At 70.5% G+C, this 56,024-nt stretch carries 48 protein-coding genes, 4 pseudogenes and 1 riboswitch (1 of these 53 running past the window's edge); of the genes and pseudogenes, 19 read left to right on the top strand and 33 right to left on the bottom strand.

The window, feature by feature from the left end; genetic code table 11:
- A protein-coding gene (locus Adu01nite_RS42655) for a V-type ATP synthase subunit E family protein (RefSeq protein WP_203735084.1) crosses the window boundary here: on the bottom strand, positions 1–228 show its 5' portion. 132 nt of this gene lie to the left of the window's left edge; only the first 228 of its 360 coding nucleotides appear in the window; the start codon lies at positions 226–228; its stop codon lies off the left edge, out of view.
- Between the two features lie 193 nt (positions 229–421).
- On the opposite strand from Adu01nite_RS42655, the gene rox reads away from it, so the two are divergent.
- Positions 422–1,861, top strand: coding sequence for a rifampin monooxygenase (gene rox, locus Adu01nite_RS42650; RefSeq protein WP_203735083.1), 1,440 nt, complete (start codon positions 422–424; stop codon positions 1,859–1,861).
- Positions 1,862–2,182: 321 nt separating this feature from the next.
- On the opposite strand, the gene Adu01nite_RS42645 is transcribed toward rox, so the two are convergent.
- Entirely contained in the window at positions 2,183–3,607 is a 1,425-nt protein-coding gene (locus Adu01nite_RS42645; RefSeq protein ID WP_203735082.1) for a glycine hydroxymethyltransferase, read from the bottom strand.
- Positions 3,608–3,625: 18 nt separating this feature from the next.
- Positions 3,626–3,715, bottom strand: a riboswitch (ZMP/ZTP riboswitch).
- Between the two features lie 51 nt (positions 3,716–3,766).
- On the opposite strand from Adu01nite_RS42645, the gene Adu01nite_RS42640 reads away from it, so the two are divergent.
- The gene (locus tag Adu01nite_RS42640) at positions 3,767–5,323 is read left to right on the top strand and encodes a cation:proton antiporter (RefSeq protein WP_203735081.1); all 1,557 of its coding nucleotides are present in this window, start codon (positions 3,767–3,769) and stop codon (positions 5,321–5,323) included.
- Here the strand turns inward: Adu01nite_RS42640 and Adu01nite_RS42635 are convergent.
- A complete protein-coding gene (locus tag Adu01nite_RS42635) occupies positions 5,311–7,347 on the bottom strand; it encodes a glycoside hydrolase family 43 protein (RefSeq protein WP_239133151.1) in 2,037 nt (678 codons plus the stop codon). The genes Adu01nite_RS42640 and Adu01nite_RS42635 overlap by 13 nt on opposite strands.
- Positions 7,280–8,992, bottom strand: coding sequence for an ROK family transcriptional regulator (locus tag Adu01nite_RS48260; RefSeq protein ID WP_239133144.1), 1,713 nt, complete (start codon positions 8,990–8,992; stop codon positions 7,280–7,282). The genes Adu01nite_RS42635 and Adu01nite_RS48260 overlap by 68 nt, the downstream gene beginning before the upstream one ends.
- A gap of 199 nt (positions 8,993–9,191) precedes the next feature.
- On the opposite strand from Adu01nite_RS48260, the gene Adu01nite_RS42625 reads away from it, so the two are divergent.
- Both Adu01nite_RS42625 and Adu01nite_RS42620 read left to right on the top strand, forming a co-directional pair.
- Complete coding sequence (locus tag Adu01nite_RS42625; protein WP_203735079.1) at positions 9,192–10,007, top strand: helix-turn-helix transcriptional regulator; 816 nt, start codon at positions 9,192–9,194, stop codon at positions 10,005–10,007.
- 33 nt (positions 10,008–10,040) lie between these two features.
- Positions 10,041–10,766, top strand: coding sequence for an SDR family NAD(P)-dependent oxidoreductase (locus Adu01nite_RS42620; protein ID WP_203735078.1), 726 nt, complete (start codon positions 10,041–10,043; stop codon positions 10,764–10,766).
- Between the two features lie 212 nt (positions 10,767–10,978).
- On the opposite strand, the gene Adu01nite_RS42615 is transcribed toward Adu01nite_RS42620, so the two are convergent.
- The 3 genes from Adu01nite_RS42615 to Adu01nite_RS42605 are packed head-to-tail and all read right to left on the bottom strand — an operon-like array spanning position 10,979 to position 13,059.
- Positions 10,979–12,208: an SLC13 family permease gene (locus tag Adu01nite_RS42615; RefSeq protein ID WP_203735077.1), complete on the bottom strand. Its 1,230-nt coding sequence runs from the start codon at positions 12,206–12,208 to the stop codon at positions 10,979–10,981.
- Positions 12,209–12,520: an STAS domain-containing protein gene (locus Adu01nite_RS42610; RefSeq protein ID WP_203735076.1), complete on the bottom strand. Its 312-nt coding sequence runs from the start codon at positions 12,518–12,520 to the stop codon at positions 12,209–12,211.
- A 29-nt stretch (positions 12,521–12,549) separates the two neighbouring features.
- Positions 12,550–13,059, bottom strand: coding sequence for an ATP-binding protein (locus Adu01nite_RS42605; protein ID WP_239133143.1), 510 nt, complete (start codon positions 13,057–13,059; stop codon positions 12,550–12,552).
- 211 nt (positions 13,060–13,270) lie between these two features.
- On the opposite strand from Adu01nite_RS42605, the gene Adu01nite_RS42600 reads away from it, so the two are divergent.
- The gene (locus Adu01nite_RS42600) at positions 13,271–14,080 is read left to right on the top strand and encodes a SigB/SigF/SigG family RNA polymerase sigma factor (RefSeq protein ID WP_203735075.1); all 810 of its coding nucleotides are present in this window, start codon (positions 13,271–13,273) and stop codon (positions 14,078–14,080) included.
- Between the two features lie 75 nt (positions 14,081–14,155).
- On the opposite strand, the gene Adu01nite_RS42595 is transcribed toward Adu01nite_RS42600, so the two are convergent.
- Both Adu01nite_RS42595 and Adu01nite_RS42590 read right to left on the bottom strand, forming a co-directional pair.
- Positions 14,156–15,748, bottom strand: a complete 1,593-nt coding sequence (locus tag Adu01nite_RS42595; RefSeq protein WP_203735074.1) for a glycoside hydrolase domain-containing protein — start codon at positions 15,746–15,748, stop codon at positions 14,156–14,158.
- A 125-nt stretch (positions 15,749–15,873) separates the two neighbouring features.
- Positions 15,874–16,029 carry a DUF6131 family protein gene (locus Adu01nite_RS42590; protein WP_203735073.1) on the bottom strand — a complete coding sequence of 52 codons (156 nt, stop codon included), beginning with the start codon at positions 16,027–16,029 and terminating at the stop codon, positions 15,874–15,876.
- A 144-nt stretch (positions 16,030–16,173) separates the two neighbouring features.
- Between Adu01nite_RS42590 and Adu01nite_RS42585 the strand changes: the two are divergent.
- The 3 genes and pseudogenes from Adu01nite_RS42585 to Adu01nite_RS42575 form a co-directional block, all read left to right on the top strand.
- Positions 16,174–16,917 (top strand): annotated as a pseudogene (locus tag Adu01nite_RS42585) (dolichyl-phosphate beta-glucosyltransferase); the annotation flags it as partial.
- 123 nt (positions 16,918–17,040) lie between these two features.
- Positions 17,041–17,733: a DedA family protein gene (locus Adu01nite_RS42580; protein ID WP_203735071.1), complete on the top strand. Its 693-nt coding sequence runs from the start codon at positions 17,041–17,043 to the stop codon at positions 17,731–17,733.
- Positions 17,734–17,779: 46 nt separating this feature from the next.
- Positions 17,780–18,520, top strand: a complete 741-nt coding sequence (locus tag Adu01nite_RS42575) for a hypothetical protein (RefSeq protein ID WP_203735070.1) — start codon at positions 17,780–17,782, stop codon at positions 18,518–18,520.
- Between the two features lie 120 nt (positions 18,521–18,640).
- On the opposite strand, the gene Adu01nite_RS42570 is transcribed toward Adu01nite_RS42575, so the two are convergent.
- Positions 18,641–19,435, bottom strand: a complete 795-nt coding sequence (locus tag Adu01nite_RS42570; protein ID WP_203735069.1) for a hypothetical protein — start codon at positions 19,433–19,435, stop codon at positions 18,641–18,643.
- A gap of 81 nt (positions 19,436–19,516) precedes the next feature.
- Between Adu01nite_RS42570 and Adu01nite_RS42565 the strand changes: the two genes are divergently transcribed.
- Complete coding sequence (locus Adu01nite_RS42565) at positions 19,517–20,134, top strand: HAD-IA family hydrolase (RefSeq protein WP_203735068.1); 618 nt, start codon at positions 19,517–19,519, stop codon at positions 20,132–20,134.
- Here the strand turns inward: Adu01nite_RS42565 and Adu01nite_RS42560 are convergent.
- On the bottom strand, positions 20,123–21,067 hold the full coding sequence (locus tag Adu01nite_RS42560; RefSeq protein ID WP_239133142.1) for a Dyp-type peroxidase: 945 nt from the start codon (positions 21,065–21,067) through the stop codon (positions 20,123–20,125). The genes Adu01nite_RS42565 and Adu01nite_RS42560 overlap by 12 nt on opposite strands.
- A 38-nt stretch (positions 21,068–21,105) precedes the next feature.
- Between Adu01nite_RS42560 and Adu01nite_RS42555 the strand changes: the two genes are divergently transcribed.
- Entirely contained in the window at positions 21,106–21,942 is an 837-nt protein-coding gene (locus Adu01nite_RS42555) for an SDR family NAD(P)-dependent oxidoreductase (protein ID WP_203735067.1), read from the top strand.
- On the opposite strand, the gene Adu01nite_RS42550 is transcribed toward Adu01nite_RS42555, so the two are convergent.
- The gene (locus Adu01nite_RS42550; protein WP_203735066.1) at positions 21,939–23,075 is read right to left on the bottom strand and encodes a hypothetical protein; all 1,137 of its coding nucleotides are present in this window, start codon (positions 23,073–23,075) and stop codon (positions 21,939–21,941) included. The two genes, Adu01nite_RS42555 and Adu01nite_RS42550, sit on opposite strands and share 4 nt — an antisense overlap.
- Before the next feature lie 7 nt (positions 23,076–23,082).
- Entirely contained in the window at positions 23,083–25,158 is a 2,076-nt protein-coding gene (locus Adu01nite_RS42545; protein ID WP_203735065.1) for a phage holin family protein, read from the bottom strand.
- 179 nt (positions 25,159–25,337) lie between these two features.
- On the opposite strand from Adu01nite_RS42545, the pseudogene Adu01nite_RS42540 reads away from it, so the two are divergent.
- Together Adu01nite_RS42540 and Adu01nite_RS42535 are read left to right on the top strand one after the other, a co-directional pair.
- Positions 25,338–26,486 (top strand): annotated as a pseudogene (locus tag Adu01nite_RS42540) (glycoside hydrolase family 18 protein); the annotation flags it as partial.
- 41 nt (positions 26,487–26,527) lie between these two features.
- Positions 26,528–27,208, top strand: coding sequence for a type 1 glutamine amidotransferase domain-containing protein (locus Adu01nite_RS42535; protein WP_203735063.1), 681 nt, complete (start codon positions 26,528–26,530; stop codon positions 27,206–27,208).
- Here the strand turns inward: Adu01nite_RS42535 and Adu01nite_RS42530 are convergent.
- The 3 genes and pseudogenes from Adu01nite_RS42530 to Adu01nite_RS49190 all read right to left on the bottom strand — a co-directional run.
- Positions 27,205–27,933, bottom strand: coding sequence for a LamG-like jellyroll fold domain-containing protein (locus Adu01nite_RS42530; protein WP_203735062.1), 729 nt, complete (start codon positions 27,931–27,933; stop codon positions 27,205–27,207). The two genes, Adu01nite_RS42535 and Adu01nite_RS42530, sit on opposite strands and share 4 nt — an antisense overlap.
- Before the next feature lie 61 nt (positions 27,934–27,994).
- Positions 27,995–28,306, bottom strand: a pseudogene (locus Adu01nite_RS49195) (NAD(P)/FAD-dependent oxidoreductase); the annotation flags it as partial.
- A 71-nt stretch (positions 28,307–28,377) separates the two neighbouring features.
- Positions 28,378–28,599: pseudogene (locus Adu01nite_RS49190) on the bottom strand (FAD-dependent oxidoreductase); the annotation flags it as partial.
- A 243-nt stretch (positions 28,600–28,842) separates the two neighbouring features.
- Here Adu01nite_RS49190 and Adu01nite_RS42520 point away from each other — a divergent pair.
- Both Adu01nite_RS42520 and Adu01nite_RS42515 read left to right on the top strand, forming a co-directional pair.
- On the top strand, positions 28,843–29,361 hold the full coding sequence (locus Adu01nite_RS42520) for a SigE family RNA polymerase sigma factor (protein ID WP_203735061.1): 519 nt from the start codon (positions 28,843–28,845) through the stop codon (positions 29,359–29,361).
- Positions 29,358–30,560 (top strand): TolB family protein, encoded by a 1,203-nt coding sequence (locus tag Adu01nite_RS42515; RefSeq protein ID WP_203735060.1) that lies wholly within the window; start codon positions 29,358–29,360, stop codon positions 30,558–30,560. Before Adu01nite_RS42520 ends, Adu01nite_RS42515 begins: the two co-directional genes overlap by 4 nt.
- 48 nt (positions 30,561–30,608) lie before the next feature.
- Here the strand turns inward: Adu01nite_RS42515 and Adu01nite_RS42510 are convergent, their stop codons facing one another.
- From Adu01nite_RS42510 to Adu01nite_RS42485, 6 genes are all read right to left on the bottom strand, one after another.
- Positions 30,609–31,244: a tetratricopeptide repeat protein gene (locus Adu01nite_RS42510; RefSeq protein ID WP_239133141.1), complete on the bottom strand. Its 636-nt coding sequence runs from the start codon at positions 31,242–31,244 to the stop codon at positions 30,609–30,611.
- A gap of 28 nt (positions 31,245–31,272) precedes the next feature.
- Positions 31,273–32,532: a tetratricopeptide repeat protein gene (locus Adu01nite_RS42505; RefSeq protein WP_203735058.1), complete on the bottom strand. Its 1,260-nt coding sequence runs from the start codon at positions 32,530–32,532 to the stop codon at positions 31,273–31,275.
- Positions 32,533–32,617: 85 nt separating this feature from the next.
- Positions 32,618–33,571: a cyclase family protein gene (locus tag Adu01nite_RS42500; RefSeq protein WP_203735057.1), complete on the bottom strand. Its 954-nt coding sequence runs from the start codon at positions 33,569–33,571 to the stop codon at positions 32,618–32,620.
- A gap of 19 nt (positions 33,572–33,590) precedes the next feature.
- A complete protein-coding gene (locus tag Adu01nite_RS42495; RefSeq protein WP_203735056.1) occupies positions 33,591–34,178 on the bottom strand; it encodes a TMEM165/GDT1 family protein in 588 nt (195 codons plus the stop codon).
- Positions 34,179–34,439: 261 nt separating this feature from the next.
- On the bottom strand, positions 34,440–36,041 hold the full coding sequence (locus Adu01nite_RS42490) for an alpha/beta fold hydrolase (RefSeq protein WP_203735055.1): 1,602 nt from the start codon (positions 36,039–36,041) through the stop codon (positions 34,440–34,442).
- Between the two features lie 97 nt (positions 36,042–36,138).
- Positions 36,139–37,356 (bottom strand): MFS transporter, encoded by a 1,218-nt coding sequence (locus Adu01nite_RS42485; RefSeq protein ID WP_203735054.1) that lies wholly within the window; start codon positions 37,354–37,356, stop codon positions 36,139–36,141.
- 80 nt (positions 37,357–37,436) lie between these two features.
- On the opposite strand from Adu01nite_RS42485, the gene Adu01nite_RS42480 reads away from it, so the two are divergent.
- A complete protein-coding gene (locus Adu01nite_RS42480; protein WP_203735053.1) occupies positions 37,437–38,027 on the top strand; it encodes a TetR/AcrR family transcriptional regulator in 591 nt (196 codons plus the stop codon).
- Here the strand turns inward: Adu01nite_RS42480 and Adu01nite_RS42475 are convergent.
- Positions 38,017–39,798 (bottom strand): MFS transporter, encoded by a 1,782-nt coding sequence (locus tag Adu01nite_RS42475; RefSeq protein ID WP_203735052.1) that lies wholly within the window; start codon positions 39,796–39,798, stop codon positions 38,017–38,019. The two genes, Adu01nite_RS42480 and Adu01nite_RS42475, sit on opposite strands and share 11 nt — an antisense overlap.
- A gap of 37 nt (positions 39,799–39,835) precedes the next feature.
- Positions 39,836–40,288 (bottom strand): MarR family winged helix-turn-helix transcriptional regulator, encoded by a 453-nt coding sequence (locus Adu01nite_RS42470; protein WP_203735051.1) that lies wholly within the window; start codon positions 40,286–40,288, stop codon positions 39,836–39,838.
- A 132-nt stretch (positions 40,289–40,420) separates the two neighbouring features.
- Here Adu01nite_RS42470 and Adu01nite_RS42465 point away from each other — a divergent pair, with 132 nt between their 5' ends.
- Both Adu01nite_RS42465 and Adu01nite_RS42460 read left to right on the top strand, forming a co-directional pair.
- Positions 40,421–41,311 (top strand): DUF4240 domain-containing protein, encoded by an 891-nt coding sequence (locus tag Adu01nite_RS42465; RefSeq protein ID WP_203735050.1) that lies wholly within the window; start codon positions 40,421–40,423, stop codon positions 41,309–41,311.
- Between the two features lie 57 nt (positions 41,312–41,368).
- Entirely contained in the window at positions 41,369–42,892 is a 1,524-nt protein-coding gene (locus Adu01nite_RS42460) for a glycosyltransferase family 39 protein (protein ID WP_203735049.1), read from the top strand.
- Here the strand turns inward: Adu01nite_RS42460 and Adu01nite_RS42455 are convergent.
- Entirely contained in the window at positions 42,889–43,842 is a 954-nt protein-coding gene (locus Adu01nite_RS42455) for an NAD(P)-dependent alcohol dehydrogenase (RefSeq protein WP_203735048.1), read from the bottom strand. The two genes, Adu01nite_RS42460 and Adu01nite_RS42455, sit on opposite strands and share 4 nt — an antisense overlap.
- A 194-nt stretch (positions 43,843–44,036) precedes the next feature.
- Between Adu01nite_RS42455 and Adu01nite_RS42450 the strand changes: the two genes are divergently transcribed.
- Positions 44,037–46,241, top strand: coding sequence for an EAL domain-containing protein (locus Adu01nite_RS42450; protein WP_203735047.1), 2,205 nt, complete (start codon positions 44,037–44,039; stop codon positions 46,239–46,241).
- A gap of 29 nt (positions 46,242–46,270) precedes the next feature.
- Here Adu01nite_RS42450 and Adu01nite_RS42445 read toward each other — a convergent pair whose 3' ends face one another.
- The 8 genes from Adu01nite_RS42445 to Adu01nite_RS42410 form a co-directional block, all read right to left on the bottom strand.
- Entirely contained in the window at positions 46,271–46,561 is a 291-nt protein-coding gene (locus tag Adu01nite_RS42445; protein ID WP_203735046.1) for a hypothetical protein, read from the bottom strand.
- Positions 46,561–46,989, bottom strand: coding sequence for a hypothetical protein (locus tag Adu01nite_RS42440; protein ID WP_203735045.1), 429 nt, complete (start codon positions 46,987–46,989; stop codon positions 46,561–46,563). The genes Adu01nite_RS42445 and Adu01nite_RS42440 overlap by 1 nt, the downstream gene beginning before the upstream one ends.
- A gap of 19 nt (positions 46,990–47,008) precedes the next feature.
- A complete protein-coding gene (locus Adu01nite_RS42435) occupies positions 47,009–48,544 on the bottom strand; it encodes an APC family permease (protein ID WP_239133140.1) in 1,536 nt (511 codons plus the stop codon).
- Positions 48,545–48,637: 93 nt separating this feature from the next.
- Positions 48,638–49,627 (bottom strand): zinc-dependent alcohol dehydrogenase family protein, encoded by a 990-nt coding sequence (locus tag Adu01nite_RS42430; RefSeq protein WP_203735044.1) that lies wholly within the window; start codon positions 49,625–49,627, stop codon positions 48,638–48,640.
- Positions 49,624–50,439 carry a carbohydrate ABC transporter permease gene (locus Adu01nite_RS42425; protein ID WP_203735043.1) on the bottom strand — a complete coding sequence of 272 codons (816 nt, stop codon included), beginning with the start codon at positions 50,437–50,439 and terminating at the stop codon, positions 49,624–49,626. Before Adu01nite_RS42425 ends, Adu01nite_RS42430 begins: the two co-directional genes overlap by 4 nt.
- A complete protein-coding gene (locus tag Adu01nite_RS42420) occupies positions 50,436–51,365 on the bottom strand; it encodes a carbohydrate ABC transporter permease (RefSeq protein ID WP_203735042.1) in 930 nt (309 codons plus the stop codon). Before Adu01nite_RS42420 ends, Adu01nite_RS42425 begins: the two co-directional genes overlap by 4 nt.
- Complete coding sequence (locus Adu01nite_RS42415; RefSeq protein WP_203735041.1) at positions 51,365–52,717, bottom strand: ABC transporter substrate-binding protein; 1,353 nt, start codon at positions 52,715–52,717, stop codon at positions 51,365–51,367. The genes Adu01nite_RS42420 and Adu01nite_RS42415 overlap by 1 nt, the downstream gene beginning before the upstream one ends.
- 48 nt (positions 52,718–52,765) lie before the next feature.
- Positions 52,766–53,527 (bottom strand): DeoR/GlpR family DNA-binding transcription regulator, encoded by a 762-nt coding sequence (locus Adu01nite_RS42410; protein WP_203735040.1) that lies wholly within the window; start codon positions 53,525–53,527, stop codon positions 52,766–52,768.
- Positions 53,528–53,782: 255 nt separating this feature from the next.
- Here Adu01nite_RS42410 and Adu01nite_RS42405 point away from each other — a divergent pair.
- Positions 53,783–56,024 (top strand): putative bifunctional diguanylate cyclase/phosphodiesterase (locus tag Adu01nite_RS42405; RefSeq protein ID WP_239133139.1); only part of this gene is annotated, 2,242 nt, incomplete at its 3' end.

Here is a 56,024-nt window from a genome sequence, read left to right as displayed (position 1 = left end):
GAGCCGGCTGAACACTGGGCTCTCCTTCGCGGCCTTCGGCGCCGGCGCAGTGCGGGCCGCGATGGCCTCGCCGACCAGTTCGCCCTTGCCGGCGCGAGCGCCGAGGGCGAGCAGGGCCAGCCCCACCACGACCGCGACCAGGGCGGGCACCGCCGCCGGACCATCGGCTTGCGAGCCGATGAGCGCGCCGATGCCGGCGCCGAGCAGGAACAGGCCCCAAGCCTTCATAGCGGCATGCTATCGGCGATCCACTGTGGCCGCGGTCCGGCTGGAGACCGCAGGGACGCGCCACCCCGGAGACGACAAAAGCAGGAAAGCCCACGCTTTCCCGCCACTCTCAACATATAGCGCAGAGGGGGCCTTGCGGCAAGCCCCTGGCAAGGCTCTAACCTGCGGAAACACGCGCAACCGGGGGAGTTCCATGTTTGACGTGATCATTGCCGGGGGCGGGCCGACCGGCATGATGCTGGCCGCTGAGCTGCGGTTGCACGGCGTACACGTAATTGTGCTGGAGAAGGACGCGGCGCCGGCCGCGTTTGTTCGTTCGCTCGGGCTGCACGTGCGCAGCATCGAGGTGATGGACCAGCGGGGGCTGCTGGAGCGGTTTCTCGCGCACGGGACGAAGCATCCGGTCGGCGGGTTCTTCGCGGGCATCGGCAAGGCGTCGCCGGAGCGGCTGGACACCGCGCACGGCTACGTTCTCGGCATTCCGCAACCCATCACCGACCGGCTGCTGGCCGAGCACGCCGCCGAGCTCGGCGCGGAGATCCGGCGCGGCTGCGAACTGGTCGGGCTCAGCCAGGACGAGCACGCGGTGACCGCCGAGCTGGCCGACGGGACCCGGCTGAACGGGCGCTACCTGGTCGGCTGCGACGGCGGCCGCAGCACGGTCCGCAAGCTGCTCGGCGTCGGCTTCCCCGGGGAGCCCAGCACGGTCGAGACGCTGCTCGGCGAGATGGAAGCGACCGCATCGCCGGAGACGGTGGCCGCCGTGGTGGCCGAGGTCCGCAAGACCCAGGTCCGGTTCGGTCTCGGGCCGATCGGCGGCGGGGTGTACCGCGTCGTCGTCCCGGCCGACGGGGTGGGCACCCAGGGAAAACCGACCCTGGAGGACTTCCGGCGGCAGCTGCGGGCGGTCGCCGGCACCGACTTCGGCGTGCACTCGCCGCGCTGGCTCTCCCGTTTCGGCAACGCGACCCGGCTGGCCGACCGCTACCGGGTCGGCCGGATGCTGCTGGCCGGCGACGCCGCGCACGTCCACCCGCCGGCCGGTGGCCAGGGCCTGAATCTCGGCGTCCAGGACGCGTTCAACCTCGGCTGGAAGCTGGCCGCCGAGGTGGCCGGCTGGGCACCGCCCGACCTGCTCGACAGCTACCAGGCCGAACGGCACCCGGTGGCCGCCGACGTCCTCGACCTCACCCGCGCACAGATGGAGCTGATGTCCCTGGAGCCGGGCCCGCAGGCGGTACGCCGCTTGCTCACCGAGCTGGTGAACTTCGAGCAGGTGAACCGCTACCTGACCGAGAAGATCACCGCGATCGGCATCAGATACGACATCGGCGAAGGAGAGGGCCCGGACCCGGTCGGCCGGCGGTTGCGGGACGTGACGCTGAAGCGCGGGCGCCTCTACGAGCTGATGCACGCCGGCCGCGGCCTGCTGCTCGACCAGACCGGCCGGCTGTCGGCCGAGGGCTGGGCGGATCGGATCGACCACGTCGTGGACGCCGGCGAGGAGCTCGACGTCCCGGCCGTGCTGCTGCGCCCCGACGGTCACGTGGCGTGGGCCGGTGACGACCAGGAGAGCCTGCGCCGCGATCTGCCCCGCTGGTTCGGCGAGCCCGGCGAGTATCAAGCCGGTTGATGCGGTCGGCAAGACACGGGTGTTTGGGCCACGGCGGCCCCAACTCATCGAAGTAGACCTTGCTGCCGAATTCATTCGAATAGAAAGTAGACGATCGCCCGCAGATCGGACACCGCGCGTTGGGCCGCACCCAGCGCTCATCGATAACTACCCACCGATACCTCCGAGGCGATGGCCGTCAGCCACCACAAGGTAGCCAGGTTTCTCGCGCCCAAGATCATCTGAAGGTCCACGACCAGGCATCCTGGCGGCCGAGACTGCCGGGAACGCGAAATGCCTCGCCGCGGTGGGCGGCGAGGCATTTCGGTGAAGCGGTGGGTGTCAGCCCAGGTCGACGCTGGGGTAGAGCGGGAACGGGGCCAGCAGCTCGGTGGCCTGCTTGCTCACTCGGTCGGCCAGGGCCGGGTCCAGCGTGTACTTCGCCTTTGAGCCCTCGGCCGGGGTCGTGCCGGCCAGGACCGTGTGGATCAGGTCGGCGATCTGGTCCATCTCGGCGGTGCCCAGGCCGCGCGAGGTCAGCGCCGGGGTGCCGATCCGGATGCCGGACGTGTACCACGCGCCGTTCGGGTCGTTCGGGATCGCGTTGCGGTTGGTCACCACGCCCGAGTCGAGCAGGGCCTGCTCGGCCTGGCGGCCGGTCAGGCCGAACGGGTGCACGTCCAGCAGCACCAGGTGGTTGTCGGTGCCGCCGGAGACCACCTGGACGCCGCGCTTCAGCAGGCCCTCGGCCAGCGCCTGGCTGTTGGTGACGATCTGCTGGGCGTAGGTGGCGAACGAAGGGTCGCGGGCCTCGGCGAACGCGATCGCCTTGGCCGCCATCACGTGCGAGAGCGGGCCGCCGAGCACCATCGGGCAGCCGCGGTCCACCTGGTCGGCGAGCTCGGGCTGGGCGAACACCGCGCCGCCGCGCGGGCCGCGCAGCGATTTGTGGGTGGTGGTGGTGACGATGTGGGCGTGCTCGATCGGGTTGAAGTCGCCGGTGAAGACCTTGCCCGCGACCAGGCCGGCGAAGTGCGCCATGTCGACCATGAAGGTGGCGCCGACCTCGTCGGCGATCTCGCGCATCTTGGCGAAGTTCACCTTGCGGGGGTACGCCGAATAGCCGCCCACGATGATCAGCGGCTTGAATTCGCGGGCCGTTTCCCGGAGGGCCGCGTAGTCGATCTGACCGGTGGCCGGGTCGACGCCGTAGGACCGCTGGTCGAACATCTTGCCGGAAATGTTCGGCCGGAAGCCGTGCGTGAGGTGACCGCCGGCGTCGAGCGACATGCCGAGCATGCGCTGGTTGCCGAAGGCCTGCCGGAGCTCGGCCCACTCGGCGTCGTTCAGGTCGTTGATCTGGCGCTTCGCAAACTTCTTCAAAGCGGGAACTTCGACCCGGTCGGCCAGGATGGCCCAGTAGGCGACCAGGTTGGCGTCGATGCCGGAGTGCGGCTGGACATACGCATACGGAGCGTTGAACAGGGCCTTCGCATGCTCGACGGCGATCGCCTCGACGGTGTCGACGTTCTGGCAGCCGGCGTAGAAGCGGCGGCCGATGGTGCCCTCGGCGTACTTGTCGGAGAGCCAGTTGCCCATCGCCAGCAGCACGGCCGGCGAGGCGTAATTTTCACTGGCGATCAGTTTCAGCGACTCGCGCTGGTCGCTCAGCTCCTTGGCGATCGCGTCGGCGATGCGCGGCTCGACGGAGCGCACCACGTCGAGCGCGGAGCGGAAGGCGACGGACTCGGCAGACAACTCAGGCATAGGACCTCCCTATCACGATGCAGAGGCCCAGGCGCACGGCAGGTCGTCAGGCGACGGGGCCGCTCCCCGATGGTTCCCCATCCGAACGCGCCAGTCACGGCCCGCCCGGAAGCATACTCGCGACCTGCGAACCTCCATCGCCGTCTAGCCTGATCTTTTGTGAACGGCGTCCAGCTTCTGCTCATCATCGGTGCGGGGATCGCCGTCTCGGCGGTGGCCCGTAAGCGGAACATCGAACCCGGATGGATCATCGTGGTGCTGGCCGCCGCGGCGTCGTTCATTCCGGGCGTGCCCCGGCTTGAGCTCGACAGCGAGATGATCCTCGCGATCGTGGTGCCGCCGCTGCTCTACTCGGCGACCCGGAACGCGTCGTTCTCGTCGTTCGGGGCGAACATGAACGCGATCGTCACGCTCGGGCTGCTGCTGGTGCTGTTCACCGCGGGGGTGCTCGGCCTGGTCGCGACGTGGCTGCTGCCGACGATCGGCGGGGCGGCGGCGTTCCTGCTCGGCTCGGTGCTGGCGCCGCCGGACACGATCACCACGGTCTCGCACGGTGACGAGATCGGGCTGCCGAAACGGGTCACCTCGATTTTGACCGGGGAGAGCCTGGTCAACGACGCGACCGCGCTGACCCTGTTCGCGATCGCGCTGGGCGCGGCCAACGGTGAGCAGGCGTCGTTCGGGTCGGGCGCGCTGGAGCTGGTGCGGACCGCCGGGATCGGGCTGGTGATCGGCGCCGGGCTGTCCGTGCCGACGCTGTGGCTGCGCAAGCGGCTGGGCAACCCGACGCTGGAGACCACCCTGGTCCTGCTGCTGCCGTTCACCGCGTTCCTGCTGGCCGAGGAGGCGCACGCGTCCGGCATCCTGGCCGTGGTGGCGGCCGCGTTCTCGGTGAGCCTCAACCTGGCGCTCGACCCGAAACACCAGTACCCGGGCGGCTACAAGACCCGGTTGCAGGAGGAGTCGTTCTGGCCGGTGGTGGACTTCCTGCTGGAGACGTTCGTGTTCGCGTACATCGGCCTGCAGTTGAAGTGGGTTCTCGAGGATCTTGCCGAGTCGGATGATCCGGGTCTGGTCCGCACCCTGGTGGCGGCGGGCGTGCTGCTGGTGGTCGCGATCCTGTTCCGGCTGTTCGCGGTGTGGGTGTTGTTCGGCCGCTGGCGGCGCAAGGACCAGCGGGTCAAGCGCCGGGTCCAGGAGGACATCTACTTCCGCACCCGGTGGCAGCGGATGGAGGAGCGCCGGACCCGCCGGGGCGGCAAGCCGCTCGATCCGCCCACCAGGAAGCAGACGTTGCTGGTCGGCTGGACCGGCATGCGCGGCATCCTCACTCTGGCGGCGGCCGCGGCGATCCCGCCGACCATCGAGCACGGCACCGAGCCGTTCCCGGGCCGGGACGCGATCCAGGCGATCGCCCTGATCGTCACCCTCGGCACGCTGCTCATCCAGGGCACCACGGTCGGCTGGCTGTCCCGGAAGCTGAACTTCGACCTGACCGAGGAGCGGGCCGAGACGAAGGAGCTGCGCGACCTCGCCCGGACGATCATCGCGGAGGCGGGCGCCGAGCCGGCCGAGACGGACGACGCCCGGTTCGAGGCGCAGCGGGCGGCGCTCGGCAAGGCGGTCGCGGAGCACCGCCTCACCGAGGACATCGCCCGCGAGCTGATCGAGGAAGTGGATCTGCGGCAGGCCGCACAGAGCACCTACCCGGCGTAGACCCGGACGTAGTCGAAGCGGCCGGTCGCGCCGGTGCCACCCATCGCGACCACGCCGATCTTCAGGGCGGCCGGGCGGGACAGCGTCCAGGCGTTGCCGGACCAGTCCCAGGTGACGCCGTCGCCGCTGGTGGCGAACCGGGCCACCCCGTTCGCATAGCGCAGGCGCAGCCACATCGTCGCCGGGGCCGGGCCGCCGAACGACGGGCCGGAGAAGACCGCGCCGGTCGATGCGCGGGTGTCCTCCTTGGTGAACTCGGTCTGCTGCAAGAAGGTGTTCGCGAATCCGGACAATGGAAGCACCGCATGGGCGAGCTTCACGAAACGGTCGTCGTTGTCGTACAGCACGAGCCCGGCCTGCTGATTACCCCGTACGCCATCGAATTGGAGCTTGGTTTCCATCACGAACGAACCCGGCGGCGCGTCGCGCAGCAGAACCCCGGCGGTGTTGCTGCCGAGGGCGAGATCGCCCGCCTGGGTCGGCCGCACGAGCGAGCCACCGGTCACCGTGGCCGCGGCGTCCGGCCGAAGCCAACTCCAGCCAACCCCAAGATCAACCCCATGGAATTCATCTGAGTACGACGTGAGCAGCGCACCAACCGCAGGATCGGCCGTTCGCTGCTCAACGGGCGAATAGAGCGGCGCCGCGCCCAGATTGTCCACTTCGGCCGCGCCGGAACGGGAGACCGCGGCGATCTTGCCACCGGGGAACGAGGCCGGGAGCGTCAGCGAGACCGTCGCGGTGTCGTCGAGGAGCCGGTCGGCACTCACCGTGACGGTCAGCGCGGTGCCGCGCCGGGTGAGCACGAGCGTGTGCCAGGACTGGTAGTTGAAGTTCGCCGGCAGCGCGGCCGCGCCGGTGACCGCGCCGTCCACGACGAGCCGTTTCGAGGCGCTGTCGAGCCAGGCGGTGACCGTGCCGTAGCCGATGCCGGCCGCCGTGCCGCGCACGTCGCCCTCGATACGGACATTTCCGGAAATAGAGCCAGACGACGAGGAGCTCGCCGCCGCGGATGCCACGAGCCGCCCGCCGGACCACGTGAAACCGCCCGTAAACCCGGCCGCCGACGAATCGAACGTGCTGCCCACGGTCCAGGTCGTGACCGGCGCGGTCACCGCCGAGTTGGACGGCCCTGCCCCGGCCCGCACCAGCGGCCACCCGTTGATCCAGTCCAGCCGGTCGATCATCAGCGGCCGGCGGGTGAGGTTCAGGGTCGCGCCGTTCGCGCCGGTGACCGGCGGAAAGTCCGGGCCGGCCTGCGGGATCGCGTGGTAGACCAGCCAGTCCTGCCCGGCCAGGTCGGTGGCGATCGCGTTGTGTCCCGGCCCGACCCAGCCGTTGCCGGTGGCCGCCAGCACGACGCCGTCCTTGCTGGTCAGCTCGGTGAGCGCGACCCCGGTCGGAGTAGTGAACGGCCCGAGCGGCGAGGTGGCCCGGCCAACCTTGACGGTGTAGCCGCTGAACGCGCCGTCGCAGCAGCCCCCGTCCGAGTAGAACAGGTAGTAGTAGCCGTCGCGGTGGACGACGAAGCCGCCCTCCATCCGCCGCCCGTGCCCGATCGGGGTGACCGCGCCGGAGATCGCGGTGCCGTCGGCATTCATCCGCGCCACGCAGATCGTGTCGTAGCTGCCCCAGTAGAGGTAGTACGAGCCGTCGGTGTCGGTGAACATGGCCTGGTCGATCGTGCCGCTCGGGCAGCCGCTCGACGCCGGCACGATCAGCCCGCCGTCGGTCCACGGCCCGGCCGGGTTCGGGCTGGTCACCACGCCGATGCCGCCGACGCTGAGGGCGTACGTCAGGTGGTAGAGGTTGTTGTAGAAGCGGACGTCCGGCGCCCAGGGACGGGTCGCGGCCGGCCACCAGGAGGGCTTGGCGGTCAGCGCGAAGACGTCACCCACGTACGTCCAGTGCACGAGGTCGGTCGAGGTGATCGTCGGCAGGATGTGCTCTCCTGTCTCACCCCGACTGTTGAAGATCGGGTTCGTGGTGCCGTAGGCGTACCACTTCCCGTCCTTGGCCCTGATGACCGCCGGGTCGGGGAAGGTGTCGACGGCGCCGGCGCTGACCGGGTTGGTGTAGGTCGCGGGGGCCGCTTGCGCCGGGCAGGCCACAATACCGGCAAAAATGAGGACAAGGGCGAGCAGAGAGCGAGCCATCCGTGGCGCTCCTATTGCCGAAAACTGGCGGCGATCGCCCCGCGGGCGCCGTCGTCGTCGCCGAGCCGCGCGGCCCGAACGACCGTCCCGCGCCGCGCTGGCAACCGTTCGCCGCCCGCGCCCGGCGGTTCAGCGACCTGCTCACCCAAAATCCTTGAAAACGGGGCGTCCGCCGCGCGGTCAGACCCCAATTTCCTGGAAAGCGGGGCGTCCCCCGCGCAGTCAGACCCCAATTTCCTGGAAACCGGGGCGTCCCCCGCGCGGTCAGACCCCAATTTCCTGGAAAGCGGGGTGTCCCCCGCGCGGTCAGACCCCAATTTCCTGGAAAGCGGGCGTCCCCCGCGCAGTCAGACCCCAATTTCCTGGAAACCGGGGCCTGCGCGGTGCCCGAGACCCCAGCTTCAAGGAAACCGGCGCCACCCCGGCCACTCGCCGAGCGGAGGGTCGAACTCCGCGCGGCTCCGCTTTCGTCGCTGCCCGCGGAAGCGGGTGGTGGTCCGGGGCGGACCGCAACCAGTTCCGCTGCAACTGCGGTAGCGACCCGGGTCACGATGCCGGGTGCGGCGGCGGCCAGCGGGCCGCCGATGACGATCTGTTCGGGGTCGAGGATCAGTGCGGCGGAGGCGAGCACTCGACCCACCGCGTCGGCCACCCGGTCCATCGCGGCGCGGACCCGCGGCTCGTCCCGGCGCGCCGTCAACTCGTCGAGATCGCGTACACCGGCGGCGGCGAGAGCCGGTCCGACCGCGGCGACCGTTTCCAGGCAGCCCCGCTTGCCGCAGCGGCAGAGGCCGCCCGACGGGTCGGCCTTGACGTGTCCGAACTCCCCCGCCATCCCGCCCGCGCCGGCCACCAGCCGGCCGCCGACCACCAGGCCGCCGCCGATGCCGTCGGCGAGCCGGATGTAGAGCACGTCGCGGGCCTCGCTGAGGCTCGCCTCGGCGAGCGCGGCGAAGCGGGTGTTGTTGTCGACCACGATCGGCGCGGCGAACCGCTCGGCGAACGCGGCCTGCACGTCGGCTCGCGCCGCACCGGCCGGGTAGGGACCGGCGACGCCGACCCCGATGCCCTGGAGAGCGGCGAGCGTGATGCCCCGCTCCCGGGCGACCCGCTCGATCAGCGCGACCCCGGTGGCGAGGCGCTGCGGCCACGCGCTGTCGGCCGGATAGGGGGTCACCTCGCTCGCGATGATCTCGTGCGCGGCGTCGGCGACGGCCACCCGCACCCGGGTGTGCCCGAGGTCGACGCCGAGGAACTGGCCCGAGCGCGGATCGAGCGCGAGCAGCTCGGCCGGGCGCCCGCTGCCGGCCCGCCGGGGCGCGTCGGTATTGACGACCACGATCGCGCCGCGGGACAGCAGGTCGCCGGTGATCTCGGAAAGGGTGGTGCGGGAGAGGCCGGATCGGGCCGCGATCTGGGCCCGGGACAGGCCGCCGCGCTCGCGCAGGATCGCCAGGACGCGCTCCTCGTGAGCGCGCCTGACCAGCGCATGTACGCCTAACGACCCGGACATGCGGCCACCGTAGGCGGGCCGGAATTTTTCCGTCAACGGTCCGACAGAATTATCTCTTCTAAACCGGTAGGAAAACTTCCCGGGTAACCGTGGAGTAACGCACGGCAGCCAGGGACAACCTGTCCGTGGATAGATCCGGCCTTCATCTGATTTCCCTTTCGGGCCAGTCTTGTCATGTCGAACAAGGGAGGGTGGTCGCATGGACCGGGCACAGCTCGCCGATTTCCTCCGGGCTCGCCGCGAGGCGCTGCAACCGGAGGACGTGGGCCTGCCGCGTGGGCAGCGCCGGCGCACCGGCGGCCTGCGGCGCGAGGAGGTGGCGGCCCTGGCCGGCATGTCGGCCGACTACTACAGCCGGATCGAGCAGCAGCGCGGGCCGGTCCCCTCCGAGCAGATGCTGGCCGCGCTCGCCCGCGCCCTGCACCTCGGCCTCGACGAGCGGGACCATCTCTTCCGGCTGGGCGGGCACGTGGCGCCGCAGCGGGTGCGGCGCGACGACCACATCAGCCCCGGCATGATGCGGATCCTCGACCGGCTCGCCGACACCCCGGCCATGATCATGTCGCGCTTCGGCGAGACGCTGCTGCAGACCCGGCCGGCCGTGGCCCTGCTCGGCGACGAGACGCGGTGGACCGGGATGGCCCGCTACATGGTCTATCGCTGGTTCACCGAGCCGTCGTCCCGGCTGATCTATCCGGCCGCCGACTACCCGCTGCACGGGCGGATCTTCACGGCCCAGCTGCGGGAGGCGTACGCGGCGGCGCCGGACTCCCGGGCCGGCGAGATCGTCGACGCGCTGCTCGCGATCAGTCCCGAGTTCGCCGAGATCTGGCGGTCGCACGAGATCGGCCTCACCCACCTCGACCGCAAGCGTTTCAACCATGCCGAACTCGGCGATCTGGAGCTGTACTGCCAGACCCTGTTCGATCCCGACCAGTCGCAGGTGCTGCTGGTCTTCACCGCCGTACCCGGATCGCCGAGTTACGAGAAGCTCCAGCTGCTCGCGGCCGTCTGAATTTTCCGAGAAAGAACGAAAGAAGGCAGGACCATGTCCAAAATCGCCCTGATCACCGGCGGCAACCGCGGCCTCGGCCGGGCCACCGCCCTCGCCCTGATCGAGGACGGCGTCGAGGTCATCTACACGTATCGGGACGACCCGGGCGAGAAGATCGACGCGGTCGCGCTCAAGCTGACCGTCGGCGACCTCGACTCGTACGCCGGCTTCGTCGAGGAACTGCGCGGCGTGCTGCGCGACCGGTTCGGCCGCGACGACTTCGACTTCCTGGTCAACAACGCCGGCGTCGGCAAGGCCGGCCGGGTCGCCGACTTCAGCGTCGAGGATTTCGACGAACTGGTGAACGTGCACTTCCGCGGGGTGTTCTTCCTGACCCAGAAGCTGCTCCCGGTGATCGCCGACGGCGGCCGGATCATCAACCTCTCGACCGGCCTGGCCCGCTTCACCGGCGAGGGCATCTACGCCGCGTACGGCTCGGTGAAGGGCGCGATCGAGGTCTTCACCCGCTACCTGGCCAAGGAGCTCGGCCCGCGGCAGATCAGCGTCAACGTCGTCGCGCCCGGCCCCACCGGCACCGACTTCGGCGGCGGGGCACTGCGCGACAACGCCCAGGTGCGCGAACACCTCAGCGGGGTGATCGCGTTCGGCCGGGTCGGCGAGCCCGAGGACATCGCCGGCGTGATGGTCGCGATGCTGGCCGACAACACCAAGTGGATCACCGGCCAGCGCATCGAGGCATCGGGCGGCATGCTCCTGTGAGCGCGAGGAGAGAGCCGGTTTTGCGAGCCCCGCAGCGCGAACGAAAAGTGGCGCTGTGAGTCTGCTGGGAGTTCCGCAACTCAGATTGCTTGCATGTTACGGAATGCATCGACAAGACTGACTGAGTCGGACGCACCCCGCCGCCGATCCCCCACCGGATCACCCCGGTCTTTCCCCGGACCGGTTCCGTTGCGGCGGCGGAGGTGCGTTCCTTAGTTCCCGGTGATCCGTAACGACACCCACAGCGCCAGCACCCCGGCGACCAGTGCGGCCGGCACGGTCAGCAGGCCCAGCCGGAGGAACTCGCCGGCGTCCGGCGGGTGGTCGCGGGCGTGCAGGATCTGCCGCCATAGCAGCGTCGCCAGCGAACCCACGTAGGTCAGGTTCGGTCCGACGTTCACCCCGATCAGCACGGCCAGCAGCAGGGCCGGCCGGGCCTGCACCGCCGGGACCAGCACCAGCGTGGCCGGCAGGTTGTTCACCAGGTTGGCCAGCAGGGCCGCCAGCCCGGCCACCGCCAGCAGTTGCAGCAGCCCGGTCCGCTCCGGCACCAGCGCATCGACCAGCCGGTCCAGCCCGTGCTCGCGGACCGCCAGCACCACCACACCGAGCCCGAGCACGAACGCGCAGAACGGCAGGTTCGCCTCGCGCAGCAGGACCTTCGGGGAAACCCGCTTGGGTACGGCGAGGGCGATGGCGCCGGCCGCGGCGACCCAACCGGGGTGTACGCCGAACGGCTGCGCCACCGCGAAGCCGGCCAGGGTCAGCGCCAGCACCACCAGGGCGAACCGGGGTGCGGCCGGGTCCGTTCCGCCCTCGGCCGCGCGGGCCGGCGCCCGCAGGTCGGCGCGGAAGAACCACCGGAAGATGGCGTACTCGGCGAGGATCACCGCCACCCAGGGCAGCGCCATCACGGCCGCGAAGCCGAGGAACGTCAGCCCGCTCGCCGCGAAGGCCAGCAGGTTGGTCAGATTCGACACCGGCAGCAGCAGCGACGCCGAGTTGGCCAGGTGCGCCGAGGCGTAGGCGGCCGGGCGCGGCCGGGCCCCGGTGCGCGCGGCGGTAGCCAGCACGACCGGGGTGAGCAGCACCACCGTGGCGTCCAGGCTGAGGACGGCGGTGGTCAGCGACGCGGCCACGAAGACCGCCGCGAGCAGCCGGGTCGGCCGGTGGCCGCTGATCCGGGCGGTCAGCGCACCGGCGTACCGGAAGACGCCGTGCTCCCCGGCCAGATGGGCGAGGAGAAGGACCGCCGCCAGGAAACCGACGGTCGGACCGAGCTCCCCGATCTCGGCCACCGCGTCCCGCCAGGGCAGCAGCCCGGTGACGACGATGAGCAGCGCGGCCGGGACGGCGACGACCGCCTCGGGCAGGCCCTTCGGCCGGGCGACCGCGAACGCGAGCACACCGGCCAGCAGCAGAGCCGTCAGGAGGAGGAGCACCTAGAGGCCGAAGAGTTCGTGCGCGCCCGAGACCTGCAACACCCGCGCCACCAGGCCGCGGGCGTTGACCACCCGGAAGCCGGCCGGCCGGGCCCGGGCGTCGTTGTACCCCTCGAGCAGCGCGCCGAGCGCCTCCGAGTCCAGAAAGGCCACCTCGGCGAGGTCGACCACCACGTCACCGTCGTCGAGCGCTGCCCGGATCGCGCCGTACAGGTCGTCGCGTGCGGTGATGTCGAGTTCGCCGCTGATGTGCAGGAAGGTCGCGGTCCCGTCGGCCGCACGCTCCTGACCGATCTTGTAAGAGTCCGCCACGGGAGAATTTTTACCAGCCTCCGGCGGAATCAGCTCGGGAAGCTGGCCCAGACATGTTTGGTCATGTCAGTGGCATACCACCCGACATCGGCCGCAAAGGTGCGAGTCAATTGCAGGCCGAGGCCGCCGGCGCCGAGCGGCCGGCCCGCGTCGACCGTCGGTTCGGCGTGCCGGTCATGGTCGGCGACGTCGATGATCAGGCGGTCGCCCTCGCGCAGCAGCCGCACCACAGTGGGCGGTAGGCCGTGCCGCAGCGCGTTGGTGGCCAGCTCGGTGACGACCAGGGCCATGCGCTCGACGGCGTCACCCTTCTCGGTGGTCAGAGTGCCGGACACGGCATCCCGCAGGGCCGCCCGCAAGTTACCCAGATCACCGAACGCTGCGAGCGTCCATCGGCATATCTCCGCGGCCTGGGGGTACGGAACCGACGCGGGCAGCGAGGTCATGGCGTCCATCTTGCCCGGACAGCGCGGATCGACACACCGACCGACCGGTTCGCCCGGACCCCCCGGGTGGACATCGACATCGGCGATGATCACCTCGCGTTACTTGTCATCACGCAAAGTCACTCATACTTTCGGCTAGTCTTTCCTCAACCCCTCGGTTAGGGTCTACGTAACCGAACGGCCTACTGTGCATGGTCGACGGCGAACGCATCGAGCGCCGTCGACCGTTGATAGGGACACCCGACCGACCCGGGTCCAGCAAGATCGGACCGGCTCTCCGGTTAGGTACCAGGGAGGACCAAGCATGACCGTCACTCAGACGTCGCAGATCTCGTCGGCCACCAAGGCCGGCGCCGAGGCTCCGGTCGACAGCGCCGCCGAGCTCCTGAACGCGATGGCCGCCATGCCGGTCGGCCACCCGTCCCGGGCGGCCCTGCGCGACAGCGCGATCGAGGCGTGGCTCCCGCTGGCCCGGCACCTCGCCAACCGCTACGCCGGCCGCGGCGAGCCCACCGACGACCTGATCCAGACCGCCAACGTCGGCCTCATCAAAGCCGTCGACAAGTTCGACCCCGAGCGCGGCGTCGACTTCGCCGGCTACGCCATCCCGACCATCATCGGCGAGATCAAGCGCCACTTCCGCGACCGCACCTGGTCCATCCGGGTCCCGCGCCGCCTGCAGGAGCTGCGCCTGGCGATCACCGAGGCCAACAGCACCCTCACCCACACCCTCGGCCGCTCGCCGACCGTCGCCGACATCTCGGCGCACCTCGGCATCACCGAGGAAGAAGTCCTGGAAGGCCTCGAAGGCGCCCGCGCCTACAACGCCACCTCGCTGAGCACCCCGATCTCCGCCGACGGCACCACCGAGCTCGGCGAGACGCTCGGCGGTATGGACCAGGAGTTCGAGATCGCCGAGACGCGCGTGGCCCTGGGCCCGGCGCTGGCGACGCTGGACGAGCGCGAGCAGAAGATTCTGACCCTGCGCTTCTACGGCAACCTCACCCAGTCGCAGATCGCCGACCAGATCGGCATCTCCCAGATGCACGTGTCCCGCCTGCTCACCAAGGCGCTCACGAAGCTGCGCGGCCAGCTGGCCGGCGACGAGATCTGATCCGCACGCTTCCTGAACAGCGTCAGGCCGGCCCGGTTCGGGACGGCCTGACGCTGTTTCGGGCTGTTCTAAAAATCAGGCCAGCGGCGACATGTACGGGAACGCGTTGAGCAGCGTCCGCGAGGTGAGGGTCTTGCCGTTGCCGCGGAAGAGCAGCAGGGCGCCGTCCCGCTGGCGGATCGCGATCAGGTCGGTGTAGCCGTCCCGGTCGAAGTCGCCACCGCCGACCAGGTCACGCAGGCCGTTCCAGCCGGTGCCCAGCGAGGTCCGGGTCGCATAGGCACCCTTGCGGCCGGGGTAGAGCAGCAGCGTGCCGGTCGCGTTGTGCCGGGCCACCAGGTCGGGGTAACCGTCCTTGTTGAAGTCGCCGATGCTCGCCACCTCGGCCAGCGTGTCGAACCCGCCGTTGACCACCAGCTTGCGCGTGCCGAACTTCGTCCCGGCGGCGCCGGGGTAGAAGTAAAGACTGGCCCCGGAGACGGCGACCATGTCCGGGTAGCCGTCCTTGTTGAGGTCACCGGCCGGGGTGATCTCGCGCAGCGAGCCGGTGCCGGAGAGCAGCTTCTTGCGGGTGCCGAAGCCGGTGGTGGTGCCCGGATAGAAGTACAGATCGCCGTTGCTCGCCCGGGCGAGTACGTCTTCCTTGCCGTCCTTGTTCAGGTCACCGATCCGGACGTACGCGTTGTAGCCCTTCCACCCGCTGCCCACCAGGGTGCGCCCGCCCAGCCCCGAGCCGTTGCCCGGGTAGAGGTAGACGTTCGACGTCCGCCAGTCCTTGGCGAGGAAGTCGGACCAGCCGTTGTTGTTGAAGTCGGCCATGGTCGCGGACGGCAGCGGCGTGAAGTCGACGTAGTTGTTGTCGATGTTGATGGTCACGCCGCCGTACGTCTCGGTGTGCCCGCCCTTGTACTGCTTCATCCGGCGGTGCCCGGGCCAGTAGGTCGCCGGGATCTTCGTGTCGGTGGTGGTGACCGTCTCGTCCCAGCGGGCGAAGTCGATGTAGTCCGGCTTCGCATAACCCGGCACGTTGTACTGCGCGACCTGGTCGGCGATGCCGGAGCTGACGCTCGAGTAGTAGCCGGAGAAGTAGGACAGGTTGTGCAGCCGCGCGGTCCAGCCGTTCATGAAGTTGAGGACGCCGGCCCGGCACGTGGTGTCGGTGGTGGTGTACGACTCCATGTCGTAGATCAGCACGGAGTTCTTGGCCAGGCCGAGGGAGACCGCCTGGATCACCGCATCCGCCGCCGCGGCGCTGCCCTGCGCGTACGCGTTGGCGTTGTCGATCACGTTCTTCTTCGGCGTCGTGGCGCAGGTGGCCTGCGGGCCGACGTAGATCGGGATCAGCTTCCAGCCCGCGGTGACCTGCTCCTGCACCCACGCGGCGGTGAGGTTGGCCTGCGTGCAGCCACGGGAGACGCCACCGATGTAGATACCGATGCCCTTGTACGGCGAGTTCGCGCGCCACGCCTTCATCGACGCACTGGACGGCGCCGTGCACGCATCGAATGCGTAGCCGGTGAAGGTGCCGGGTTGGACGGTCGAATACGCGGATGCGGCCCCGGCGTTACCCTGGACCAGCGTGAATGACGACGCCAGCAGAATCAGGGCGCAGATGGCCGCCTTGACTTTGACATTACGACGCGCCGGGATGAGCCGGTGAGCCCCCATGATCGCCCTTCTCGGCAGGAATCGACCACCGAGCTAAGCAGTTGATCATGGGACACAACTCCGCCGAACGGCTCGATCTGACGAGCCGCTCGGCGGGAACGACGACTATCTATCGGACATATGCATCAATACCAATACTTGCGGCCGCCGATCGGACGCCCGACCGAGCCGAGAATCCAGAACACGGCGCCGACGATCAGCAGGATGATTCCGATCGTGGTGAGGATCGAGATGTGGGCGAAGATGCCGATCAGCAAGAGAATCAGGCCGACAGCCAACATGGGAGCGCTCCAATCAGCGGGGGGTTGCTTCCGCGCCGAGTGATACCCATGAGTGCAATTCGCCAACCATGGGCCCCTCTTTTCACAGATCGGGCACAGGGCGGCCACACCCGGCGGAAAGTGCGGCGGCCGATCTTTGATCGCATGAGACCAGTACTCGACGTGGTGATCCCCGTCTACAACGAAGCCGCCGACCTGGAGCGCAGCGTGCGCCGGCTCCGCGGATACATGCAGACCGTGCTGCCGTTCCCGTTCCGGATCACCATCGCGGACAACGCCAGCACCGACGAGACCCCGCTGATCGCCGGGCGGCTCGCCGTGGAGCTGCCCGAGGTGACCGCGGTCTACCTGGCCGACAAGGGCCGCGGGCGGGCGCTGAAGTACACCTGGCTCAACTCGAACGCCGACGTGCTCGCGTACATGGACGTCGACCTCTCCACCGACCTGGCCGGCCTGCTGCCGCTGGTCGCGCCGCTGGTCTCCGGCCACTCCGACCTGGCCATCGGCTCCCGGCTCAAGCGCGGCTCACGGGTGGTGCGCGGGCCCAAGCGGGAGTTCGTCTCGCGCAGCTACAACATGATCCTCAAGGCCACCCTCGGCGCCCGGTTCTCCGACGCCCAGTGCGGCTTCAAGGCGATCCGGGCCGACGTGGCGCACCTGCTGCTGCCGCTCGTGCAGGACACCAACTGGTTCTTCGACACCGAGATGCTGGTCCTGGCCGAGCGGGCCGGGCTGCGTACGCACGAGGTGCCGGTCGACTGGGTGGACGACCCGAACAGCAAGGTCGACATCGTCGCCACCGCCCGCGAGGACCTGCGCGGCATCGCCCGGCTCCGGCGGACCATGCCGAGCCTGCCGCTCCCGGCGATCCGCGCCCGGATGGGCCGGACCACGCCGCGGGCTTCTCAACTGGCGACTCATTAGGTTCGTTGCGGATTCACCCCTGGCGTTCAGCAGAAGTAGTGACTCCACAGGTTTCTCGCACCCGGGCCCGGCTACCGTAGGTACCCGATGCCACCTCCACCTGACCTTCCCGGATTCCTGCACGGAGTCGCGCCCATCCTCGATCGATGGGGTTACCTCTCCGTCGCGGCGACGATCGGCGTGGAAAGCTTCGGGGTCCCCGCCCCCGGTCAGACGTTCATGGTGGCCGCGGCCATCTACGCCGGGGCCGGCCGGCTCAACATCTTCGGCGTCGCGGCGATCGCCTTCGTCGCCGCCGTGCTCGGCGACAACGTCGGTTACTGGATCGGCGTCCGCGGCGGGCGCAAGGCGGTGCATCGCTGGGGCAAGTACGTCTTCCTCACACCCGAGCGATTGGCCCGTGCGGAGGGTTTCTTCGCACGTCGCGGAGGTCGTATTGTCGTCATCGCTCGTTTCATCGACGGCCTCCGGCAGTTCAACGGCGTGATCGCCGGCATCACCGCGATGCCGTGGCGCACGTTCCTGATCTACAACACGATCGGCGCCGCGCTCTGGGTCGGTTGGTGGACGAGCATCGCGTACGTACTCGGAACGCATCTCGTCGAGATCATCGAGCACGCACACCGATACAAATGGTGGGCGATCGCCATTGTCACCCTCGCGGTGGTCGCCTATGTCACGTTGCACCTCCGGCACATCAGACGCCGGCGTGCCCGCAGTGCTGCGGCCGCCGACGCGGTGGAGCCCGTCGCCGAACCTGTCGAGGAAAAGCAGGGCTGACGGGGCGTCCGCCACGACCGGAGGTCGCGAAACGGAAGGAGAGTTCGTGACCACCCCTCAGCTCGACCGTCGCCGGGCGCAGTCCGCGGCCGCCGGCACCAACGCCGAGAAGGCCCGCCAGGCCGTCACCGACCTGGGCAACCGGCTCCGCACCAACGCCGATATCACTCAGCAGCAGAAGCAGGCCCTGCGGAATGCCGAGGCCGAGGTCAAGCGCCTCAAGCGGGCCCTCAAGACCCAGGAGCGCGACCGCGACCGCCTGGCCAAGGGGCACAAGAAGGCGATCGCCAAGGCGTCGAAGGCCAAGAGCCGCGCCGCCGAGGCCGACGCGAAATACGACAAGGCCGTGCTCACCGACCTGATCCGCCGGGAGAAGTCGCGCGCCACCGAGGCTGCTTCGGCCCCGTTCATCGCCGTCGTCCCGGCTCCCGCGGCCGCGGTCGCGGTCGCTCCGGCCCCCGAGGCCGTGGTGGCGCCCGCGCCCGAACCCGACGCTGACGCCGAGAAGGTCGCCCTGGTCGCGCCGATCACTCCCGCCGCCCCCTCGGCGGAATCGATCACCGAGCCGCTGGTCGCGTCCGCCCCGCGGGCCACTCGCACCACCCGGACCGCGTCCGCGGTCAAGTCGGTCCTGGCCAAGGCCACGCCGGTCAAGGCCAGCCCGGTCAAGGCCACGCCGGTCAAGGCCAGCCCCGCCCGGGCGACGGCCGCTCGCGTCACGGCCGCCAAGGCCGCCGGCGAACCGGCTGTCGCCCGCCGCGCGCCGCGCCGGGCCACCGGTCGCTGAGGGTTCGGCGAACAACACTCAGCCCGCCCCGATGGATCGGGGCGGGCTGCTCTGTTCAGCGGTACGCACCAAAGCCCCGCAGCCGTGATGCGCACAGCTCAGCAGAGCAACCCCGGCGGGTCAGTTGCCGTTCTGCGGCGGGGTGCCGTTCTGCTGTCCGGTGGCGGCCAGACTGGTGTCGGTGATCGAGGTCGCGGTGACCTTCTGCTTCGCGCTGGTCGCCACGATCCGCACGGTGTGCCCCTTGAGCACGTCGGCGATCCGGCCGGTGCCGACCGTGGTCGAGGTGCTGATCACGTACGTCTTGCTGTAGCCGTCGTCGCTCTTCACCGTGATCGAGCTGCTGCTGATCGTGGAGACCGTCCCGGTCTGGGCGAGCTGCGTGACGTAGCCGCCGTTGCCGTCCGAGACCACATACGTCCCGTGCAGGGCGCTCGCGGTCGTCGTGCCGCCGGCCTGGCCGGTGCCCGGGCCGTTCTGGCCCAACCCCTGCCCGCCGCCCGGCCCGGTGGTGGCCGAGCTGCCGCCGCCGACCGCCGCCATGATCCCGGCGGTGACGCCGGCACTGGCCACGGCCACCGCCACGATCCCGCCGATCAGCGCGAGCTTGTTGTGGTTCTTCCCGGCGGCCGGGGCGTCGGCGGTGGCGACGGCCTTCTCCGGCGGCGTCCAGGCCGGCGGCGGCCCGTCGGCGTGCGCCGGGGTCCACTCGGCCGGCGGCCGGCTCGGCGCCTTCTCATACGGATCGATCGGCGGAAGGTCGTAGCGCTGCTGCTCCCGCACCGGCGCTTCTTCGCGGTAGACGTACGGCGGCGCCGCCGCGTAGTAGCCCTCGGGCTCGGAGTGGTACGAACCGGCCGGCGGCCAGGTCGACGCCGCACCGGACGAACGCGTCGAATCGTCGTAAACGGACATCGTTTCGGGTCTCCTTCGGTTCGGTCCTGCTCACCAGGGAGACTGGCCAGAGCGACTATGTCCGAGCTGTGGAGGCAATAGGTGGCGGATATCAAGGCCGAGACCCGGGCGGTCCTCTTCGACATGGACGGCACGCTCGTCGACTCCGATGGCGCGGTCGAGCGAGCCTGGCTGACCTGGGGCGATGAGTACGGCGTGGACGGCCCGGCGGCGTACGAGATGGCGCACGGCGCACCCAGCGCGACCACCGTCCGCAAGCTGCTCCCGCACCTGGACGAGGACGAGATGCGGCGCGCGTCGACCCGCCAGATGGAATTGCAGTACGACGATCTGTCCGACGTCGTGGCCGCTCCCGGCGCCACCGAACTGCTCGCCGTTCTTACCCGGCGTGACCTGCCGTGGGCGGTGGTGACCAGTGCCGACGGCCGGCTGGCGAAGGCCCGGCTGGACGCGGCCGGCATCACCCCGCCGGTGCTGGTGACCACCGACGACGTGGCGGCGGGCAAGCCCGACCCGGCCGGCTACCTGCGCGCGGCCGAGTTGCTCGGGGTGCCGCCGCGGAGTTGCCTGGTCGTCGAGGACGCCGAGGTCGGGCTACAGGCGGCCCGGGCGGCGGGTGCCGTCACGGCCGCGCTGCGGGGGCTTGACGGAGACGTACACCTGAAATCGCTTTTAGATCTTGCGAAATTACTCGGGTAGGTCGTCGAGGAACTCGGCGGTCGGGACGTAGAACAGCGAGCCGGTCACCGCGGTCGAGAAGTCGAGGATGCGGTCGTAGGTGCCGACCGGCTCGCCGAGGAACATGCGGCGGAGCATGAGCTCGGGCACGTCCGGCGTCGACGCGTAGGCGATGTAATAGGTGCCGTACTCGCCGTCCTTGATCGAGCCGAACGGCATGTTGTCCCGCAGGATCTTCAGCTCGTTGCCGTCCGGGTCGTCGACCGTGTTGAGCGCGACGTGCGAGTTGGGCGCCTTCTCCCGGAGCTCGATGTTGTCGAGCTTGGTCCGGCCGATCGCCGCCTCCTGCTGCTCGACCGGCAGCGCGTTCCACGCCTCCAGGTCATGCAGGTATTTCTGCACCAGGACGTAGGTGCCGCCGGCGAAATCCGGGTCCTCGGCGCCGATCAGGACGTGCCGGGAGGCCACCTCGCCGGTCGGGTTCTCGGTGCCGTCGACGAAGCCGAGCAGGTCGCGCTCGTCGAAATATTTGAAGCCGTGCGTCTCGTCGACCACGTCGGCCACCTCGCGCAGCCGCTCGGCGATCTTCGCGGCCAGCTCGAAGCAGACGTCCATCTGCGCGGCCCGGATGTGGAAGAGCAGGTCACCCGGGGTGGACGGGGCCGAGTGCCGCGCGCCCTTCCAGGCCCGGAACTTGTGCAGCTCGGCCGGACGCGGCCCGGTGAACAGCCGGTCCCACAGCTCGCGGCCGATGCCGGTGACGCAGGACAGCTCGGCGGCCGGAAGCCGGAAGCCGACCGAGCGCTGCAGGCCGCTGAGGTCCTCGAGCAGGTCCCGCACGGTCGCCTCGCCGCCCTCCCGGACGGTGAGCACCAGGAAAACGGCGGCGTCGGTGAGGGGCGCCAGCACCGCTTGCGGGTTCACGAGCGGGGCCTGGGACCGGGGCTCAGTCATGATCCACAGTTTAGGGCGGGTGGCACGATAATGGACCGATGAAGCGCTTCGCGTTTGCCGGACGCACCTGCCTGATCACCGGGGCGGCCAGTGGCATCGGTGCCGCCGTCGCGCTCGACCTGGCCAAACGCCGGGCGGTGCTGGCACTGCTCGACGTGGACGCGGCCGGGCTGGAGCGGGTCGCGGCCCTGGCGCGCGAGATGGGGGCGGCGGAGGTCACGACGTACACCGTCGATCTCAGTGATGGGGGCGACCGGCTGGACCTGGCCGCCGAGATCGCCTCCCGGCACGGCGGGGTTGATCTTCTGATCAACAACGCCGGCGTGACCCTGATGGGCACGTTCGAGCAGAACCGGATGGCGGATTTCGACTGGCTGCTGGAGATCAACCTGCATGCCGTGATCCGGATGACCAAGGCGTTCCTGCCGCAGCTGCTGGCCCGGCCCGGCTCGCACCTGGTCAACGTGAGCAGCCTGTTCGGCCTGATCGCGCCGCCCGGCCAGGTCGCCTACGTGACCAGCAAGTTCGGGGTGCGCGGCTTCAGCGAGGCGTTGCGCCACGAGATCGGGCCGCTCGGCGTCGGCGTCACCGTCGTGCATCCGGGCGGCATCAAGACCAACATCGCGGCGAACGCCCGGCTCAGCGGCGCCGACCCGGACGGTGCGCAGGCCGAGCAGGCGGAACGCTTCGCCGAGACGGCGCTGACCGTGCCCGCCGAGGAGGCGGCCCGGCAGATCGTCGCGGCGATCGCGGCCCGCCGCCCCCGCCTGCTGATCAGCAAGGAGGCCCGGGCCGGCGACTGGCTGATCCGGCTCACCCCGACCCGCTGGTGGGCGATCACCCAGGTGTTCGCGAAACGACGCGGAGCGCTCTAGGGGAAAATGGCCAGGCGGCGGCGGTCCTGGCCGTCGATCAGCGTGAAGTCGCCGCCGGCCAGCAGGTAACCGGTGGTCGGGCTGATGCTCAGGACCCGGACGCCGATCACGCCGTTGCCCTGCGGGGCCCACGGCGCCAACTCGCCGCCGGCGGTCACCGCGGCCAGCTTGTAGCGCGGCTGCGAGCCCTCCACGCACGCCCCGTGCACGCCGTTCTTGCTGGTCAGGCAGGCGCTGTCGAAGTGCCCGCCGACATAGGTGACGCCGCCGGCGATGGCGATCGCGGCCGCGTCGCCGTCGAACACCCGCTGCCAGCGGAGCTTCCCGTCGAACGCGTAGGCGATCGCCCGGCCGCCCACCCCGGCCGTCGCCACGTACACCCCGGCCTTGTCGACCGCGAGCGACCGCACCTCGGCCGGCGACTTCGGCAGGAAGTTCTCGTCGACCTTGCCGGTCCTGCCGTGCAGCGAGGCCAGCCGGAGCGTGCCCTTCACCTCGTCGATCGCGTGGAACCCGCCGCCGGCGTAGACCCGGTTGCCGTAGGCGACCAGCGTATGCACCGCGTCGTCGGCCTTGGGCCGCCAGTCCTTGTCCAACTCGCCGCTGTCCAGCGCGAACGCGGCCAGCCCGCCGCGCTGGCGGCCGTCCACGTCGCTGAAGCTGCCACCCAGGTAGAGCCGGCCGTTCCCGCTGGTCAACGTGTACGCGGTGCCGGTCAGGGTGTGCTTGAAGCCGAGCACGGCCGAGCTGCCCGGGCTCAGCTGGGCCAGCGAGTCGCGAGGGTGCCCGCCGACCGCGTGGAAGTCGCCGGCCGCGTAGATGCTGTCGGTGGTGGAGACCAGCGCCCGCACCGTCCCGTCCGCCTCCGGCGCCCAGCTCAGCAGCGCGCCGGTGCGGGCGTCCAGGGCCGCCAGCCGCAGCCGCGGATAGACCCGCCCGCGGTAGGTGGCGCTGGTGAACGCGCCGCCCAGGTAGACGATCGGGCCACGGTGGGCAATGGCGTAGACGCCACCGTTGAAGGTGGGCGCCGTCGCCAGGGCCCGCGCGCCGATCGCGGTGGCCTGCGCGGGCAGGCCCAGGAGGAGTCCGGCCAGGACGGCGGCGACGGCGACAGCTCTACGGAGAACGGGCATAAACCCCTTAACCGTCGTGCGCGCGGGAAAGTCTCGGCGCCGATGCGCTCGCTTCCCACTCGTCCGCCTCGGCCGGCTGGGTCCGCAGCCCGAGCATGTCCAGCCATTCGATCAGCTGGCGGTGCACGGCGTCCGGTCCGTCGAGCTCCGGAGCCGCGATCGGCCAGCGCGACGGGTGCACCAGAACCGCCTCGGTCTGCCAGCCGCCGAGCCCGCCGTGCGAGCCGACCAGCTCCTCGAACGCGGCCACCTCCTCGGTCACCGGGTCCACCGAGGAGATCAGCACCAGGTCGCCGACGTGCGCGGCCTCCTGGTGGCGCAGCAGGTCGGCGCGGGCGTTCGGGCCGTACGGCAGCAGCGGGTCGGCGCCCTCGACGATGCCGTCGCGCAGCCGGTGCGTGCCGTGCGTGCCGAACGCGACCGGGCCGTCGTCGTCGCGCACCACCACCAGGCCGATCCCCGGGTGCGCGACCAGCCCGGGCACCAGCTTCGGGTAGGCCCGGTCGATCTCGGTGCGGCACAGCCGGTGCGTGAAGCGGGTCAGGTAGAGCAGGGACAGGTTGCCGGAGGAGACCACCAGCAGCGGCGCGATCGGCGGGTCCGGCTCCGAGATCGACTCCTCGGCCGGCGTGGTGGGCGCGTCCGCGTGGTCCGGCGCGGACAGCCGGCCGACCATCTGGTCGAGGGTCTCGCCGTAGCGCTGCCGGAAGGTCGCGCCCTGACTCTGCCCATGATCGGAGAGCACCACGATGTGGTAGCGGCGGGCCGCCTCCGGGGAGAGCCGTTCCAGCACCCCCAGCATCCGGTCCAGGCCCTCCAGCTGCCGCATCGACTCGGGCCGGGCCGGGCCGGCGTGGTGCGCCACCTCGTCGTAGTCGACCAGGTCGCAGTAGATGGCCGGGGCACCGCGGGCCATCTGCTCGGCGATCAGCGAGATGTTGACGTCGCGCAGCAGCATCGAGGCCGGCCGCAGGGCCAGGAACGCGCCGGAGCGACTGACCCGGGGCTGCAGGTTGCGCCGGCGCTGCAGGCGGGCCTGATGCAGCTCGGTGAGGATCTCGCCGACTCCGAGCACGAGCGCCCGGGTGAAGCCGTACGGCGAGGCCATGAACGCCGCCCAGCCGCGCGCCGACCGGCCTGGCAGCGCCGCATGGCTGACCGTGAGCAGGCTGACCGCGGCGTCCCCGCTGAACGCGTTGCCGATGCTGACCCCGCCGTCGCGCAGCAGGCCACGGCCGTCGGACAGGCGCGGCTCGATCGCCGCCGCATCCCTCGGCCGGTTGGAGACCATCAGCTTGCCGGCCTCCTTCTCGAACCAGCGGAAGCCGGGGATCTGCCGGGTGGCGCCGTGCAGGATGCCGGCCTGCGACGCGGGCGTGGTGGACGGCATCCCGGTGTGCCAGCCGACCATGGTGTGGCTGCCGGAACGCAGCCAATGCCCGAGCGTGGGCAGGTTGCCGGCCCGCACCGCCCAGCGCAGCACCGGCTCGCTGAGCCCGTCGAACTGGAGCATGAGCAGGCCGGGCTCGGTGCCCTGGCGCGGGCGGCGCAGGGTGAGGAACGGGCCGCCGGCCTGCCGCAGCTGCCGCCGGCGCACCCCGCGCATGAGGCGCTTGGCCTCCTTGACGAAGGTGTCGTCGGAGCCGGAGTCGAGCATCCAGTCGATGACGGCGGCGAAGACGACGGCCAGGATCGCGGCCAGGACGAGCGACGGCAGGCCGCTGATCCGCTCGGCCGGGTCGAGCTCCAGCGCGATCACGATCACCGTGATCTGGGCGACGACGCCGAGCAGCATCGCGCCCCAGCCGCCGAGGGCCACCACGCCGACCAGCAGCAGCGGCCGCAGCACCGCGCCCACCCCGGCGACCAGCAGCACCAGGCCCAGGGTGTCGACGATGTCGGCGCTGGCCACGCCGGGCATCAGCCACAGCGTCGCGGTCAGCACGACGAAGGTGACCAGGGCGCTGCGCAGCACCGCCCGCAGCCGGTTGACGACCCGCCGCCAGCTCAGCAAGGCACGCACCTCACCGCGCAGATCCCGGGTGGTCGGCGCGGGCGGGGGTTCATGCGGGCTTACGGCCACCGGGAAACGATCGCACAGACCGCTGTTTCGATGGCCCGGCGTGCCAGGAATCACCCCGGTATGGAAGTCACACCCGTTCGGGGGAACGATCGGCAGATGGACCCCCACACCCGGATAGCTTCGGCCCGGTGCGCCGGATAGCTCTCTCCCTCGTGTTCCTGCTGGCTCTTTCCGGTTGCACCGGCGAGCCTCCTGTTGTTGAGGAATCGGCCGCCAAGATCGTCGGCTACTTCACCGATTGGGGTGTCTACGGGCGCGACTTCCAGGTGAAAGATCTGGAAACCAGCGGCTCCGCCGACAAACTCACCCATTTGATGTACGCCTTCGGCAAGGTCACCGCCGGCCGGTGTTCGGCCGCCGACGGATGGGCCGACTACGACCGGCCGATCGCCGCCGCGGACAGTGTGGACGGCGTGGCCGACAAGCCGGACGCGCCGCTGCGGGGCAGCTTCGGGCAGCTGCGCAAGCTCAAGGCGAAGCACCCCGGGCTCAAGCTGATCTGGTCGTTCGGCGGCTGGACCGGCTCGGACGGCTTCACCGCCGCGGCCCGCGACCCGGCCGCGTTCGCCGCCTCCTGCCACGACCTGATCAACGACAAGCGCTGGGCCGGCCTGTTCGACGGCGTCGACGTCGACTGGGAGTACCCGAACGCCTGCGGCCTGCGCTGCGACACCAGCGGGCCGGACGCACTCCCCCGCCTGCTGGCCGCGCTGCGCACCGCGTTCGGGCCGGCCGCGCCGGTCACCGCCGCGGTCCCGGCCGACCTGGGCAAACTGAAGGCCACCGACTACCTGGCCGCGTCGCGCAGCGCCAGCTGGCTGAGCGCGATGACCTACGACTACTTCGGCACCGACGGCGCGAAGAAGACCGCACCGCACTCGCCGCTGTCCGCCTACCCCGGCATCCCGCGCGACACGGCCACCACCACGGCCACCGTCGACGAGCTGCTCGGCCTGGGCGTACCGGCGGCGAAGGTGCTGCTCGGGATCGGTTTCTACGGTCGCGGCTGGACCGGGGTCGACGCGGCGGCACCGGGTGGTCCGGCGAGCGGCCCGGCCGACGGCCGCTTCGAGAAGGGCATCGAGGACTACGAGGTGCTGGCCACCCGCTGCCCACCGACCGGCACGATCGGCGGCACCGCCTACGCCCACTGCGGCAACCAGTGGTGGTCCTACGACACCCCGACAACGATCAAGGCCAAGATGGCGTACGCCCGAAGCAGGTCCCTGGGCGGCGCGTTCGCCTGGGAGCTCTCCGGCGACACCCCACGCGCCGACCTGCTGGGGGCCGTCGTCAGCGGCTTGGAGCAGACCGAAGCGCCGTCCTGAGCTATTTGTTCGATGGCTCGATCCGGGGGAACCATAGAGGTATGGCAACCAAGAAGATCGCGATCGTGCTTACCAGCCACGAGGCGCTCGGCGACACCGGCAAGAAGACCGGCTACTACGTCGGCGAGGCCGCGCACCCGTGGGCCGAGTTCGTCGACGCCGGCTACGCGGTGGACCTGCTCTCCATCGCCGGCGGCACCCCGCCGACCGACGGCGAGGACCGCTCCGACCCGGTGCAGGAGCGCTACCTGACCGACGCCGACGTGACCGGCCAGCTCGCCGCCACCCGCCCGGTGCGCGACGCCGACCAGGCCGACTACGACGCCGTGCTGCTGGCCGGCGGGCACGGAACGATGTGGGACTTCCCCGGCTCGACCGAGCTGCAGGCCCTGGTCCGCGACGTCTACGAGCGCGGCGGCGTGGTCGCCGCGGTCTGCCACGGCCCGGCCGGCCTGGTCGACGTCCGGCTGTCCAGCGGCGAGCACCTGGTCGCCGGGCGCACGGTGTCCGCGTTCACCAACTCCGAGGAGTCCGCGGTCGGCCTCACCGAGGTGGTGCCGTTCGCCCTGCAGACCCGGCTCGAGCAGGTCGGCGCCAAGCACATCGCGGGCCCGGACTGGCAGCCGAAGGTGGTCCGGGACGGCCGCCTGGTCACCGGCCAGAACCCGCAGAGCGCGGCCGGCGTCGGCAGCGAGGTCCTCAAGGCGCTGGCCGACAACTAACCGATCTGGACCCAGACGTTGTCCAGGGCGCCGTTGAACTGGTCGTTGTCCGGGAAGGCGCCCTTGCCGCCGATGCTCAGTGGGCGGTTGTTGGAGACCGACAGCTTGGCCGGCAGGGCCGTGCTGCCCCGCTGGATGCCGTCGATGTAGACCGCGAGGGTGGCGCCGATCCGGCGGCAGACCACCGCGTGCCACCGGCCGTCCGCGGCGGTGACCGAACTGGTCACCATCCGGATGGCCGGCTTGCGCGTGTCGACCAGCACGCAGCTGGGCCGCCCGGCCACCCCGTCGATCTGCAGCTTCCACTGGCTGCTCGTGGTCGAGTAGCCCTTCTGCACGATGTTCTGGCCCTTGCTGGTCTGCCCGGCGGGGAGCAGCACGTCGGCGCCGTACGCGATGTCCCGGGTCCCCGGGTTGAGGTCGGCCGAGCTGGGCGCCTGCAGCGCGACGTGCGGGCAGATCGCCGCCCGGGCCGCGCAGTGCGCCGGGAACGCGAGCGCCGCCCCCTGACCGTGCACCACCGGCCGCACCTCGCCGCCGTGGCCGGACACCGTGGCGAGCGTGTGCCCGTGCCCGGACTCGTCCAGGATCGAGCCGGCCCGGTCGTTGAAGCCGTAGCGGGCCATGACGATGCCCGGATCGTCGACGGCGGCGGCCGACGCCGGCGCGACGCCGGTAACGGTGGAGACGGCGACGAGGAACGCGCCGAGCCAACGAGATCGCATGCCCGAATTATGTCTTGTGTCGCTTATCTCGGCGCGAATTTCCGGGCCGCAAACCGGTCGTTCATGGCTGACTGAACGGCTTACCGCTTTCCAGCGGCACCGCATCGCCCCGGATCAGGCCCAACTGCACGCCGTGCCGGCCCAGCAGCGTGTCGAGCAGCCAGTCACCGGCCACCCGCACCCGGTTCCCCGGCATCGACAGCAGGTGGTAACCGCGAGTGACCACTTTGGCGGGCAGCCCCTGCAGCGGCACCCGCAGCGGGTTGGCGGCCGACTCCAGGCCGCCCAGGTCGACGACGAACCCCAGGTCGTGATGCTGGTAGGCACGTCGCCGCCCGTACCCGTAGGAGGCCGCGATGTTGCCCGCCGCGACCGGTGGCCGCCCTCCGGGTCACGCAGGGTGACCGAGCGGCCGTCCAGGTCGAAGGTCTCCACGGTGCCGAGGACCACCCGCACGCCCGGCAGCGCGGTGGCGAGCGGCACCGTGACCCGGCGCGGTTCGAGAAGGCCGGTGGCCACTTCGGGCAGCAGCGGCAGATAGAGGAAATAGTCGGTCGGATTGAGCACGACAATGTCGGCACCGCCGCGGGACAGCTTGGCGAGCCTGCGGGCCGCCGCAAATCCGGCGAACCCGGCACCGACGATCACGATGCGGGGACGAGCCATTTCTCGACGGTAGTCCTGCCCGTTCGGAGGACTCCAGAAATGGGCCGAACGGCCGTCGACCGGTCGTCCGCAAATCCGCGTCCTTCCTTGTGCCGAGCGGTGCCCACACGGGGAGGCATCGAACGGCGGGGAAACGATTGCTGGGGCGATCGGGCTTAAGGGGGAGGCGTGAGCGGGACCGCGGTGCTTGAACCGTCTCGGTACGCTCACGTCTCCTGCTACCCCCCGATCGGACACCTGGGAATGGACGCCCGAGAGGCCGACTATGCGCATTTCGTCCGGACGCGGACACACGCATTGTTGCGCTCGGCGTACCTTTTGACCGGGGATCAACACCTCGCCGAAGACCTCGTTCAGGAGGCGCTGGCCCGCACCCATCGAGCCTGGCTGCGGCTGGAGCGCCCGGAGAACGCCGAGGCGTACGCACGGAAGGTGATGTACCACGCGCAGGTGTCGTTCTGGCGCCGGCCGCGGGTCGCCGAGGTGCTGCCCGGCGAGTTCACCACCGATCCGGCCGGCGCCGACGACCCGGCCGAGGCCGCCGTCCAGCGGCTCACCCTGCGCCGGGCCCTGCTCGCGCTCAGCGCCAAACAGCGCGCCGTGATCGTGCTGCGCTACTTCGAGGACCACACCGAGGCCGAGGCCGCCCACCTGCTCGGCGTCTCGGTCAGCACGGTGAAGACGCAGACCGGCCGGGCCCTCGACCGCCTCCGCGCGCTCCTGCCCGACCTGCGGGTCCTCACCCAGGAGAAGCCCCGATGACCGCGCCCCGCGACGACGGCCTGCGCGAGTCCCTGCGCGAACTGGCCGACGAGGTCGCGCCGGCCGACATGTACGACCGGGTGGTGCACCGCTCCCGCCGGATCGCCCGCCGCGAGGCCGCCGTCGGCACGGTCGCCGCCCTGGCCGCACTCGGACTGCTGGCCAGCGGCCTGTGGCGGCTCCCGGCCGGCGACGACCCGCACCGGTCCCCGCTGGCCCTGGTCTCGTCGTCGTCGCCGACCCGGGAACCGGCGCCGGAGCCGATGCCGTCGGCAACCCCGCCGGCCGCGGCGTCGGGTCAGTACGCCGGCCGGCTCTCCACCACACCGGCCCGCCGGAAGAACCGGCCGCAGGTCTCCGCGAGCACCGCCACCCCGCAGTCCCGCGCGCTGCGCGACCTGCCCGGGCACGTCTTCTACCAGGAGTCCGGCAGCCGGCCGGACGTCGTGCGGCTGTCCCCGGCGGACGGCGGCGCCAAGACCGTGCTGGCCGACGCTCCCTCCCCGGTCGGCATCTCCCCGGACGGCGACCGCATCGCGTACGCCCTCGACGGCGCCCTGCTGATCGGCGAGACCGGCAGCCCGGAGACCGAGCAGGTCGCCACCGGGGTCAGCACGGCCGCGCAGGCTCCGGTGTGGTCACCGGCCGGCGACCGGCTGCTGGTCGACGCGAACAGCCCGGCGATCCTCCAGGTCGAATCGGGCGTGCTCACCCCGCTGGCCGGCGCGCTGGCGGCCGGGCAGCATCTGCGCTGGTCGGGCGACGGCCTGAAGTTGGTGTACGCGACCGCCTACTGCTCGCTGAAGGTCACCGCCGACGGCTCCGACGCGGTGGTCCCGGTCTTCGGCGACCGGCAGCCGGTGGACAACCCGGACGGCCTGGCCGCCTGCAAGCTGACCAGCGTGGACTCGACCGGCAGCCACGTGACCGTGCCGCTGCAGACCACCGGCGACATCGGCACCGCGAGCCCGGACACCGCCGACGCCGTGGTCGACACGATCACCGGCGACCTGATGGCGCTGCCGGTGGCCGGCAGCGTGGTCGGCGCGGTCTTCGACCCGGACGGCAACCTGCTGGTCCGCACCCGCGCGAGCGGGCGGACGACGCTCTCGCTCTTCTCGGTCACCGGCGACCTGCGGGTGCAGGCCGCCGAGCCGGCCGCGGTCCGCGACCTGGACCTGCTCGCCTACACGCGCTGACACCGCCACCGGCCCCACCGCCACCTTGACCGGAACAAAGGCGTCCCCCTATTTTCGGCGGAACGGCAGCCAGCTGCGCTTCTTCGGCTTCTCCTCGCGGGCGGCCTCGCCGTTGAGCATGGCCAGCCGGTGTTGGGCGACCGGGTTCTCCGGTTCCATCTTCAGCGAGGTGAGCAGCGCCTGCCGGGCCTGGTCGGAGTGTCCGAGCGCGTCCAGCGTCACGCCGTGCGTGAAGTAGTAGTGCGCCTCGTTAGGGTCGAGCCCGATCGCGGTGCGCGCGGCCTGCTCGGCGTCGGCGAACTGGCGGTCGGCGGCGATGAGCGCCCAGGCCACCCGGTCGTGCCAGAGCGCGTTGATCGGTTCGGCGATCACCGCCCGGTAGGCCATCGTGACGGCCTCCTCGTGCCGGCCGAGCAGGGACAGCGCCCGGCTGGCGGTGGCCAGCGACCGGGGGTTGTCCGGGGCCAGCGCGATGGCCCGGTTGGCCGCGTCGAACGCGCCCGCCGCCTGGTCGGCGGCGAGCCGGAGGCGGGCCATCAGGTGCCAGCCGTCCAGCGAGTTCGGCTCGGCCGCCAGCACCGGTTCGAGGGTGGCTATCGCCGCGGTGACGTCCAGCCGCTCGAACAGCGCCGCCGCGCGGGCGATGCCCAGCGCGGTGGCACTCTGCTCGGTGGAGGGAGTCACCCGCCCATTCTCGGCGAAATGCCGCAATTCATCTGCGGATTCCCCGGAAAGTATCCCGCCGGGCGCGACGCCGCCGAACGATCACCGCCAGGCAGGCGAAAGCGGCCAGCACCAGCGTCAGGGCGACGGCCGAGAACCACCAGGCGGCGTCGGCCGTGCCGATCTGCAGCAGGATCGCGGCGACCATGCAGACGATGATCACCCACCAGAGCACGACACTGACCCTGTCCGGCGGGGTGCCGACGCCGGCCGCGCGGACATGCGCGTTGGTGGCCGACACGGTGAGCAGCCGGACGGCGAAGCCGCCCAGAGCGGCGGCGCCGAGCAGCCACGGCAGCCATCCGGCCGGTGCGAACGTCGCGGTCAGGAGCAGAAGAAGGCAGAGTGCGAAGCCGATCGCGGCGATCCGCTGACGGCCGTGGGTGAGCACGGACATCAGGTACGTACGCAGGGAGCGGTCCAGCCGCAGCACGAAGTACGCGGCGAACGCGACCGTGGTCAGCGCGGACGCCCCGGCCAGCACCCGCGCCCCGGTCACCGAGAACTCGGTCATCCGCCAGCCCACGTAGGCCAGCACCGCGAGCAGCACCGCCGTGTAGACCAGGAAGCGCCGCAGCGCCACGTCGAGCATGAACTTGCTGGCCTGCTGCCGCGGGTCACTGCGCAGTGCCCCGGCCAGCCCGCTCGCGCCCCGGGCCAACCGGCCGAGCGCGAACGGATTGCGGTGCACCACGTCGAGGGTGGCCAGCTCGTGCTGCGCCACCGCGTTGTCCGGTTCCAGGGCGAGTGCGTCGCGCAGCGCCTGCCGGGCCCGATCGGGGTAGTCGAGCTGCTTCATCACCATCGCGTAGGTGATCCGGAAGTCGGCCTCGTTCGGGTCGAGCTGCACGGCGAGCCGGGCCGCGTGCTCGGCCTCGACCGCCCGCCGCCGGTCGCCGAGCAGCGCCCAGGCCAGCCGGTTGTGCCGGTAGGCGTTGTCCGGTTCCAGCCGGGTGGCCCGCTGCGCCACCTCGATCGCCTCGTCGTGCCGGTCCAGCCCGGTCAGCGCCCGGCTCAGCGCACCGAGCGTCTCGGCCGAGTCCGGCGCCACCCTGACTGCCTGCTGGGCGACCTGGTGGGCGAGTTCGGGCTTCTTGAGGGCGAGCTGGGCGTGGGTCATCAGCACCAGCGCGCGGATGTTGTCCGGCTCGGCCGCCAGCACCGGGCCGAGCGTGTCGGCCGCGGCGTCCGGGTCACCGCGCTGAAATTGCACGGCCGCGAGAGCGACGGCCGTGCCGACCGGAGTCATGACTGAGCCTCTTTTGTCATGCCCTTCTGGCCCTCGCCTGCGAGGCCGTCCGCAGGTGCGGCTGAGTGCCGCTCGGTGCAGGCGGTCATGACCATGGGCCCGTGGTCGGAAGCCAGCCGGCTGAGCGGGTGTGATCGTGTGGCTCGAAGTACGGCATGGTGGCGAACGCGCGCACCGGGAACGTGCCGAAGGCGACGATCCGCGGGGGCGTCGCGGTGAACCGGGCGCCGAGCGGCGGCAGCTCGCCGAGGTTGGTGAGGTGCTCGACGATCGGGATGCCGGCCGCCAGCAGGACGCTGTGCGCCGGCCGCGGCCCGGCCGGCGTGGCGTCGTCGATGTTGAACGAGTCGATCCCGACCAGGGCCGCACCCCGGTCGGCCAGCAGCTTCGCGCCGGCCTCGGTCAGGAACGGCGCGTCGGTGCCGTACTCCGGCGTCGCCCAGTGCCGGTCCTGGCCGGTGTGCAGCAGCACCGCGTGCCCGGCCACCACGTACGGCTCGAGGTCCTCCGCGTCGATCACCCGCCGGCCGGTCCCGACCGTCCGGACCACCACGGCCGGCAGGTCGGCGAGCCGGCCGAGCGGCAACCCGGCCAGGTCGGCGCCGTCCGGGTAGCGATGCCGGGGGCTGTCCAGGTAGGTGCCGGTCTGCCCGACCATCTCGATCCGGTCGATGCTGAACTCGGTGCCCTCGGCGTAGTACGGCCGGGACTGCTCCCAGGTCCGATGGGCGGTGATGACCGGGACGGGCATGCCCGGGTAGGTGGTCATGCCCGCTTCGATCACGTGGCTGAGCTCGACGTACTCGATCCGGCCCGGACTCCGCCCGGCGCCCGGGGCGGCCTCCTCGGCGAAGATCCGCACCTGGTCCAGCTCGACCCGCGCCACGTCGCGCAGGCCGAGCCCGGCGACCGCGCAGGCGGCGATCTCCGGGTGGCTGACCTCGGCGTGCGGAACGTCCACCAGCAGGCCCCGCGCCCGCAGGCTGCCGCCGCTGGCCAGGGTGATGTCGGCGTCCAGCTCGGCCCGGTACCGCAGCACGGCAGCTCCCCTATCGCAGTTATCGCAGTTCGATGATCGCTTCCACGATCAACCAGATGCCGAAGATAGCGAAGAGCACGGCGGCACCGTACTTGATGGCCTTCTCCGGCAGGTGCCGGCCGAGCATCCGCCCCACCAGGATGGCCAGCGCGTCGGCGGCGACCATGCCGACGGTCGAGCCGACCCAGGTGCCGAACCAGCCGTGCTGGGTGGCGAGCGTGATCGTCGCCAGCATCGTCTTGTCGCCCAGCTCGGCCAGGAAGAACGCGCCACCGACGGCCCAGATCGCCGAACCGGTGCTGCGCTCGGCCTTCGACTTCTCGTCGTCGGTAAGTTTGTCACCTCGCAGCGTCCAGGCGCCGAAGGCGAGGAAGGCGACGCCGGCGACCAGCGAGATCCAGCCGGTCGGCAGGGTCGCGCCGAGGCCGTAGCCGATGCCGACCGACACGAGGTGCACCACGGCGGTGGCCACGGTGATGCCGATGAGAACCGGCCACGTCTTGAAGCGGGTGGCGAAGGTCAGCGCCATGAGCTGGGATTTGTCCCCGAGCTCGGCAACGAAGATGACCGCGAAGCTGATCGCCAGCGCGGCGAGGAACCCATCCACGAAAAAACTCCCGGTACGTCAGGACCGGGAGGAAGTTTGCCCAGGGCGACCTCGACCCGGCCGTTGTCAAACAGCCAAGTCGAAGGTCTCGCTCGCCTCGTGATGAGGCCGCGCGGCCGGACACCCGAGGGTGTCAGCATGTCGACCGCGACATTGGGAGCTACTCCCCTTCGCGATTTCGAGCTTAGCCGCCGACGGTTGCCGACCGGCCGGGGAGTGTTGCGGCTCACCCGGCCGGTCTGCGATCCACTGCCGTGGGATCTACCGCTGGACGAGCGCCCGCTGCAGCTCGAGCCGGGCCGGGTCGACCGCGGACCGCTTGGCCGGCTTCTTGTCGCCCCCGTCGGCGACCGGGTTCGGCCGGGCGATCGGCGGGCAGCGCTTGTCCGAGCGCTCACCGGGCTTCCGCTTGGGGAGTACACCGGTGGCGAGGTAATCGGCGATCGTGTTGTCGATGCACTCGTCACCGAAGAGCGACCCGGCGTGCGTGGTGCCGCCGACGCCCTCGATCAGGGCCGAGCGCGGGAACCGCTTGCGCACCTCGAGGCTGCCGTTGAACGGGGTGGCCGCGTCCAGCGTCTCGCTGATCAGCAGGATCGGCGGCGCGGTCTCGCCGGAGACGGTGGTCGGGATGCCGGCCCTACCTCCCCAGGTGCGGCAGGGCACGTTGTACCAGGCGTTGGCCCAGGTCTCGAACGGCGCCTTGCGGTGCACCTCCCAGTTGTCGGCGGTCCACTTGGTCCAGCTGATCGGCCACTGCACGTCGGTGCACTGCACGGCCAGGTAAACGGCGTACCCGTTGTCGGCGCCCTTTTCCTGGGGGTTGTTCTTGTCGTAGAGCTTCTTCAGCGGCTGCGGGTCACGCTTCTTGACCCAGGCCGAGAACGCCTGGGCGATCTCCTCCCAGCCGAAGATGTAGTAGCCGGCCTGCAGGAAGATGTCGGTGAACTCGGACGGGCCGATCACCCCGGCGGCCGGCTTGGTGGCCAGCCGGGTCCGCTCGCTGTAGTAGAGGCGCTCGATCGCCTTGGCGTTGCGGCCCAGGTGGTAGACCGAGTCGTACTCGGCCAGCCAGCCGAAGTAGATCTTCATGTTCTTGTCGAACGCGATGTCCTGGTCGAGGTTCGAGTCGTACCAGACGCGGCCCGGGTCGACGTTGCCGTCGAGGACCATCCGCCGCACCCGGGACGGGAACATCGTGGCGTAGACCTGGCCCAGATACGTCCCGTACGAGAAGCCGTAGAAGTTGATCTGGTTGGCGCCGAGGACGAGGCGGATGCTCTCCATGTCCCGCACGGTGTCCTGGGTCTTGAGGTGGTTGAGCAGGTCACCGCCGGCCTCGGCGCAGTCCTTCGCGTACTTCTCGGCCCGCTTGAGCCACGTCGTCTCGATCGCCGTCGTGGTCGGCACGTACTCCGGCCGGTTGTAGCCGGCGTAGGTGCTGTCGCAGCTCAGCGACGGCTTGCTGGCGCCGACCCCGCGCGGGTCGAAGCCGATCCAGTCGTAGGCGGCGCCGGCCTTCTTCGGCACCAGCCCGCCGAGAACCGCCAGGCCCTGCCCCTTGGCGCCGGGCCCACCCGGGTTGATCAGCATGATGCCCTGGTACTGCGCCTCCGGGACGGTGTGCTTGATCCGGGAGACGGCCAGCTCGACCGTCGCGCCGTCCGGGTCCTTGTAGTCCATCGGCACGGTCACGGTGCCGCACTCGGCCTTGCGGCTCACCAGCGACTGCTCGGTGCACGTCCCCCAGGTCAGCTTGGGGTAGCCGGGCTTGAGCCGGGCGTCCGCGCGGGCCCCCGTCGCCACGGCACCGGTCGCCGCCACGGCGATCGTCACGGCCGCCGCCAGAAGTCTTCTTCGCATTAACCCAGCTCCCTAAGTCCGTTTCGCCCCATATGCTGCGGCGTGGACCGCCCCAAATGGGACCATCCACGCCGGGACATCACGAAAGATGGGCTGTTCAGACGATTCGTGACCTCAGCCGTTGGGCGGTCAGCGCCGTCGCCGCGAGCACCGCCACCACCAGGCCGTAGATCAGCGTGGTGCGGTGCAGGCCGACCGACGTGGCGGCGAAACCGGCGATCACCGCGGGCACGCTGAACGCGGTGTACGCGATGGTCAGCGCGACCGCGAACAGCTCGCCGCGCTCGTGCGGCGCGGCCAGGACGGCGAGCGTGCCGAACGAGGCCAGCGCCGAGGCGCCGAAGCCGACGCCGGAGATGACCGTGCCGATCGCGGCGACCACGATGCTCGACCACTCGACGCCGGCCACGCTGATCACCGAACCGACGGTGAGCAGGGCGGCGGCCAGGGTGAGCACGCGCGGGGTGGGCAGGGTGCGCATCGCGTACGAGGTGATCGCGCCGGTGCCGCAGAGCAACGTCACCACCAGCCCGCCGATCAGGTGGTTGGTGAGCCCGAGCTCGGCGGCCGCGACCGACGGGCCGAGCGACAGGTAGAGGCCACCGATCGCCCAGCTGGCCACGATGATCGGCACCAGGGCGAGCACGTCGGCGCGGAGCCGGGCCGGCACTCCGAGCCGGGGCGAGAGCGAGGCGACCGCACCGGGCCGCCGGACCGAGGTCTCCGGCAGCCGGGCCACCACCACGGCCGCCAGGACCATGGCCGCGAGCAGCAGGGCCCAGACCAGGTGGGTGGGCTCGGGGGCGAACTGGACCAGCGCGCCGCAGCCGAGCGCGCCGACGGCCAGCCCGGCGGTCGGGGCGATGCCGTTGATCAGCCCGGCCCGGCCGGGGGCGTGCGGCGGGTTGAGGTCGACCAGGGCCGCGCCGAGCGTGGTGAGTGCGGCGCCGGTCGCGATGCCCTGCAGCAGCCGGGCCACGAGCAGCACGGTCACGTCGCCGGCGGTCAGGAAGAGGGCGAGCGAGGCGGCCTCGAGGGCGATCGCGGCGGCCAGCACCGGCCGGCGGCCGATGTGGTCGGAGAGGGCGCCGAGCATCAGCAGCGACCCGATCAGCCCGAGCACGTAGACCGCGAAGATCACCGTCAGCGTGGTCGCCGAGAAGCCCCACAGATGCTGGTAGACGACGTAGAGCGGGGACGGTGCGGCGGACGCGGCGGAGAACGTCACGAAGACGGCGGCGATGGCCGCGAAGGCGAGCGGGCGGGACAACCGACGGCTGCGAACGACCGGAGGCGCTTCGGCGACGGTGGTCATGATTCCCCCTGAGGTTTCTGAACAGACAGGTCTGTCTGCTCGACCGAGACTAGACAGACCTGTCTGGTATCGTCAACCGCATGTCCCCTGCATCACCCTCCGCGACGCGCAAACCGTCGGCACGCGACCGCCTGCTGGCCGCCGCGGACGAGCTCTTCTACGCCGAAGGTGTGCACACCGTCGGCATCGACCGCATCATCGAGCGCGCCGGGGTCGCCAAGGCGTCGCTCTACACCTCCTTCGGCAGCAAGGAGGAGCTGGTCCGGGCCTATCTGGAGCACCGGCACGAGCTGCGCCGCAACCGGCTGCTGGCCGGGCTCGAGCGCTTCGACAACCCGCGCGACCGGATCCTCGGCGTCTTCGACGTGCTTGCCGAGGTGACCGCCATGCCCGGGTTCCGCGGGTGCGCCTTCTACAACGCCAGCGCCGAGTCGGTGGACGAGGGCGGCGCCGTCGAGCAGGTCTCCACCGCCAACCGGGCCTGGACCAGGGGTCTGTTCACCGAGCTGGCCCGCGATGCCGGGGTGGCCGACCCGGCCGCCCTCGCGGCCCAGCTGGTGGTCCTCTACGACGGTGCCTCGGTCGGCGCCCGGATGGACCGGCAGGCCGGCGCGGCCGCGCTGGCCCGCTCGATCGCCGAGCGCCTCCTCGACGCCTCGGTTACTGCTTAGCGCCGTCCAACGGTTCGGCGACGGCGGTCGCCGGGGCCAGCGCCTGGGCGTCGGACAGTTCGGACTTGATCTCGGCCTCGTGCGCCACGAAGTCGACCTTCTCGGTGGCCGCCGCCGGCACCTTCCTGCTGCGCAGCAGTGACAACAGCGAGCCGACCACGGCCATCGCGATGGCCATCCAGAAGACGATCACCAGGCCATCGTGGAACGGCTCGGCGATCAGCCGCGGGAAGAACTGCAGGCCGGTCAGGTTGGCCGCGTTCGCGGCCGGCAGCGCGCCGAGCACCGCCGGGCCGAGCAGCTCACCGATCGGGTTGAAGCCGAGGAACGCCGCGAACAGGGTGCCCACCGGCGGCAGCTGGGCGATGGTGTCGGCGGTGCCGGCCGGGACGCCCTGCCCGATCAGGCCGGAGCTGAGCGTGCCCGGCAGCGAGTCGGCCAGGCCGGCCACCATCAGCGAGAAGAAGACGCCGATGGAGAGCACCTGACCGGCGTTCTGGAAGGTGGCCCGCATGCCGGAGGCGGCGCCGCGCATGTTGGCCGGGACGCTCGACATGATCAGCGACGTGTTCGGCGCCGCGAACAGGCCGCCGCCCAGGCCGTTGATGAAGATCAGGGTGGCGAAGACGGCGTAGTTGAAGTCGCCCGGCAACAGCAGCAGGCCGACGAAGGACACCGCCATCACCAGCAGGCCGCCGGACGCGAACAACCGCGGACCGAACTTGTCGGAGAGGTAACCGGCGAGCGGTCCGGCCGCCAGGAAGCCGATCGTCATCGGGACGAGGTAGATGCCGGCCCACAGCGGGGTCTGCTCGTAGTCGTACCCATGAAGCGGCAGCCAGATGCCCTGCAGCCAGATGATCAGCATGAACTGCAGCCCACCACGAGCCACGCTGGCCAGCAGGTTCGCCGCGTTGCCGCTGGTGAAGCCGATGTTCTTGAACAGCCCGAGCGGGAACATCGGCTCGGCCACCCGGGTCTCGATCACGCCGAACGCGACAAGCACCGCCGCGCCGCCGATCAGGCCGAACAGCACCCACGGGTTGGTCCAGCCCATCGTGTGGCCACCGTACGGCTGGATCCCGTACGTAATGGCGGCAAGCACGGCCGTGAGGCCGATCGCGAAGGTCGCGTTGCCCCACCAGTCGATCTTCGCGGGCCGGCGGACGCCGGTGTCGTGCAGCGAGCGGTATGCCCACACGGTGCCGAGGATGCCGAGCGGGATGTTGACCCAGAAGATCGAGCGCCAGTCCCACTCGGCGAGCACCCCGCCGAGCACCAGGCCGATGAACGAGCCGGCCAGCGCCGAGACGATGTTCACGCCGAGCGCCATGCCGCGCTGCTCGGCGGAGAAGGCGTCGGTGATGATCGCGGCCGAGTTGGCCATCAGCATCGCGCCACCGACCGCCTGCAGCACCCGCCAGCCGATCAGCCAGAGCGCGCCGCCACCCCCGTCGAACGGGTCGAGCGACAGGATGATGCTGGTGATCGTGAAGATGGCGAAGCCGGCGTTGTAGATCTTGACCCGGCCGTACATGTCGCCGAGCCGGCCCAGCGTCACCACCAGCACCGCGGTGACCAGCATGTAGCCCATCAGCATCCAGAGCAGGTAGCTGACGTTGCCGGCGTCGAGCGGGTTGACGTGGATGCCCTTGAAGATCGCCGGGAGCGAGATCAGCACGATCGACGAGTTGATCGTGGCGAGCAGGTTGCCGAGCGTGGTGTTCGACAGCGCGACCCACTTGTACCGAGGGTGATCGACTGTGATCACGCTAATACCCCCTAGCTCTTCTTTTGTGTGGGCAGGATCAGGCTGGTGGCTGCTCGACCATCAGGTCGCCGAGCCGCTCCAGGGCGGGCAGCGCCGCCACGATGGCGGCGTGATCCTCGGCGGGCAGCTGCTCCAGCAGCGCGGACAGCGCCCGGGTGCGGCCCTCGCGCCGGCGGGCCACGGCGTCCCGGCCGGCGTCGGTGATGGTGACGACCACGGCCCGCCCGTCGTCCGGGTCGCTGCCGCGGGCGGCCAGGCCCTCCTTCTCGAGCCGGGTGATCAGCTGCGTCATCGCGGGCTGGCTCACCCCTTCGGGCGCGTGCAGCTCACAGAGCCGGTGCGGGCCCGAGCGCTCGAGGCGGCGCAGGGTCGAGGCGGCGGTCAGGCTCAGCTCGGAACGCGGGGTGAGCCGGCGAAGCACCTCGTAGAAGCGCTCGAAGCCGCCGGCGATGGCCACGTCCTGGGCTGAGAGATTATCTGTATGCCGCACTCAATTTTTATATCACCAACTTATGGAAGTCCCGCGCCGGGGTGACGTAGGGCTCATTACCCATGGGTAATCGCCCGGACGAGCCGGTATGTCCTACCCATCCCGGTGTGCCCGTGATGACAGCATGCCGTCATGGACGAGCAGACCTTCTGGGAACTGGTCGACCGGATCGGCCCCGACCCGGCCAACTTCGACCGCCTGGCCGACGAGCTCTCCGACCACGGCGCCGCGGACATCCGGGACTTCGCCGACCATCTGGCCCGCGCGCTGCACGCGCTGGACACCCCTGCGCACTATCGCGCGGTGGCCACCTCCGGCACGTCGTTCCTGGGCGTACGCTGCGCGGCCGTCGCCGCCGGAAACCGCGCGTACCGGAAGGTGCTGACCGTGCCCGCCGAGCTCGCCTCCTACGCCGCCGCCCCCGGCGACCAACTCCTCCCGGTCGCCGAGCGCGCCTACCGCACCGCCACCCGCTCCGACTGGGAGCACCGGACCGAGGTCAGCACCCGCACCGGCGCCAACGCCGCCGCCTGGGACACCTCCTGGCTGCACCCGCACATGGGCACCACCACCGGCGAGGCGCACGCGCCGCAGGACTACATGATCGCGTTGCGGCACGTGGCGCTCACCCTGGACGCCGACCCGTCCTGGCGGTCCTGGTGGCGGCAGTCCGGCCTGGCCGCGTGCGAGTTGGGCATAGTCGCCGAGGGAAAGCTCGACCACCTGCGCCCGAGCGCCGACATCCGCAAGTGCAACGACCGGTTGCGGGCCAACTTCACCTGCGCCCTGCCCTCGACCGACGCCGACCTGCCGGCCCGGGCGGCCACCGAGGTGCGCTCGATGTTCGAGGTGATCCGGCAGGCCATGGCGCTGCCCGGGCTGCCACCGACCCCGCACGTGCCGAACCTGCCGGCCGATCCGCCCGAGGTCTCGGTCACCACCAAGCCGCTGCCCGCGCTCCCGGCCGAGCTCGAACCGCAGGGCTACCTGACACTCACCCAGATCCAGGAGTTCTTCGGCTGACCGGCCTGTCGAGTTGATTCGTCGCTGGTCCCAACGACGGACTACTATCTGACCGCCATGGATACTCGGCCTCGGGAGACCAGCATGATCGCCTGGTCGGAAGCTCCGACTGCGATCGTCACCCGGGAGCCCGAGGCACCGGCCACGACCCGGGAAACCCCGTCCGGCCGCCTTGCCTGGCTCTTCTGGGCGCTGCCCGCCGTGGTCGCCGCGGCGCTCGGCGCGTGGCGGCTGACCGTCCCCGCCCTCTGGGCCGACGAGCTGGCCACCTGGGGTGCCGTCCGGCTCAGCTGGGGACAGCTGCGCGAGCTGACCGGCAACGTCGACATCGTGCTGGCACCGTATTACGCGGCCATGAAGGCGTACGCCTCGATCGCCGGCACCTCGACGGTGGCCCTGCGCCTCCCCGCCGTGCTCGCGATGATCGGCACCACCGTGCTCACCACGGCCCTGGGCCGCCGCCTGGGCGGGCCGTTCGCCGGCCTGTTCGCCGGCCTGATCTTCGCGCTGCTGCCGGTGACCTCCCGCTACGGCCAGGAGGCCCGCTCCTACTCGTTCGCCATGTTCGCGGCCGCCCTCGCCGTGCTGCTGCTGATCCGGCTGCTGGAACGGCCGACGGTGCTGCGCGCCGCCGCCTACGCCGGTGCCCTGGTGCTGGCCGGCCTCAGCCATCCGCTGAGCACCATGCTGATGCTGGTCGCCCACCTCATCGCGGTGGCGTGCCGCCGCTCCTGGCGGGCGGTGGCCTACTGGGTCCCGGCGGCCGTGCTCGGCGGCCTGCCGGCGCTGGTGCTCACCGCGCTCGGCACCCGGCAGCGCGGCCAGCTCTCCTGGATCAAGGTCCTCACCGTCGACCTGGCGCAGCTGATCCCCGAGCGGATCTTCATGTCCGGTGCGGTCGCCGGCATCGTGCTCGGCCTGGCCGTCCTCGGCGTACGCGCCTCGACCGACGCCGCCAGCCTGGCCGCCGCCGGTTTCGCCCCGATCCTCCTGCTGTTCGCGGCCGGCCTGGTCGAGCCGATCTGGAACGCCCGCTACGTCCTGATCGCCCTGCCCGCCCTGGCCGCCCTGGCCGCCGCGGCCGCGATGCGCTTCGGCCCCCGCTCCACCACCGTGGTCGTGCTGCTGCTCGCCCTGGTCGGCTGGCCCTACCAACTGAGCGCCCGCGGTCCGGCCGGCCACTCCGAGGACTCGAAGATGATCGCCGCGGTGATCACGCCGCTCTACCGCCCCGGCGACGTCGCGATCTTCGCCGACACCCACCCGAGCATCCCGTGGGCGGCCCGCGACATCTACGAGCGCTACCTGCCGTCACCGCGCCCGCCGGACGTGCTGCGCACCGAGCCCCAGCGCACCGACGGCCACTTCCTGGCCACCGAGTGCCCGGCCGCGGCCTGCCTGGGCACTCCCGCGCGGATCTGGGTGATCCGGGTCGACTACACCACCGACCCGTTCGCCGACATGGCCCCGGCGAAACGCAAGCTTCTGACCGACCACTACAAGCAGGTCCGTCGCTGGCAGTACACGCTGCTCACGATCACCCTGCTGGAGCGCAGGCCCGAGCCGAGGACCACCCGCTAAGGCACTTCGACGACGACCTTGCCCAGCGCGCGGCCCTCGCCGACGTGGGTCAGGGCCGCCGGGACCTCATCGAGGGTGAACGTGCGGTCGATGTGGATGTCGAGGTCGCCGGAGGCGCAGAGGGCGGCGATCGGCTCGAAGTGGGCCGGGCCCTCACGCACCGCCAGCACGCCCAGGCGGCGGCCGGTGACGAGGCCGGCCAGGGCACCGACGGTCAGCACCCGGAGCAGCGTCGACACCGAGCCGCCGACGCAGCGGTAGCGGCCGCCCGGCGCCAGCGCGCGGCGGTAGGCGAACACCGACCGGTGCGCGACCAGGTCGAGGACCAGGTCGTACGGGCCTTGGCGGGTGAAGTCGGCCCGGCGGTAGTCGATCACCTGGTCGGCGCCGAGCGCGCGCATGAAGTCGAGCTTGCCGGCGTTGTCGACGCCGGTCACGTGCGCGCCGGCCCGCTTGGCCAGCTGGATCGCGAACGCGCCGGAACCACCGCCCGCTCCGTTGATCAGGAGCCGCTGCCCGGCCTCGATCCCGGCGATGCCCTGCCGGGCGATCGCGCCGGCTTGCGGGATCGTCGACGCCTGGGTGAAGGTGAGCGCGGCCGGCTTGACCGCCAGCACCGTTTCCGGCGCGATCGCGTACTCCGCGAAGCCGCCCTTGAACTGCAGGTTGTCGCCGTAGACCTGGTCGCCGGGCCGAAACCGGGTGACGGCCGGCCCGACCGCTTCGACGTGGCCGGCGATGTCCGAGCCGAGTGTGCGGCGGGCCGGCCGGCGCAGGCCGCCGATCCGCGAATACAGCGGGGTGCCGACCAGGGTCTCCCAGTCGCTCAGGTTGATCGAGGTGGCGGCGACCCGGACGAGCACCTGCCCGGCCACGGGGGTCGGGGTGGGCAGGTCGGCGATGCGGAGCACCGAGGGTGGTCCATACCTGTCGTACACGACCGCTCGCATCAGCCTTATGTAGCATCCCCGAGCCACCCGCCCGGGCGGTTTTTGTGGACAGAAGCCGCAAGACGGCATGGTCCAAAATAGATCGACTTGATCGGGCCGGGTAAGGGCCTAGTATCACTGGGCGCAGGCTTCGCCAGCGCTCGACTACACAGCGCTTAACTCCGGGGGCTCTGGTGGCTAACCGACACCGCGCCGTGATCATCGGAGTGAATGGCGCGGGTGTCGACTCCGCTCTGCAACCGATTCAGTACGCTCAGCAGGACGCGCTCGCGCTCGCCGACGTTCTGTGCGATTCACGCAGCGGCAACTTCAGCCCGAGCGACATCACGATCTTCGTCGGCCCGGAGGCACGCGCCGACCGGATCAAGGAGCGACTCCGGGACATCGCGCTGGCGTCCGACGAGTCCGACGTACTCGTGGTGTATTTCGCCGGTCACACTCTGGAGCCGTCCTGGAGTTATGGCACGGATCTCTACCTGGTGACGCCGGACTTCGACGAGTCCATCCTGTCCCGTCGCCCGGACGAGGGCCTGCGGATGTCGTTCCTGACCCAGGACGTTCTGCACCACTTCCGGGGGATGTCGGTGGTGATGCTGGACTGCTCCTGGTCCGGCAGCAGCGCGACCTTCCAGGGCGCTGACCTGATCCGCATCGGCGGCCGCGACGACCACCGGCACGCGATGCTGGCCGCCTGCGCGGCCCGCGGCTACGCCCGCGAGGACCCGGAGCTGCAGCACGGTGTCTTCACCCACCACGTTCTCGAGGGCCTGCGCGGCGCGGCCGCCGACGCCCGCGGCGCGGTGACCTTCGACTCGCTGAGCGCCTACGTCTACGACCAGGGCCTCGACCGGCGCCAGAGCGTCCTGCTGCGAGCCCGCGAGACGATCGAGCTGACCCGGCCGAACGCCAGTTCCGCGCAGGCCGACCGACCGGAGTCGCCGCCCGCCCAGGTCACGGTCGACCTGCTGGCCAACCCGCTCGACCGGCACCTGCCCGACCTGACCCGGCTGGTCAGCCGGCTGGCCCGGTCCGCGGCCGGCCACGCCGAGCGGGTCGAGTACGTGAAGGCGGCGCTCGGTGCCGCGGCGGTCGCCTACCTCGGTCGCGGCACCGACGGATACGTCGCGATCGACGCCACCACCGGTTTCGACCACGACCCGACGCTCCGCAATCTGCTGCGCGCCGCCGACGGTGATCTGCGCGCGCCGCTGGGCCGCCGCGGGTTCGGCTATGTGGCGAGCGACGGCCTGCGGCGGCTGTGGTGCGCGCCGCTCGGGCAAGCCGCCAGCGGCGGGTGGCTGGCCGTCGTCGATCCGCCCGAGTGGCTGGTGGAGCTCGGCCAGGCCGGCGCGAAGGTGCTGGAGACCATCTGGGACGCCGACTTCGCCGCCTCGCCGGCCGAGTCCGAGGTTCGGGTGCTGTCCGCCCTGCGCACGGCGTTCGGCCGGCTCCCGGACGAGCTCTTCGAGCGGGCCCTGCACCTCTACCGCGAGGTGCTGGACTCGTTCCGGATGGTCTTCCAGCCGGTGGTCACGATCGGCGAGGCCTGGCCCCAGGTCGGCGTGCACAGCTACGAGGCACTCGCCCGGCGCTCACTGACCGACCAGAGCGCGCCGTACGCGATGCTGCAGCTCGCGCACACGTGGGGCGACCACTTCGTGGTCGAACGCGACCGGAGCATCCTGAGCAAGGCGCTGATGAGCTACAAGCTGGCGCACGCCGACAGCCCCTGGAGTACGGACGTCCCGAAGCCGGTCTCGGTGAACGTGTCGGTCCGCTCGCTGCTCGACGACTCGTACGTCGAGAACCTCCGTGACCTGGTCACCGAGCTCGATCTGCACCCGCACGCCGTCACCCTGGAGATCTCCGAGCAGGACGCGATCGAGCCGTGGGCCGGCGAGCAGTGGGGCGAGGCTCCGCATACGTATTTCAACAAGCGCCTCGCCAAGATCGCGCGGGACGTCGGGGTCGCCTTCGCCCTCGACGACTTCGGGGTGGCGCACGCGTCGCTGTCCCGGATCGCCGAGCTGCCGCTGACCCACATCAAGGTCGACCGCACGATCCTGCACCACCAGCTGGCGATCCAGGAGCTCGAACTCGTGGTGGCGTTCGCCCGCGACGCGGTCGATCGGGGCGAGACGCACACGCCCCGCGCGGTGGTGGTCGAGGGCGTCGACGACAAGTCCCCGGTGAGCCTCCGGCAGATCTACCGCAGCGGCATCCGGCACGTCCAGGGCTACATCACCGGCGAGCGCGGCACCCCCGACCTGCACCACCTGGCCCCCGCGGTCCGCAAGGACATCGCGGCCCGGGTCCGCGGCGACGGCGAGGACCGCCCCACCGCCCTGACCCGGCAGGACCGAGACCCCGGCGAGACGTCACTGCGCCGCAGCGCCTGACCCGCCGGCCAGCAGTGGCTCGATAACCCTCAGTAGGTAAGCGCGATCAACTCGCGTAGCTCGGCGACCGCGGCCGGGGGCAGTTCCGCCTCGGCCGCGGGCAGCAACTCGGCCCGGATCAGCTGAAATATCTCGATCTGGGCCTCGGACGGCAGATCCGGGATCCACAGGCTGCCCAGGTTCTCCTCGACGACCGTCCGTAGCGACTCGGCGGTCTTCTCGTCGGACAGCCGCGGGATGAGGTATTCCAGGGTCCAGTCGAAGAGGCCGCCGGAGGACTGCCAGTCGCGACCGGGACGGACCATGATCAGGGCGGCCATCAGTGCCCCAGGGTGAAGACGCGCGGGGCCAAGCGGCGGACGGCGATGAACAGTTCGATCCTCTCGATCTGGGTGGGGGTGAACAGCGTGACGTCCACCGGCACGAATTGTGCCTTGTTCAGATGTAACAGGATCTGCTGGGAGAAGCGCCGCCATTGCTGGTCGAAACGGCCGGCCGAGAACGGGCCGACCGCGTCGTACGAGATGCCGAACTGATCGAACCAATCGGCCCGGGACCACCGCGGCGCCCGGGTCAGTCGCACCCCGAGCGCCGCTTCGATCCGTACCGCTGTTTCCGCTTCGTTGTGCCGATAGCGGCCGGTCGCCGTGTCCATCCCCAGGGCACGGACGCGGACGGCGTCCACCAGAGGTGGGGGAAATCGGCGCAGGCGGAAGGTGGGAGGAGCAGCCAGGGTCGCGACAGTCATTTCGCCCACCTCCGCCGGTTCAGCGATCTATTCGCTCGGGCCGATGCCGCCCGGGCTCCCGCTGTTGCGGCACCCGGGCCTTTATCTGAGGAGACTTGGGGGTGATCACCACCGGCGAAGGGCCTTGGCCGACACCCGCGTAGAGGACCGGCTTGCGGCCGCGCAGCGCGACGCCGTGCAGGAGCCCGATCGCGGCGACCGCGACCAGCCCGACCGGCACCGACCACACCAGCGCCGACTCGGGCGGCACCCCGAGCAGCGACGGAATGTTCCAGAAGGCCAGATAACCCAGGGTGCCGAGGGCCACCGTGGACAGGATCGGCGCGATGAACCGGCCCCACGTGCCTTCGCCGTTGGGCACCCGGTTGAGGTGCAGCAGCGCGGCGAGCGCGGTGGCCAGCAGGACGACGAGGATGCCGAGGCCGCCGACCACGGTGAGCCGCTGGGCCAGGATCGACGGCGTGCGCACGCCGGCCAGATAGGCCGCGACCAGCGCGACGGCGGCCACCGCCGAGATGGTGAGCGACGCGGTGCGCGGTGCGTGGGTGCGAGGTGCGGTGCGGGCATACGCCGCGGGCAGCACCTTCTCGCGACCCATCGCGTAGAGATATCTTGACATCGCGTTGTGCAGCGCCAGCATCGCCGCGAGCAGCCCGGCGAGCAACGCGATCCGGCCGGCGGTCACGGCCCACGGCGCGAGCCGGGCGGCGGCGAGGTCGAACACCAGCTCCGAACCGCGGGCACGGGCCAGCGCGGTGATCTCGCCGGGACCGGCGCCGGCGCCCAACGACCAGGAGACAAAGGCCAGAAGCAGAGCCAGAACAATTACTGCTGCGTACGTGGCATAGCCCGGTTCCCGCCGCGGGCGCATGGCCTCCTCGGCATACGTCCCGGTGGTCTCGAAGCCGACGAACGCGAGCACCCCGATGGCGAGCAGCAGGCCGAGGGCGGGCCGGTCGACGGCGGCGGACGGCAGGATCGCGTCGGCGCTGAGGTGACCACCGGCCGGGTCGAGGACGTTGGCGGTGCCGAACCCGACCACGACCGCGATCTCGGCCAGGGTGAGCAGGGCGAGCAGCCCGCTGGCGATCTCCACCCGGATCAGGCTGAGCAGGGTGACCAGCAGCCAGCAGGCCCCGGCCACCATCCACCAGGCCGCCTCGATGCGGAACCAGCTGTGCAGCAACGGCGCGGTGGCGACCCCGACGATGCCGTAGAGCCCGAGCTGAACGGCCTGATAGGAGGCGAGCGCGAGCCAGGCGGCGGCGAGACCGGCCGGGCGGCCGAGGCCGCGGGAGACGTAGGTGAACATCGCGCCGGCGTAGGGCGCCCGGTGGACCATGGCCGCGTAGGTCGCCGCGAAGAGCAGCAGCACGACCGCGATCGCGGCGAAGGTCAGCGGGACCAGTGGCCCGCCGCCACGTGCGTAGGCGGCGGGCACCACGCTGGTCAGCACAACGATCGGCGCGGTCGCGGCCAGCGCGAAGAACGTGACGGCGGCCGCGCCGATGCGGCCTGGGGCGAGGGTGTGCGGCGAGTGCTCGGGCGTACCCACAGATCCATTGAGCCTGATGCGGTACGAACTGACAACCGCCCGTGTTGTTTCACTCACTTTCGGTCAAGCATTTGGCACATATGGCCGCTGACCTCAGGGCTCTATGAGAATTTTCCGACCGACGCCCGCGCGGAACTGCTCCAGAGCCGCAGAGTACGAGGTCAGCGGGAATCGGTGAGAGACGAAGATCGATGGGTCGAGGACGCCCGCGGCGAGCATCTGGCCGGCCCGGTCGAAGCTGTGCAGCACCGCCATCGACCCGGTGATGGTGATCTCCCGGCGATAGATCTCGTACGGTTCGATCGCCACCCGGGCGTCGTAGCTCGCCACTCCGAACTGGAGAAACGTCCCGCCGCGGCCGACCCGGGACAGCCCGTCCCGGATCGCCGCTTCCACCCCCGTACAGTCGATGACCACGTCGAATCCCCGTGGCGCGACCAATTCGTCGGCATTCGCGACGGCTGCGGAGCAGCCGAGCCGGGACGCCGTGGCCAGCCGCTCCGGGTTGAGGTCCACCACGGAGACCGACTCGGCACCCGCCCGTTTCGCGAGTTCGAGCATCATCAGCCCCATCGTCCCGGAGCCGTAGATCAGGTACGACGACGCCATGGTCCGGGGCAGCACGTCGAAGCCGCGCAACGCGCAGGACAGCGGCTCGATGAGCGCCGCATCCCTGGCCGGCAGATGAGCCGGCAGCGCGAACAGGTTGGCCATCGGCGCGACCACGAACTCGGCCGCGCCGCCGGCCACCGTCACCCCGATCGCCGCCCAGTTCTCGCACTGGTTGCCGCGGGCCCGCTTGCAGTAGTAGCAGTACCCGCAGTAGAGCGACGGGTCGATCGCCACCCGGTCGCCGACCGCGTACCCGGTCACCTGCGAACCCACCGCGACGATCTCGCCGGCCATCTCATGACCGGGCACGATCGGGTACGCGGGCGCGAACTCACCGTCCATGATGTGCAGATCGGTGCCGCAGATGCCGACCGCGGCCGGTCTGACCACGACCTCGGTCGGCCCCGGAGCCGGGTCCGGGACCTCCTCGATGGCGATCGTCCCCGGCGTGACCACGACCGCAGCCTTCACTTGACGGCTCCCATCGACAGGCCGCGGACCAGCTTGTTCTGGGCCACCCAGCCGGCGATGAGCACCGGCAGCGACACCAGCGTCGCCGCCGCGCACAGCCGCGCCAGGAAGAGCCCCTCCGAGGAGATGAACCCGACCAGGAAGATCGGCGCGGTGCCGGCGTTGGTGGCGGTCAGGTTGACCGCCAGGAAGAACTCGTTCCAGGCGAAGATGAAGCAGATCAGCGCGGTCGCCGCGAGCCCGGGCGAGACGATCGGCATGATGATCTTCCGGATCGAGGTGAGCAGCCCGGCGCCGTCCACCTCACCGGCCTCCAGCACCTCGCGCGGCACCTCCAGCAGGAAGGACCGCATCATCCAGACCGCGAGCGGCAGGTTCATCGAGGTGTAGAGGATGACCATCGTCCACACGTTGTCGAGCATGCCCAGGTGCTTGGCCAGCAGATAGACCGGCAGCAGCGCGGCCACCGCCGGCATCATCTTGGTGCTGATGAAGAAGAACAGGGTGTCCGTCCACTTCGCCACCGGGCGCAGCGAGAGGGCGTACGCGGCCGGCGTCGCCAGCAGGATCACGAGCAGCGTCGAGAAGACGCTGGCCATCAGCGAGTTCAGCAGGAACGGCGTGATGTTGCGGTCGAAGATCTGCGCGTACTGGTCGAGGGTCGGGGTGAAGGTCCAGCTCGGCGGGTTGCTGGCGGCCGCCTGCTCCTGCTTGAAGCTGGTCAGCACCATCCAGATCACCGGGAAGACGAAGACGATCCCGGCGATCCAGGCCACCACGCCCCACACCGTGTCGTGCAGGCGAGCCCTCATCGACTGTCCTCCATCTTGAAGAGGCTCGAGATGACCCGCAGGGCGAACGTCGCCACGATGATCGTCAGGATCACCACGACGACACCGGCCGCGGAGGCCTCGCCGTACTCGAACTTGCGGAACGTGGTCAGGTAGATCTCGTACGGCAGATTGGTGGTTGCCTGTCCCGGACCGCCCTGGGTGATCGTGAAGATCGCGTCGAACGTGTTGACCAGGTAGATCGAGCCGAGCAGCGCCCCGAGTTCGAGATATTGCCGCAGGTGCGGGAGGGTCATCCGGCGGAAGATCTGCCAGGCGTTCGCGCCGTCCACCCGGGCCGCCTCGAGCACCTCGGTCGACTGCGACTGCAAGCCGGCCAGCAGGATCAGCATCATGAACGGCGTCCACTGCCACACCAGCGTGGCGATCACCGCCGCCTTCGGGTATGACGAGATCCAGTCGCTGGACCCGCCGAAGATGCCGTTGATCAGGCCGTACGCCGGGTTGAAGATGGCGTGCTTCCAGAGCAGCGCGGCCGCGACCGGCATGATCAGGAACGGCGTGATCAGCATCGTCCGCACGATCGACCGGCCGATGAACTTCCGGTCCAACAGCATGGCCAGGGCCAGCCCGAGGATGATCGAGAAGAGCACCGCACCCGCCGTGAGCAGCACCGTGTTGAGCAGCGCCGACTGCAGCCGGGAGTCCTTGAAGACGGTGATGTAGTTGTCGAGCCCGACGAACGGCTTGTCGCCCGGGCGCAGCGCGTTCCAGCTCAGCGTGGACAGGTAGAGCGTGTAGAGGAACGGCACCTGCGTGACGACCAGCGCGAAGATCAGCGCGGGCAGCAGCGGTGCCCGGCGCACCCAGCGGTCCTTGGCTCCGCCCTTGGCGGGCGGGACGGGCGCCTGGGTGCGCTCGTCCCGCCGGGCTGCCAGGGTCGTCACTACTTCTTCTGTTTCGCGGCCACGTCTTCGGCCAGCTTCTGACCGTCGGCGAGGGCCTTGTCGACCGTGTTGCTGCCGGCTATCGAGGCGCTCACCTCCTGCGACACCTTGGTGCCGAGGTCGGCGAACTCGGGGATGCCGACGAACTGCACGCCCAGCGCGGGCCGGGGCTGCACGCCCGGGTTCTGCGGGTTGGCGTGCTCGATCGAGCCGAGCGTGACGTCCGCGAACGCGGCCGCCGACTCCTTGTACTGCGGGATCGAGTAGGTCGAGGTGCGCTTGCCGGACGGCACCCGGGACCAGCCGAGCTTCTCGCCGACCAGCTTCTCGTAGTCCTTGCTGGTCGCCCAGGAGATGAACTTCCAGGCGGCGTCGGCCTTCTTGGTGGTCTTCGGCATCGCCCACGCCCAGGTCCACAGCCAGCCCGAGTACTCGGTCTTGTTCACCGGGGCGTACGCGTAGCCGACCTTGCCGGCCACCTTGCTGGCGTTCTTGTCCTCGAGGGTGCCGGCGGCCGAGGTGGCGTCGTACCACATCGCGGCCTTGCCCTGGCCGAACGTGTTCAGGCACTCGGTGAAGCCGGCCTGCGGTGCGCCCGCCTCGCCGTACTTCTTGACCAGGTCGACGTAGAACTGGGTGGCCGCGGTGAACTCCGGCGAGTTGACCTTCGGGGTCCAGTCCTTCTCGAACCAGGTGCCGCCGTACGTGTTGACCACGGTCGTCAGCGGGGCGAACAGCTCACCCCAGCCGGGCAGGCCGCGGAGGCAGATCCCGGCCACGCCGGCCGGCTTGTCGTTGAGCTTCGCGGCGAAGTCGGCCACCTGCGCCCAGGTCGGGTGCTCCGGCATCGTCAGGCCCTTGGCCGCGAACATTTCCTTGTTGTACATGAGGAACGAGGACTCGCCGTAGAACGGAGCGGCGTACATCTTGCCGTCCTCGCCGGTCAGCGAGTCGACCATCGGCTTGAGCAGGTCGGCCGAGTCGTAGGCGGAGTCGGCCGAGGCCTGGGTGGAGAGCTCGTGCAGCCAGTTGTTCTTGGCCCAGATCGGCACCTCGTACGCGCCGACGGTTGCCACGTCGTACTGTCCGCCCTGGTTGGCGACGTCCTGGGTGACTTTGTCGCGAAGTTCGTTCTCCGGGAGGATCGTGAACTTCACGGTGATCCCGGTCTGCTTGGTGAAGTTCTCGGCGGTCAGCTTCTGGATGTCTTCCATCTGCGGGTTGCCGACCATCAGGGCGGTGATGGTGTTGTCACCGGAGTCGCCGCTGCTGCCGCCGGTCGAGCCGGCGCCGGAACATCCGGCGGTCAGCAGCAACAGGCCGGCCGCCGCTATCGCGAGTTTTTTGGGCATGGTGGAACCTCCGTTTATTCGAAAACGGCTTATCAGAGGGGGAGTGCGTCAGACCCGAATTACTTGCGGGCCGAGCCGGGAATAGCGATGCGCCTCGGAAACCGGCAGGCCGGTGTCCGTGACCAGTGATTCGAAATCGGAGATCTCGGCGAACCGACAGAATGTGCGGACGCCGAATTTGGTGTGGATGCCGAGAAATACGCGACGACGGGCAGCGCGCACCGCGTGCGACTTGATGTCGGCGACGGCCGGGTCCGGGGTGGTGAGCCCCGCCTCCCGGGAGATCCCGTTGGCGCCGATGAAGGCCAGGTCGATCACGAAGCCGGCGAGCATGCCGGCCGCCCAGTGGTCGACGGTGGCCAGCGTCCGGCCGCGCACCCTGCCCCCGAGCAGGAGAACCGTGGCCGGTGAGTTCGCTGCCAGCCACGCCGCGGTGTTCAGTGAGGCGGTGACCACGGTGAGCGGCCGGTCGGTCGGTAGCGCCTCGGCAATCAGCTGCGGCGTGAAGCCCTCGTCGATGAAGATCGTCTCCGCGTCACCGAGGAGGCCGGCCGCCGCGGCCGCGATCCGGCGTTTCTCCGGCACCCCGCGCGTGGTGCGGATCGCCAGGTCGGTCTCGAATTTCGCGGTCTCCACCGGGTACGCACCGCCATGCGTACGCCGGAGCAGGCCGTTCTTTTCCAACAGCCGCAGATCACGGCGGATCGTTTCGGCGGAGACGTTTAATTCGGCGGCCAGTTTGGCGACATTGACCTCACCGTGCCGGCGAGCCAGCGCGACGATCTGATGCTGTCGCTCGTCCCCATTCAAACCGCACCCCCAACGCCGATCAACCGTGGACTATTTGTAACACCGAAGAAACGTGTGGTCCGCATCACCATCCAGGCAAGTTAGTTGTTTACTTGCCCGCTTGGCCATCATCAGTCCGCAGAGCTTTCCACCCCAAAGGCGGGCAAGAGCCGCAAATCGTCTGCCCGTTTGGCGCAGAAGTCTGACCGATCTGTGCCCGAGGTGTGCGACCGGGCTTTCGCTCAGGTGGCGCACAGGGCGGCCGACTATGGGGCCGTGCAAGCGACCCAGCAACTGACGGAGTTCCTGTCCGTCGTCGCCGACCGGCCCGACAGCCCGGCCGTGCAACACGCCGCCGTCATCTGTGCCGCCCGCGCCCTCCAGGCCGACGTGGCCGTGCTGCTGATCGACGACGGCGTCGCCGCGGCCTTCGGGCTGGACGCCGGCGACGCGCCGGTCTATGCCCTCGGCGAGATCGCCGCCGGTCACCGCACCGTCCTCGACCTGGCCGGCCACCGCTACGCCGTGACCTTCGCCGACATCGGCGGCGACGTCCCCGGCCTGCTCGTGGTGGGCCGCCGCGGCGACCAGGCGTTCAGCAGCCAGGAGGTCACCCTGCTGCGCAACATGGCCCGGGTCTTCCAGCTGAGCCTCAGCTCGCTGCAGATGCTGGAGAGCGAGCGCCGCTACGCCGAGGAGAACGACCGCCTGCACGACTCGCTGCAGCAGCGGCAGCTGCTCTTCGAGAAGCTGACCGAGGTGCAGCGGGCGATCGCCCGCCGGTCCCCGCTCGACAAGATCCTGCAGACCGTCACCAACTCCGCCCGCGAGTTGCTCAACGTCGAGATGGCCTGCCTCAACCTGGTCGACCGGGAAAACCCCGGCGTCGGCAACCTGGCCGCGGCCAGCGGCGTACCCGAAGAGATCGTCCTCGCCGCCACCCGCCTGCCGCTCGCCGCCGGCGGCGTCTCCGGCCTGGCCGTCCTCGGCGACGAGCTGGTCATGGTCGAGAACTACGCGGCGTCGCCGATCGCCATGCCCGCGATGACCAAGGCCCGGCTGAGCTCGGTGATGGCCACCCCGGTGCACGAGAACGGGCGCGCCGTCGGCAGCCTCACCGTGGGCATGTACAGCACCACCCGGGAATGGGACAAGCCCGCCCAGGAGATGCTGCGGGCGTTCGCCGAGCACGTCAGCCTCGCCATCACCGACGCGCGCACCCTGGAGGCGATGAACCAGGCGTTCCTGGACTCGCTGACCGGCCTGCCCAGCCGCGCGCTGTTCCAGACCCGGATGGAAGAGGTCCTCGCGGCCGACTCCGGCGGGCTCGCCGTGCTCTTCATCGACCTCGACCGCTTCAAGATGGTCAACGACTCGCTCGGGCACGCCGCCGGCGACCAGTTGCTCGCCGGGGTGGCCGAACGCATCCGCGCCTGCCTGCGCGAGGTCGACATCGCGTCCCGGCTCGGCGGCGACGAGTTCGCCGTCCTGCTGCCCGGCCTGAACTGCGCCACCGACGCCCAGCCGGTCGCGAACCGTTTGCTCGAGATGATGCGCAAGCCGTTCGACCTGAACGGCACCCCCGCGTACGTCACCGCCAGCATCGGCATCGCGTTCAGCGAGGCCGGGACGCACGGCGCCCAGGAGCTGATGGTCGACGCCGACCTCGCCATGTACCAGGCGAAGAAGCACGGCAAGGACAAGTACGAGATGTTCGAGCCGGTCATGCGGGAGATCTTCCAGGCCACCATCGACCTCGAGGCCGACCTGCGCCGCGCGGTGGTCCGGCACGAGTTCGAGCTGCGCTACCAGCCGATCGTCCGCCTCGACACCAGCGAGATCACCGGCGTCGAGGCGCTGATCCGCTGGCAGCACCCCACCCGCGGGGTCGTCCCGCCGGTCGACTTCATCCCGCTCGCCGAGGAAACCGGCATGATCGTGCCGATCGGCGAATGGGTGCTGCGCGAGGCCACCAAACGGGTCGCGGAGTGGAACAGCCGCCGTCCCGACCGCCCGCTCACGGTCAGCGTGAACATCTCCGCGGTGCAGCTCGAGCACAGCGTCCTGCCGGACGTGGTGCAATCGGCGCTCGACGCGTCCGGCCTGCCGGCCGAACGCCTCACCCTGGAGCTGACCGAGAGCCTTCTGGTCGACCACCGCCCGGCGACGCTCCACCGCCTGGAGGCGATCAAGGCTTTGGGCGTACGCCTGGCCATCGACGATTTCGGTACGGGCTATTCGTCGCTCGCCTACCTACGCCAGTTCCCGGTCGACATCATCAAAATCGACAAGTCCTTCGTGGACGACGTCGTCGACGAGCCGACCGCGGCCGCCCTGACCCACGGCATCATCCAGCTGGGCCGCGCCCTGCAGCTGTCCACGATCGCCGAGGGCATCGAACACGTAGGCCAGCTCGACTCCTTGGCCGGCGGCAACTGCGAGCTCGGCCAGGGCTACTACTTCGCCGAGCCCTTGACCCAGTCCGGCCTGGACGAACTCCTGTTCCCACCGGAGCGAG

It is taken from the genome of Paractinoplanes durhamensis (assembly GCF_016862175.1).
In the GTDB taxonomy this organism is placed as follows: domain Bacteria; phylum Actinomycetota; class Actinomycetes; order Mycobacteriales; family Micromonosporaceae; genus Actinoplanes; species Actinoplanes durhamensis.
This window is presented reverse-complemented; position numbering and strand designations above follow the sequence as displayed.

What these genes read in the sequence shown, in the direction of transcription:
- Adu01nite_RS42520 (WP_203735061.1), top strand. Translation starts at nt 28,843, where the DNA reads ATGGACGCCCGAGAGGCCGACTATGCGCATTTCGTCCGGACGCGGACA.
- Adu01nite_RS42490 (WP_203735055.1), bottom strand. Translation starts at nt 36,041, where the DNA reads ATGCGAAGAAGACTTCTGGCGGCGGCCGTGACGATCGCCGTGGCGGCG.
- rox (WP_203735083.1), top strand. Translation starts at nt 422, where the DNA reads ATGTTTGACGTGATCATTGCCGGGGGCGGGCCGACCGGCATGATGCTG.
- Adu01nite_RS42465 (WP_203735050.1), top strand. Translation starts at nt 40,421, where the DNA reads ATGGACGAGCAGACCTTCTGGGAACTGGTCGACCGGATCGGCCCCGAC.
- Adu01nite_RS42555 (WP_203735067.1), top strand. Translation starts at nt 21,106, where the DNA reads ATGAAGCGCTTCGCGTTTGCCGGACGCACCTGCCTGATCACCGGGGCG.
- Adu01nite_RS42625 (WP_203735079.1), top strand. Translation starts at nt 9,192, where the DNA reads ATGGACCGGGCACAGCTCGCCGATTTCCTCCGGGCTCGCCGCGAGGCG.
- Adu01nite_RS42440 (WP_203735045.1), bottom strand. Translation starts at nt 46,989, where the DNA reads ATGACTGTCGCGACCCTGGCTGCTCCTCCCACCTTCCGCCTGCGCCGA.
- Adu01nite_RS42515 (WP_203735060.1), top strand. Translation starts at nt 29,358, where the DNA reads ATGACCGCGCCCCGCGACGACGGCCTGCGCGAGTCCCTGCGCGAACTG.
- Adu01nite_RS42595 (WP_203735074.1), bottom strand. Translation starts at nt 15,748, where the DNA reads ATGGGGGCTCACCGGCTCATCCCGGCGCGTCGTAATGTCAAAGTCAAG.
- Adu01nite_RS42560 (WP_239133142.1), bottom strand. Translation starts at nt 21,067, where the DNA reads ATGACTGAGCCCCGGTCCCAGGCCCCGCTCGTGAACCCGCAAGCGGTG.
- Adu01nite_RS42460 (WP_203735049.1), top strand. Translation starts at nt 41,369, where the DNA reads ATGGATACTCGGCCTCGGGAGACCAGCATGATCGCCTGGTCGGAAGCT.
- Adu01nite_RS42415 (WP_203735041.1), bottom strand. Translation starts at nt 52,717, where the DNA reads ATGCCCAAAAAACTCGCGATAGCGGCGGCCGGCCTGTTGCTGCTGACC.
- Adu01nite_RS42645 (WP_203735082.1), bottom strand. Translation starts at nt 3,607, where the DNA reads ATGCCTGAGTTGTCTGCCGAGTCCGTCGCCTTCCGCTCCGCGCTCGAC.
- Adu01nite_RS42535 (WP_203735063.1), top strand. Translation starts at nt 26,528, where the DNA reads ATGGCAACCAAGAAGATCGCGATCGTGCTTACCAGCCACGAGGCGCTC.
- Adu01nite_RS42455 (WP_203735048.1), bottom strand. Translation starts at nt 43,842, where the DNA reads ATGCGAGCGGTCGTGTACGACAGGTATGGACCACCCTCGGTGCTCCGC.
- Adu01nite_RS42590 (WP_203735073.1), bottom strand. Translation starts at nt 16,029, where the DNA reads ATGTTGGCTGTCGGCCTGATTCTCTTGCTGATCGGCATCTTCGCCCAC.
- Adu01nite_RS42445 (WP_203735046.1), bottom strand. Translation starts at nt 46,561, where the DNA reads ATGGCCGCCCTGATCATGGTCCGTCCCGGTCGCGACTGGCAGTCCTCC.
- Adu01nite_RS42550 (WP_203735066.1), bottom strand. Translation starts at nt 23,075, where the DNA reads ATGCCCGTTCTCCGTAGAGCTGTCGCCGTCGCCGCCGTCCTGGCCGGA.
- Adu01nite_RS42620 (WP_203735078.1), top strand. Translation starts at nt 10,041, where the DNA reads ATGTCCAAAATCGCCCTGATCACCGGCGGCAACCGCGGCCTCGGCCGG.
- Adu01nite_RS42570 (WP_203735069.1), bottom strand. Translation starts at nt 19,435, where the DNA reads ATGTCCGTTTACGACGATTCGACGCGTTCGTCCGGTGCGGCGTCGACC.
- Adu01nite_RS42480 (WP_203735053.1), top strand. Translation starts at nt 37,437, where the DNA reads ATGTCCCCTGCATCACCCTCCGCGACGCGCAAACCGTCGGCACGCGAC.
- Adu01nite_RS48260 (WP_239133144.1), bottom strand. Translation starts at nt 8,992, where the DNA reads ATGTCCGGGTCGTTAGGCGTACATGCGCTGGTCAGGCGCGCTCACGAG.
- Adu01nite_RS42530 (WP_203735062.1), bottom strand. Translation starts at nt 27,933, where the DNA reads ATGCGATCTCGTTGGCTCGGCGCGTTCCTCGTCGCCGTCTCCACCGTT.
- Adu01nite_RS42600 (WP_203735075.1), top strand. Translation starts at nt 13,271, where the DNA reads ATGACCGTCACTCAGACGTCGCAGATCTCGTCGGCCACCAAGGCCGGC.
- Adu01nite_RS42505 (WP_203735058.1), bottom strand. Translation starts at nt 32,532, where the DNA reads ATGACTCCGGTCGGCACGGCCGTCGCTCTCGCGGCCGTGCAATTTCAG.
- Adu01nite_RS42425 (WP_203735043.1), bottom strand. Translation starts at nt 50,439, where the DNA reads ATGAGGGCTCGCCTGCACGACACGGTGTGGGGCGTGGTGGCCTGGATC.
- Adu01nite_RS42485 (WP_203735054.1), bottom strand. Translation starts at nt 37,356, where the DNA reads ATGACCACCGTCGCCGAAGCGCCTCCGGTCGTTCGCAGCCGTCGGTTG.
- Adu01nite_RS42580 (WP_203735071.1), top strand. Translation starts at nt 17,041, where the DNA reads ATGCCACCTCCACCTGACCTTCCCGGATTCCTGCACGGAGTCGCGCCC.